A 45,642-nucleotide genomic window follows, 5' to 3' on the forward strand; every position below is an offset into this window, starting at 1 on the left:
AGGATTTTTTTCTGTTCATCGCTTAAGCTATTTGTCTCCATACGCATAGCGTATGGTTTTTATAGCCTGACTTTGCCTGGCTATAATCAAAGGCCGTCTGAAAATTCAGACGGCTTTTTTATAACGAAGTGCGGTTAAATTTTTAGGTATTTTTTGTGAATTATCCTAAGAACTCAACCGCTTGTTTTTAAAACTTCACTGTTTCACCATCTTCTGGAATTACTACATTTTCAAGCTTGTTTGCTTGGACAAATTGGCGTAAATCCTTACGGTAAACAGACATATGATTTACTGCATCCATGTGCACTGTGATAAGTTTTGTATTTGGTAGCATTTGACGAGCATGAGCAACATCTTGTAACCCCATAATAATGCCATCATTCGGAAAAGCTAAGGTACGCGCATCACCTGTGTTCATAATCATTACATCAGGTTTATAACGATTAATGGCTTTGTTTACTTCGGCAGTCCAAACTGTGTCACCAACCAAATAAACCGTTGGATGGTCTTTCGCTTGGAATGTTACGCCCATCGCCTCATCTAAAATCTCGGCTAATTGTGGTACAGCGTACATTTCCGTTGTGCCGTGAGAACCGCCGGTTTTATTTAAAATAATACCTTCGAACTCCACCGGTTTTTCTAGCGATAAACTGGTTATGTTAGTAAAACCTTGCGCTTTGAGTAAGTCACCATCCCGTTCATGTTGCACAAAAATTTTGATGGATTTAGGTAAAATTTTTTGTGCAACCTCATCCCAATGATCTTCATGTGTATGAGTCAAAATAATGGCATCAACATCTTTGAAAGTATCTTCTGCTTTCATCGGCAATTCCACAAGTGGATTACGCAAATGGCTATTTAATGTCCCTTCAAAGCCTGCATAACGTCCTTTTTCAGCAAGCATCGGATCAATTAAAAAAGTTTTCCCTGCGTAGTTCAGGCGACCAGTAGCATTGCGGATATGTTGGTAGCTATCAGTGTTTTTAGAGGCAAGATCTACGGCGAAAGTATTTGCGCTAATAGCCAATGCTGTAGTGCTAATTAAGGTTTTTAAGTTCATTGTTTTTCCTTTTCTATACGTTATTGAATGAATAAACATATTATAGTGAGAACAAGATTGCGTAAAAATGGATAAAAAATCAATAAACGTAATAATCGGGTCATTTTTGTGTTATGCTCATATCAAAGTAGGAGAATAAAATGAATACACCCACAGTTGCTTTGATTGTGTATGAACAAATGATGCCCATTCATTTTGCGATGGCATATTCCGTTTTTTCTATGTCGGATTTAAACGGCAAGCCGTTATTTGAGTGTAAAATCGTTAGCGATTCGGACAACCTGACAAACTCGCTATTTCACATACATTTAGATGGAGGTTTAGAGTGGTTGGAGAATGCCGATATTGTTGTGATGACTGGATGGCATGATACTCAAGTGATGCCGAGTGAGGCTTTATTAAGGGCGTTACGGCAAGCATATCAACGTGGTGCGACAGTGGTGGGTTTATGTTATGGTGCCTATGTGTTAGCGTGCAGTGGTCTACTTAACGGCAAAAAAGCAACCACACATTGGCTAGGAGATAGTGATTTTACTTGTCGCTTTCCACAGGTGAAATGGGATTTAAATCCTATTTATTTAGAACAAGATCGACTGATTACCTCCGCAGGAACAGCCGCTTCCATGGATTGTTGTCTTTCTATTGTTCGTAAATTATATGGTGTGAAAATTGCCAATCATATTGCCCGAATGCTGGTTATCCCTCCTCATCGTGAAGGCGGACAAGCACAATTTATCGAACGCCCTATTTCTCGTTCCACACCTAATCATAATATCAATGCGTTGCTTGCTTATTTAAATGAAAATCTGACCGCACTTCATTCGACTGATAGCCTTGCCGAACGTTTGTCAATGAGCCGTAGCACTTTCACCCGACATTTTCGCAAAGCAACCGGAATGTCATTAAATCAATGGTTAATTGAAGCAAGGCTACAACGAGCAAGAGAGCTTTTGGAAAGCACAGATTTATCTATTACTGATATTTCAGAACAAAGTGGATTTCATAGCGATACCGCCTTGCGTCAGCATTTCTTGAAGAAACATAAGATTTCACCGAATCGCTGGCGTAAGCAGTTTCAAATTGAGGATGTTTAGATCTTTTTATTTTAAAGTGCGGTCGGTTTTTCGGGTATTTTGACGTTTGAAACCCTATCCGGATCGCCTTTATGCGAGTCGCTAATATTACAATCCTTTAAGAGGCTATACCCTGAAAAACACTAAAAAATCCCACCGCACTTTGCTATAATGCGTGGCATTCATTTCATTCAAAAAAAGAGAAGAATATGGCGGATTTCCCTTCCATTCGTGACCTAAACGAGCAAAATCTCAACGAAATTTTACAGCTTTCACAACATCATCCTTTGGTGATCACGTTTTATGCGCCAAGCCATGCGGATTCTGTGGCGTTTGTGAAAACCTTGGAAAATTATGCCAATCAATATCAAGGGCAATTTGTATTAGCCAAAGTGAATTGTGAGAAAGAACAAATGGTGGCGGCGCAGTTTCGTATTCAAGCCTTGCCGACCACTTATTTATTTAGAGACGGACAAGCGTTAGATGCTTTTCAGGGGGCATTGGACAACACCACGTTGCAACAGCGTTTAAGTGCCATTTTACCGAAAGAGGAAGAAATCAAATTTAATCAGGCGTTGGATTTGCTTGCGGTGGAAAATTATGAGCAGGCATTGCCGTTGCTGAAAGAAGCGTGGGAGTTGTCTGATCAGAAAAACAGCGACATCGCGCTACTCTATGCAGAAACCTATATCGCCATGAAAAAAACCGAGCCTGCGCAACAGATTTTAAACAAAATCCCGCTACAAGATCGTGACAGTCGCTGGCAAGGTTTACAGGCACAAATTGAGTTGTTGATTAAAGCTGCGGATACGCCGGAAATTCAACAATTACAGGAAGAATTTGCCAAACAGCCAACCCATGATCTCGCATTAAAATTGGCGTTGCAATTACACCAAGCCAACCGCAATGAAGAGGCTTTGGACTTGTTATTTACCATTTTACGTCAAGATTTAGGCGCAGAAGAGGGCAAAATTAAGCAGGAATTTTTATCTATTTTGGCCGCTATCGGCAACAACGATCCGGTAACCAATAAATACCGCCGATTGCTCTATTCGTTGTTGTACTGATAGGAAATCTTCTATAATAGCGCTCGCAAATATTAAGTTGATAAGGATTGATTATGTCAGATATTAAACACGCACAATTACTCATTTTAGGCTCAGGCCCTGCCGGTTACACGGCGGCTATTTATGCGGCACGCGCCAATTTGAAACCGGTGCTCGTCACCGGTTTACAACAAGGTGGACAGCTCACCACCACCAGCGAAATTGAAAACTGGCCGGGGGATTTCGGTGAAACGACCGGCCCGGAATTAATGCAAAGAATGTTGCAACACGCCGAAAAATTTGAGACCGAGATCGTTTTCGATCATATTAACCGTGTAGATTTATCTTCTCGCCCATTCAAATTATACGGCGATGCACAAACCTTTAGCTGCGATGCATTAATCATCGCCACCGGTGCTTCTGCCCGTTATTTAGGCTTACCTTCCGAAGAAAACTTCAAAGGTCGTGGCGTTTCCGCTTGTGCCACTTGTGACGGTTTCTTCTATCGCAACAAACCGGTTGCCGTCATCGGTGGCGGTAACACCGCCGTGGAAGAAGCGCTCTATTTAGCCAACATTGCTTCTGAGGTGCATTTGATCCACCGTCGCGACAGTTTCCGCGCAGAAAAAATTCTCATCGACCGCTTATACAAAAAAGTGGAAGAAGGCAAAATCGTGCTGCATACCAACCGCACTTTAGATGAAGTGTTGGGCGACAACATGGGCGTGACCGGCGTGCGTTTGAAAGACGTGCAATCCGAAGCAACGGAAGAGGTCGCATTAGACGGCGTCTTCGTGGCAATCGGCCATGCACCGAATACGGAAATTTTCCAAGATCAGCTGGAATTAAACAACGGCTATATCGTGGTGAAATCCGGTTTAGACGGCAATGCAACCGCCACTTCCGTGGAAGGCGTTTTTGCCGCAGGCGATGTGATGGATCACAATTATCGTCAAGCCATTACCTCTGCCGGCACCGGCTGCATGGCGGCATTAGATGCTGAGCGTTATTTAGATGCGCAAAAAGCATAACCGTTCAGTCATCGCTCCGAGACAACACATCATCAATACAGGGTGGGCAATAACGCCCACCTTCCATTTTTCTGTTTCTGATAAAACATAACTTATGGATAAATCTCGTCAAAAATATTTGCAACAATGGCTTCGCACACAGCAAAAGCCGATTAAAAAATATTTGAATCTCAACATTCTGCTCGCCACGTTCTCTTCAGTGATTTTAGTGGGGCAGACTTATCTCTTGGCCGCTTTGCTGCATAAGCTCATTATTCTGGGCGAACCGGTCACCGGTTTAGCGCCTTACTTTATCGGCTTAGTCGTCGGCTTTGCGCTACGTGCTCTGATTTTGTGGATCCGAGAAAAAATCGGCTTCAAGTGCGGTCAATTATTACGGAATATGATTCGTCAGCAAATTTTGGATAAAATCCATCAAGTTGGCCCGGCAACGATTAACAATAAACCTGCCGGAAGCTGGGCAACCATCATGTTGGAACAGGTGGAAAACTTGCATAATTTCTACGCCCGCTATTTACCGCAACAAGCGCTTTCCGCCATTGTGCCAATGATTATTCTGATTGCCGTGTTCCCGTTAAACTGGGCAGCCGGTTTGATTTTAATGGGCACCGCGCCGCTGATTCCTATCTTCATGATTTTAGTGGGTAAAGCTGCAGCAGACAGCAGCCAAAAGAACATGGATACCCTTGCGCGGTTAAGCGGTCAATTCCTCGATCGTCTGCGCGGTTTGGAAACCTTACGTTTATTCGACCGCACTTCCGAGCAAACCCGCCATATTGAAAACAGCACGGAAGATTTCCGTGAAACTACCATGGATGTGCTAAAAATGGCGTTCCTCTCCTCTGCCGTCCTCGAGTTTTTCACTTCGATTTCTATTGCATTAATGGCGGTGTATTTCGGTTTCAGTTATTTAGGGCAAGTGGAATTCGGCAGTTACGGCACGCCGATTACACTCTTTATCGGTTTCTTCTGCCTCATTCTTGCACCGGAGTTTTACCAACCCTTACGCGACCTCGGCACTTATTATCATGACCGTGCAGCCGGTATTGGTGCGGCAGATGCCATCGTGGATTTCTTGGAAGAAGATTATTTAATCGCTCAAGGCAACAGCAAAGCGGCATTTGAAAGCCAAAGTGCGGTGGAAATTTCAGGTGAAAATGTGGTGGTCTTGTCGCCACAAGGCAAACCGCTGACAGAAGCGCTGAATTTCCATATTCCCGCGCAGAGCCACATCGCGATTGTGGGACAAAGCGGTGCCGGAAAAACCTCGCTGATCAATGCCATTTTGGGCTTTTTACCTTATGAAGGCAGCCTAAAAATCAACGGGCAAGAATTGCGCGATGTCGATTTAGCCCAATGGCGCAAACACATTGCCTGGGTTGGACAAAACCCGTTGTTGTTGCAAGGCACGATTAAAGAGAATTTATTATTGGGTGACATTCAAGCTTCCACGCAAGAAATTGATCACGCGTTGGCCTTAGCGCAAGCGAAAGAATTTACCGACCGTCTCGGATTAGAGGCAGAAATTAAAGAAGGTGGTATTGGCGTGTCCGTGGGTCAAGCACAACGTTTGGCCGTTGCTCGTGCGCTACTGCGTAAAGGTGATTTGTTGTTACTGGATGAACCGACCGCCAGCCTCGATGCGCAATCGGAAAATCAGGTATTACAAGCCTTGCAACACATCAGTCGCCAACAAACAACCGTGATGATCACCCACCGCATTGAAGATCTGAAACAATGCGACACCATTTTAGTGATGCGCCACGGACAAATTATTCAGCAGGGGCATTTTGACCAACTGCAACATCAAGGTTTCTTCGCCGAATTATTGGCACAACGACAACAGGATATTAACTAATGCGTGCTTTATTGCCTTTTATTCGTTTATTTAAATTTGCCAAACTGCCGTTAATTTTCGGTGGTTTGTTAATGATTTTAGGACTTGCCTCCAGCATCGGGTTGCTTACCCTTTCCGGTTGGTTCCTCGCAGCGACCGCCATTGCCGGCTTAGGCTCGCTGTTTAACTTTTTCTATCCATCTGCCAGCGTACGCGGTTTAGCCATCGGGCGCACTGTGGCGCGCTATTTTGAAAAAGTCGTCACCCATGATGCCACTTTCCGCGTGTTAGCCAAATTACGCGTGCAAGTATTTAGCAAAATTATTCCGTTAAGCCCGGGCGTGCTCAATCGCTATCGTAACAGCGATTTATTAAACCGTTTGGTTGCCGATGTGGATACCTTGGATGGTCTTTATCTTCGCCTGATTGCACCATTTATCAGCGCCATTGTGGTGATTACATTTATTACCATTGGATTAAGTTTCGTTCATGTGCCACTTGCACTGTTCCTTGGTCTCACGTTACTGACATTATTATTGGTGATTCCAACAATCTTTTACCATCTGGGCAACAAATTCGGCGCAAAATTAACCCAATCCCGCGCCCTGTACCGTACACAATTTGTGGAATTTATTCAGGCTCAAGCGGAATTGTTGCTGTTTAACGGGGAAGAAAAACTAAAAGATAAATTGAGCCAAACAGAACAGCAATGGCAAGCCTATCAACAACAGGAAGCGAATTTATCGGGATTTTCCACCGCACTTTTGTTGTTCGCCAACGGCTTGGTGTTATGTATTGTGATGTGGTTTGCCGCGCAAGTGGATTTGGGCAGCGATGAATACCGCGCAGCGTTGATTGGCTTGTTTGCCTTTGCCGCCCTCGCCTCTTTTGAAATTTTAATGCCGATCGGCGCCGCATTTTTGCACATCGGGCAAATGGTGGCGTCGGCTGAACGGGTAACGGATATTATCGAACAGCAACCCCTGGTGGATTTTTCCGGTACGCAACTTGTTGAAAGCCAAACTCAAGCGCCGTTATTGCAAATTAATCACGTTCATTTCACTTATCCGCAACGTGATAACCCGGCATTAGTGGACTTAAATCTCCATATTGAAGCCGGTGAAAAACTTGCCATTTTAGGGAAAACCGGCAGCGGCAAATCGACGCTACTTCAATTATTGGTACGCAATTATGATGCCAACCAAGGAGAAATCTTATTCGCCGGCAATCGCATTCAAGCCTATAGCGAAAGCAGTTTACGCCAACAATTTTGTTTCTTAACGCAACGCGTGCATGTGTTTAGCGATACGTTGCGTAACAACTTGCAACTGGCTACCCATGCGCCATTGAGCGATGAAAAAATGGTTGCTGTGCTACAACAAGTGGGCTTGGAAAAATTAGTGAATCAAGAACAAGGATTAGATTTATGGCTGGGAGACGGCGGTCGTCCTTTATCGGGCGGTGAACAACGTCGTTTAGGCTTAGCGCGTGTGTTATTAAATGATGCGCCTATTTTACTCTTAGATGAACCGACAGAAGGTTTGGATCGCGAAACCGAACGCAATATTCTGCAAGCGATTTTAGCACACAGTGTCGGTAAAACCTTGATTATGGTGACGCACCGTTTAACCGCCATTGAGCAATTTGATCAACTTGTGATGATCGATAACAGTCGATTAATTGAACAAGGTTCGTACAGCGAATTGATCAATAAAGAAAATGGCTTTTTCAAGCAACTGACACAACGTATTTAAAAGGAAGGGCTGGAAAGGTGGAAACCTTTCCGGCTTAGTCTCGGCACACGAAAATTCTGACTCTGGCTGCTTTCTTCCGAACCTGACCTGGTAAACCAGACTTCATTGCGAGGGACCGAAAAGGTTTCCATTGAATTAACCGCAAGATTTGATCGCGCGATTAAGGCTTCGCATTATGCAATAAGCCCTCTTGAATTGCAAATATTATCTCCGGATCACGTCAAGACAGCCTGAACTTTAAACAAATGAGGAAAATTATGACCGCACTTAATCAACTGATTGAACTGTTAAAACTGGAAAAAATCGACGATTTACTTTTTCGCGGTGCAAGCCAAGATCTCGGGTTTCGCCAAGTGTTCGGTGGTCAAGTCGTGGCGCAGGCGCTTTCTGCTGCGATTCAAGTCGCCCCGCAAGATCGTTTTTTACATTCTTGCCACGCCTATTTTCTCTCGCCGGGCGACAGCCAATATCCGATTATTTATGATGTCGAAATTTTACGCGAGGGCAGAAATTTTACGGCGATGCGGGTAAAAGCCATTCAACATAAATCACCGATTTGTCACATTACCACCTCCTTCCAAACCTTAGAACAAGGCTTTGAACACCAAAGCGAGATGCCAAAGGTAGAAGCACCTGATGCCCTCATGTCAGAAAGCTCGGTCATTCAGCAAATGGCACAAACCATTCCGGAAGCCGTGCGCGATAAATTTACGGCAGAGCGTCCCTTTGATATTCGCACCAAATATTTAAATAATCCGTTCCGCGGACACAAACTGCCACCACAACAATACTCTTGGGTACGTACCAATGGCGAAGCACCGACAGACTATCGCATTCAACAATGTCTGCTTGCCTACTTCTCCGATTTTCATTGCATTTTGACCGCACTTCATCCCCATGAAAAAGGCTTTTTACAAAAAGGCATGAAAGTCGCCACCATCGACCATTCTATTTGGTTTCATCGCCCGTTTGATATGAATGATTGGTTGCTCTATGCCATTGAAAGTAACAACGCCTATGCCGCCCGTGGCCTTGCACGTGGTCAATTTTTTGCAGCAGATGGCAGATTAATTGCGACCACCCAACAAGAAGGGTTAATTCGTTACGTTCCGGAAGAACAATAAAAAACGAGGGAAAAAATGACCGCACTTTATGCCGCTCAAGATTTTTGGCATGCCGTTACCACAGCACTGCAAACCACGGATCCGTTAGAAAAATGCCGCCTAGTGAATCATCTTTATGATGCGCTATTACCGCAGATTAAATTGACGGAATTATCCGATTTTCCGGAAGTCACGCCACAAATGGATCTTGCCGGTATTCCGGAGAAGCCACGGCTCGTTGCACCGAAAGATGTGCCGAAACGTTCTTTCGCCACAGAAGAAGGTTATGCCGCAACGTTGCACGCTATTGCCCATATTGAATTTAATGCCATTAATTTAGGCTTAGATGCAGCTTGGCGGTTTGGCCGAAATGCGCAACAAGAATTAAGCGAGGGCATGGCATTTGTAAAGGATTGGCTACGTGTCGCACGTGAAGAAAGCACCCATTTTTCCTTAGTCAACTCACATTTGCAGACCCTTGGATATCAATACGGCGATTTTGAAGCCCATGCCGGTTTATGGGAAATGGCACAGGCAACTGCGCATGATATTTGGGAACGTATGGCATTAGTACCACGTGTACTGGAAGCGCGAGGGCTGGATGCCACGCCTGTGTTACAAGAAAAAATTGCGCAACGGAAAGACATGGCTGCCGTCAAGATTTTAGATGTGATTTTAACGGATGAAATCGGACACGTTTATATCGGCAATCATTGGTATCACGCACTTTCCGCCAAACGAGGATTGGATGCCATGAAATGCTTTACCGAATTGCTACATAAATATCGTATTGTGATTTTTAAAGGGGTAATCAACACAGATGCCCGTTTACAAGCCGGGTTCACGCAACATGAATTAGATTGGATTTATGAAGTGGAACAGACATTAAAGTCGTACATTAAGCAGTAAAAAATAAAATGCCCGATAAGAAATATTATCGGGCATTTTTTTAGAATCGAACGCCAGTGCCAACACCCACGCCAACACCGACACCGACGGAACAGGCGCTGAGAGTCCAAACAATAAATAATGTCATGATAATTTTTTTTCATTTAGTCCTCTTTTTTCACTTGTTCAATATTCTGGTATAGCCGATAAATCCCGATAAGATCGCGCTTGGCGATAGATTTAAAGGGCAACAATAAATAGTAAATACAACGATAATGTTCTACGGATGCCAACATATCCAGCCACTCCTGTGGCTCGCAACATTCACGGTATTTTCGCATAACATCGCAAATGATCTCATCGGACAATTCATCTTCACGACATAAATTATAGATAAACAGCAACAAATCACGCGCTTTTTGCTTACTTAAAGCCCGCTTGGTCGCATTCACTTCAAAATCAATAAACAACACTTGACCATCACGCCATAGAATATCGCGAATTGCCGGACGTCCGTGCACCAACCCTTGTTGATGCAAAGTCGCCAATGCCACCGCCGCATCTAATAAAATAGCGCGTTTTTGTTGTTCGGAAAGATGAAGCCCCATCCAATGGGCCACACTGTTTCCGCCGTCCTCCAACACTAAGAAATCCTCACCAAACATTTCAAGGTGCGGCACCGGCGCTTGATGTTCCTCAAGATATTGCAAACTTTGAATTTCGTTTTTAAAGGCTTGTTTCGGTTTTGGTTTCAAAAAATGCCACACACCGTGTAATTGTTCCGGTTGTTTCAACCAAAAATCTTTATCGTTATAAGTAAAATGATATACGCGCTCACCTTTATGCTCGGCAAGCACTTGCTGAACATATTCCTCAAAAGGCAATGCAGATAATTGCGACATATTTTCGTTCCTCACAAACATAAAGTGCGGTCAAAACTCACCGCACTTTTATTTTTTAGCTTGTTATCCAAAGCAAATTACAACGCTTTTAAGATGTCATCCACACGTTCTTTCGCATCACCAAACAGCATTTGCGTGTTTTCTTTGAAGAACAATGGATTTTGTACGCCGGCGTAACCGGTATTCATGGAACGTTTGAATACCACCACGTTAGCCGCTTTCCACACTTCCAATACCGGCATACCGGCGATTGGGCTGTGCGGATCGTCCATCGCCGCAGGGTTTACGGTGTCGTTCGCGCCGATAACCAAAACGGTGTCGGTGTCAGCGAAATCGTCATTGATTTCATCCATTTCCAACACGATGTCGTAAGGCACTTTGGCTTCTGCCAATAACACGTTCATGTGGCCCGGCAAACGTCCGGCAACCGGGTGGATACCAAAACGCACGTTTACGCCACGCTCACGTAATTTTTGGGTGATTTCCGCCACCGGATATTGTGCTTGCGCCACCGCCATGCCGTATCCTGGGGTGATAATGACAGAGCTGGAGTTTTTCAATAATTCCGCCACTTCTTCTGCAGTGGTTTCGCGGTGTTCGCCTTGTTCCGTATCGGAAGACACTTGAACATCATTACCAAAACCACCGGCGATAACGCTGATGAAAGAGCGGTTCATGGCTTTACACATGATGTAAGACAAGATCGCACCGGAAGAACCCACCAACGCACCCGTCACAATTAACAGGTCGTTGCTGAGCATAAAGCCAGCTGCTGCCGCTGCCCAACCGGAATAGGAGTTCAGCATGGACACCACCACCGGCATGTCTGCACCACCGATAGAGGCCACTAAATGCCAACCGAAAGCGAGTGCAATTACCGTCATGATTAATACCGGGAAGATGTTTTCCGGTTCATTTAAGAACGCCACCATTAATAAGGCAGAAACGATAAGTGCGGCTAAGTTTAATTTGTGGCGGTGTGGCAACATTAAGGCTTTAGAATTAATTTTTCCGCTTAATTTACCAAATGCCACCACAGAGCCGGTGAATGTCACCGCACCAATGAAGATCCCCAAGAACACTTCCACGTTATGCACGCTGGCAAGTGCGGCTTGTTCTGCCAAGAATTTCGCTTGTTCTACGTCATTTAAACCATTCGGCATGGTTGGGATATCATGCAAACCATAGCTGTTATAGCCCACCAATACAGCAGCCAAACCGACAAAACTGTGCAAGATCGCCACCAATTCCGGCATTTCTGTCATTTCGACTTTTAATGCACGTTGAATACCGATCGCCCCACCAATCACCATCGCAATGATGATCCATAACGTGCCTTCGGATTTTGGCCCGAAGATGGTGGCGATGAGGGCAATCCCCATCCCGATAATGCCGTACCAGCATCCTGCTTTCGCCGTTTCGTGTTTAGAAAGACCGGCTAAGCTCATAATGAAGAGCAACGCTGCCACAATATACGCAGCTTGTACAAAACCTTCTGACATGATTTTCTCCTTAGCCTTTTCTAAACATGGAAAGCATACGTTGAGTGACGCGGAAGCCACCAAAAATGTTGATGCTTGCCACTAAAATCGCAATAAACGCCAACACACTAATGAAGAAATGACCTTGTGAGATTTGCAATAACGCCCCCACGATGATAATTCCTGAAATGGCATTTGTTACCGCCATCAATGGGGTATGCAGCGCATGGCTAACATTCCAAACCACATAGTAACCCACGACACAAGCCAAGACGAACACGGTGAAGTGAGAAAGGAAAGCCGCCGGCGCAATAGAGGTGAGCCATAAGAAAAGCACACCCACAGCCGCCATAATGCCGTATTTTTTACGCGGATCCGTTGGTTTTTCTTCCTCTTTTTTGACCGCACTTGCGGCTTTCGCTTGTTGTTGCGGTTGAGCGGAAACTTGAATAGGCGGAGCTGGCCATGTGACTTCGCCATCACGAATCACTGTCACGCCACGTAATACCACGTCGTCGAAATTGATGTCGATTTGACCGTCTTTATTTTTGCAAAGCAATTTCAATAAGTTAACAAGGTTGGTACCGTAAAGTTGGGAAGATTGCGTTGGTAAGCGGCTTGGTAAATCGGTGTAACCAATGATTTTCACTTGATTATCGGTAACCACCACTTCGCCGGCTTTACTCAATTCACAGTTACCGCCGGTCGCTGCGGCTAAATCCACAATCACGCTACCCGGCTTCATGGATTCCACCATTTCTTTGGTGATTAAGCGCGGTGCAGGTCTACCCGGAATTAATGCGGTGGTAATGATAATGTCCACTTCTTTCGCTTGTTCTGCATAAAGGGCAAGTGCGCGACGATTGAACTCCTCAGACATGACTTTGGCATAGCCATCGCCGCTGCCGCCTTCTTCTTTGAAATCGATTTCAAGGAAGCTGGCGCCCATACTTTCTACTTGTTCTTTTACTTCCGGACGGGAGTCAAAAGCACGTACAATGGCACCTAGACTGTTTGCTGCGCCAATCGCAGCAAGACCGGCAACACCCGCACCAATCACCAACACTTTTGCCGGCGGCACTTTACCTGCGGCGGTAATTTGTCCGGTAAAGAAACTGCCAAATTCATGTGCGGCTTCCACCACGGCACGATAACCGGCAATATTTGCCATCGAACTTAATGCATCCAACGCTTGCGCACGAGAAATACGCGGCACGGCATCCATCGCCAACACATTGATTTTTTTCGCTGACAGTTTTTCCATGAGCTGCGGATTTTGCGCAGGCCAGATAAAGCTGACTAAGGTTGCCCCTTCTTTAATTAAAGCGATTTCATCGTCGGTCGGCGCGTTGACTTTAAAAATAATGTCCGCTTGCCAAACCTGTGCGGCATCACCGACTTTTGCACCGGCAGCTACAAATGCCTGATCTTCAAAACTGGCTTTGAAACCCGCATCATGTTCAACAATTACGTCGAAACCGAGCTTCAAAATTTGCTGAACCGTTTTCGGCGTTGCCGCCACTCGACTTTCATTATCAAGCCGTTCTCTAGGTACACCAATTAACATAATGATTCCCTTTGATTGGTTAAGATTTAGGTAACAAACTTACCCGCCCGAAATGACGCCTCTAGGCAGTCAAATTAGCCCCACTCTATCATTAATCCCTTAAAAACTAAAAAATTTTTTCGGCTTTTTATTCAATATGTGATCCCTATTGCAATTTGTGGTAGCACATAAAAAAAATTAGAAATTCATTCCTCGCTTTGCTATCTTAGCGCGCGAATATTTTGACTGCCATTTCACATTCGGTCAGTTAAAAACACGGAAAAACTTAACCGCACTTTGATGCTCAAGGTCAAACACAATGCAATTACCTCCTCTACAATCCGCCACCTTAATCCGTCGTTACAAACGTTTCTTAACCGATGTGCAACTGCCAAACGGCGATATCACCACGCTGCACTGCGCCAATACCGGCGCGATGATCGGCTGCGGCGCGGAAGGCGACACCGTTTGGTATTCCACCTCTGACAGCGCCACACGAAAATACCCAAGTTCATGGGAATTAACGCAATTAGCCAATGGCAATCTGGTTTGCATTAACACGCACCGTTCTAATCAGCTCACCTTTGATGCCTTACAAAAAAAGCAAATTCTCGAACTGGCTATGTATGATGAAATTCATCCGGAAGTGAAATACGGCGAGGAAAACAGCCGTATCGATTTTCTGCTAAAAGGTAACAATCTGCCCGATTGTTATGTGGAAGTGAAATCCATTACTTATGTGGATAACGACAAAAAACTCGGTATGTTTCCCGATGCTGTCACCACGCGCGGACAAAAACACTTGCGCGAATTGATCGCCATGAAAAAGCAAGGTCATCGCGCCGTGATTTTCTTCTGTGGATTACACGACGGCTTCGATCATTTCCAAATCGCGAAACACATTGATCCGAAATATCACGAACTCTTTCTCCATGCGCTCAATGAAGGGGTTGAGGCTTACGCCTATACGGCTGAATTTGAAAAAACGCAGGGAATTCCGACCGCACTTCATCTCACAAAGGTCGTACCACTTAAGCTAAATGGGATTTAAGTAAATTATTTGAGAATTATTTTCATTAAAGTGCTTGACATTAATTTTGAGAATAATTATCATTTAATCATTCAAACAACAATAGATAATCACTCCAACTTCAACGCCTCATCCCCCACAAGAGGCGTTTTTTTTCGCCTGAAATCTGCCCTTTCCCTTAAAAATAATTCAAATTTAGCGAATAATCTCTATAATGTAGCCTTTCGGTAAATTGAATAACATTAGGAAAAGACATGACTGATATGAATACCGTTCTCGCGGAACTAAAACGCGGCGTAGATGAAATTCTTTCTGAACAGGATTTAATTGAAAAACTTAAAGAAAATCGCCCATTGCGCGTGAAACTCGGCGCAGACCCTACTGCACCGGATATTCATTTAGGTCACACTGTGGTATTAAACAAATTACGTCAATTCCAACAATTAGGCCACGAAGTTTATTTCTTAATCGGTGACTTCACCGGCATGGTGGGCGATCCGTCCGGGAAAAACACGACTCGTCCACCGCTTAGCCGCGAAGATGTGTTACGTAATGCGGAAACCTACAAACAACAAATTTACAAAATTCTCGATCCGCAAAAAACCCATATTGTATTCAACTCTGAATGGTTGGGTAAATTAGGCACCGAAGGCATGATTCGTTTAGCAAGCAACTACACTGTTGCCCGAATGTTAGAACGTGATGATTTCAAAAAACGTTTCTCTAACAATCAACCCATTGCGATTCATGAATTTATTTACCCGCTCTTGCAAGGTCATGATTCTGTTGCGTTGGAAGCCGATGTTGAGTTAGGCGGAACCGACCAAAAATTCAATTTATTAGTGGGTCGTGAATTACAAAAATCTGCCGGTCAAAAACCACAAGTGGCGATTACCCTGCCATTATTAGTGGGCTTGGATGGCGAGAAAAAAATGTCTAAATCCCTCGGCAACTATATCGGTGTCACCGAAGCGCCAAGTGAAATGTTCGGCAAAATCATGTCCATTTCCGATGACTTAATGTGGGATTGGTACAACCTGCTTTCTTTCCGTCCATTAGCAGAAATTGCCCAATTGAAAGCAGATGTGGCAAACGGCAAAAATCCACGCGATGTCAAAATCTTATTAGCCAAAGAAATTATTGCCCGTTTCCATGATGAGGCAGCGGCAGAGGCGGCTGAACAAGAATTTATCAACCGCTTCCAAAAAGGCGCGATGCCGGATGACATGCCTGAATTTACCTTTGAAGGCGAAATCGGGCTTGCCAACTTGTTAAAAGAAGCCGGTTTAGTGGCTTCGACTTCAGAAGCCAACCGTATGGTACAACAAGGTGGCGTGAAAATTGACGGTGAAAAAGTAGAAGACGCCAAACTTGTTATTAGCACTTCGACTGCGGTTTACCAAGTGGGTAAACGTAAGTTCGCCAAGGTCACGGTGAAATAAAAACATCATAAAAACGAACCGCACTTATGGCTTCATAAAGTGCGGTTATTTTTATCCGCGTTTTTTAGGGCTAACACAAGGAGCAGAATATGCATCAAAAGATCTGGGTATTAGGTGATGCCGTAGTGGATTTAATCCCCGACGGAGAAAATCATTATTTGCGTTGTGCTGGCGGCGCCCCGGCAAACGTGGCGGTAGGTATTGCCCGTTTAGGCGGTGAAAGTGCGTTTATCGGTCGCGTGGGCAAAGATCCATTGGGCGAATTTATGCAACAAACCCTACAACAGGAAAACGTACAAACCAGCCACATGATTCTTGATCCGCAACAGCGTACTTCCACGGTTATCGTCGGGTTAGATTACGGCGAACGGAGCTTTACCTTTATGGTGAACCCAAGTGCCGACCAATTTTTACAAGTGGCGGATTTACCGAATTTTCAAGCAAACGAATGGCTCCATTGTTGCTCCATTGCCTTAATTAACAATCCTTCTCGTGAAACCACCTTTGAAGCGATTCGCCGAATTAAAGCCGCGGGCGGATTCTTCTCTTTCGATCCGAATTTGCGCGAATCCCTTTGGTCAAGTTTTGACGACATGAAGCAAACCGTTATGCAAGCTGTGGCATTGGCAGATGTATTGAAATTCTCAGAAGAAGAATTAACGCTGCTCACTGACACACAAACCCTAGACGACGCATTTGAAAAAATCACCGCACTTTATCCGGAAAAATTGATCATTGTGACCTTGGGCAAAGACGGTGCACGCTATCATTTAGCCGATAAACAAGATGTGGTTGCCGGCAAAGCCTTAAAACCGGTTGACACTACAGGTGCAGGCGATGCCTTTGTCGGCGGTCTTCTTGCTGGGCTTTCACAACATTCAGATTGGAAAGAAATTTCTGTGCTTGAGCAAATTCTTCGTCAGGCTAACGCTTGTGGCGCGTTAGCTACCACGGCAAAAGGCGCGATGTCTGCCTTGCCAAATAAGGCGCAACTGGCAGCATTTTGTGACAACGTCGCACTGTAACAAATATCTTCACGATGCGATATTTTCTGTGTTTTTTCTGTTTTATTCTCCCCCTCGCTTTGCAAGCGCGCATGGCAGATTGTTTTGTGGTGGGAATTAGCGACGGCGACACGTTCACCTGTTTAACGGCAAATCTCAACCCCATTAAAGTGCGGTTAGCCGAAATCGACGCACCGGAAAAAGCACAGCCTTTCGGGAAAAAATCCCGTCAAATGCTGGGTTCGCTTATTCATAAACGCCATGTGACATTAAATATTCAAGGTTACGATCGCTATCAGCGCACCTTGGCAACGGTGTATGATAAGCAAGGGCAAAACATCAATTTAATCATGGTACAACAAGGCATGGCGTGGGCTTATCGGCAATATTTACAGGATGTTGCCTATTTACAGGCTGAGCAAATGGCAAGAGAACGTCGACGCGGTTTGTGGCGCGATCCCTCGCCTATTGAACCCCATTTATGGCGTCAACAACAAAGAAGGTAAAAATGCATTTTGATCCTCTGATATTTCGTCAAGACTTTCCCTACTTCACTCATGAAAAGGCGGTGATTTATCTTGATAATGCCGCAACCACCCTCAAACCGCAGTGCTTAATCGAGGCAACGGTTGCCTTTTATCAATCCGCCGGTTCGGTGCATCGCAGTCAATATGACGAAAAACAGACCGCACTTTATGAACAGGCTCGTCGCCGGGTTAAGCAGTTAATTCATGCCGAAAGCGAACAGGCAGTGATTTGGACATCAGGCACGACCCAGGCCATTAACACGGTGGCAAACGGTTTATTGCCGCATCTCAATGCCGGCGATGAAATCATAATCAGTGAAGCGGATCATCATGCCAATTTCGTCACATGGCACCAAGTGGCAAAGAAAACCGGCGCAATCATTCATGTCTTGCCGATATTGGATAATTGGCTAATCGACACCAATGCCTTATTACAAAAACTCAGCCCTCGCACCAAATTGGTGGCATTAAATTTTGCCTCTAATGTCACCGGCACACAGCAACCTGTTAAACAATTGATTGAATTGATTCGTGCGCGCAGTGCTGCACGGGTTTTAGTGGATGCGGCACAAGCCATTAGCCATATCAAAATTGACTTGGCTGAATTAGATGCCGATTTTATTGCCTTTTCCGCCCATAAAATTTACGGACCTACCGGACTTGGCGTGTTAAGCGGAAAACTAGATGCGTTAAATTTATTACAGCCCTTGCAGTACGGCGGCAAGATGATTAGCAAAGTGAGTAAACAACACATCACCTTTGCTGAACTGCCTTATCGCTTAGAAGCCGGCACACCGAATATTGCCGCCGTGATTGGCTTTAACGCCGTGCTAGAATGGTTAAGCCAATGGGATATTGGCGAAATGGAAGAAAACGCCGTACGCTTGGCAGAAATGACCCGTCAACGTTTATCCTCTTATCAACAATGCAAATTATTTAACTCACCACAACCCAGTTCGGTCGTCAGCTTTGTCTTTGAGGATATTAACGCCTTCGATTTAGCCACGCTATTAGCCGAACAAAATATCGCTTTACGTGTTGGTGAACATTGCGCACAGCCTTATTTGGCAAGATTAGGACAGGCCGCTATCCTGCGCTTATCCTTTGCGCCCTATAATATCGCCTCAGACGTTGAAGCATTTTTTAACGCCTTAGATAAAAGTTTAGAATTATTAAGATGAACATTGAACAACAATTACGCAATGCCACAACATGGGAAGAACGCTACCGTTTGATTATTCAGGCCGGCAAAAATCTCCCCATGCCAAATGAAAATGAATTAGCCCAGATGAAAATCATTCCGGGTTGCGAAGTACAAGTATGGTTTAAATTCACCGAAAAAAACGACCGCACTTTTCACTTTCAAGCCTATAGCGAAGCGCGGATTATGAACGGTTTATTATGGATTTTGTTGCAACACATTGAAAACAAAAGCGCAGAACAATTACGCCATTTTGATTTAACCGCTTATTTCACCCAACTTGGCATTGCTCAACGTTTAAGCACGACCCGCCTAAACGGTTTAAAACACATTGAACAGATTTTGCATCATTTGTAAAAGCGATTTGAGGACAAGATTCTAGGCTAACTTACAAAGTTAGCCTAACGTCATGAATATATTATTTTGGTAGGTCGTCTAAGAGACTGTCTTTTGCCGCAGTGAGGTATTGCAGCATAGACCAAATCGTCAAAATCGCCGCAATATAAAGTAGGATAATGGCAGCGACTTCCATGTAAACGTTATAACGCCACAATAAACCGCCCAACGCTAACATTTGTGAGGTGGTTTTTACCTTGCCTAACCAAGACACCGCCACTTTGCTGCGACTGCCTAATTCCGCCATCCATTCGCGCAAGGCGGAGATAATAATCTCTCGAGAAATCACCACAATCGCCGGCAGCGTAATCCAAAAGGTATGGTTGTACTCCACCACTAAAACAAGCCCGGCAACTACCATCACTTTATCCGCTACCGGATCTAAAAATGCACCAAAACGCGTAGTTTGTTTCCATTTGCGGGCGAGATAGCCGTCCAGCCAGTCTGTGACACCGGCAATAAAGAAAAGAAGCGTAGTTAAAAAAGGCGCCCAATCGAAGGGAAGATAGAAAGCAATAATGAAGAAGGGAATTAAAATAACTCGAAATATCGTTAAAAAAATGGGGATGTTTAATTTCATGATTTGCGTTCTACCAAGGGTGAATTATGAAGTTATTCTAAATCAGATTTGGTGATTTTTAAATGCCTTATGCGTAAATTTGCGTAAAAAGGAACTAGTTCCAAAACAAATTTAGCGTTAATATTTTTACCCGAAAAAACAACCGCACTTTTAATCCATTTTCCCCTTTTTTGTAGGATATTATCATGTCAAAAAAATCATTAGCCACCACCTTAGTACATGCCGGAAGAAAAAAACGTTATACCCTTGGTTCAGTCAATCCGGTTGTGCAACGCGCCTCTTCCCTTGTTTTCGAGACGTTAGAAGATAAAAAGCACGCCACGCTGCATCGCGCAAAAGGTGAGCTTTTTTATGGCCGTCGCGGTACCTTAACCCATTTTGCTTTGCAAGATGCGATGACCGAATTAGAGGGCGGCGCAGGCTGCTATTTATACCCTTGTGGTGCAGCGGCAGTCACGAATAGCATTCTTTCTTTTGTGAAAAACGGGGATCATGTGCTAATGACCGGTGCGGCTTATGAGCCGACACAGGATTTCTGCAATGTTGTATTAAAAAAATTAGGCGTAAGCACGACCTTTTATGATCCGATGCTAGGCGACAAAATCGCCGACCTCGTCCAACCGAATACGAAAGTATTATTTCTCGAAGCCCCAAGTTCTCTCACCATGGAAGTGGCGGATATTCCGGCAATTGTTTCTGCCGTGCGTAATATCAACCCAGAGATTGTTATTATGATCGATAACACGTGGGCAGCCGGTGTGTTGTTCAAGGCTTTGGAACATGATATTGATATTTCGATTCAGGCGGGCACGAAATATTTAGTGGGACATTCCGATGTGATGATTGGCACAGCTGTTGCCAATGCCCGTTGTTGGGATCAATTACGCGAACATTCTTATTTAATGGGGCAAATGGTGGATGCCGACAGCGCCTATACCACAGCTCGCGGACTGCGTACACTCAATATTCGCTTAAAACAACATGAAGAAAGCAGCATAAAAGTGGCACAATGGTTGGCACAACAACCGCAAGTGAAAGCAGTGTATCATCCTGCCTTGCCAAGTTGCCCCGGCAATGCCTTTTTTAAACGGGATTTTACCGGTTCAAGCGGATTATTCTCTTTTGAGTTAAAACAAAAATTAACACAACAACAGCTTGAAGCCTTTATGAATCATTTTGAGTTATTCACCATGGCTTATTCTTGGGGCGGCTTTGAATCTTTGATTCTCTATAATCAACCGGAGGAAGTTGCCAAAATCCGTCCGAATATTCCGCGAAAATTAGAAGGCACCTTAATTCGTATTCATATTGGTTTAGAAGATGTGGATGATTTAATTGAAGATTTACGCGCAGGATTTAAACGATTAGCACAAAATTAAGGTGACGATTTATTAGACAGTCTTACCTTAAAACTGTGATCTGTGTCAGAAAATGGAGAGAAAAAAGTAAGGTTACTGTTGACACGCTTATTTTTCTTTGCCAAGATCGTGACACTTCAAAAGAAGTAATCTGAATGATTCATTGATGCTAATTTAATGAAAAAGTTCAAAACTGACCTTAATAACAAATAATTTCTGAAAAGGAATGAAGATTATGAAAAAGACAGTAATCGCATTAGCAATCGCTGCTTTCGCAGCAACCGGCGCAGCAAACGCTGCAACAGTTTATAACCAAGATGGTACTAAAGTTGAACTTGGTGGTTCTGCTCGTATCTTCTTAGGAAAAGTTGGTCATGACTTTGATAATGCCAATTTTGGAAAATCCCAACGAGGAGACCTTAAAGATGATGGTTCTCGTATTAAAGTCAATGCATCTCACACATTAGACAATGGTTTATCTGCATTCGTGGGCTATGAAACTCGTTTTAAAGATAAACAAAAAGAAAATCAAGAAGGTTCTGGAACGACTTTTGGTAACATTGTCACAAATAAATTATTTGTGGGTTTTGGTTTTGAAAACGTGGGTAAATTAAGTTTCGGTCGTCAAGCCACTACTGCAGATGATGTATTAGGTGATGGCTTATACTATCGTTCAGGTAAGCTCAACCCGCTAACTACTAGTGCGGATAAATCTATTAAATTCCGTTCTGCTGATTTCGAAGGCTTTAGCTTCGGTGCTGACTACCTATTCGGTAATCCAGAAAAATATACTACAAATGATAGCTATAAAAATGGTGCGGGTGTAACTGCGTTCTATAACTATGACTTTGAAAAAAATCATAACATTGAATTCGCAGCAGGCTACACTTTCGATCAATATGATTCTGTGAACTCTTCTTCAACATCACAAAAAAATCATAACTGGTTATTATCTTCCCACTATAGATTAGATGCATTCAGATTCGCAGTGGCTTACGGTCAAAGCACTGAAAAAGTGACTGGTGCAACACATGACACCAAAGGCAAATACATCTTCTTAGAAAGCAAATATGACTTAGCAGATGTAGCAGGTATCCCATCTACCCTTGGTTTACAATGGGAACGTTACAGTGAAAAAGACTATAATGGTCAAGATCAAGGTAAAAGCATTAAAAACCAATACATCGCAATGGCTGACTATAAGTTAAGCAAAAATGTTATTCCTTACGTACAATATACACGCGCGACTGAAAAAGATAACGTTGGTCAACGTACCAGTGAAAACGTCTATGGTGCAGGTTTACGTGTACACTTCTAATTTGAGTTAATACTCATTAAAAAGGCCGACGTTATGTCGGTCTTTTTTTTTGAATAAACTTCGTCTTTTCTCTGTTAAACAGAATCCAAAAATAGCATATAATCGTTTAACAGCGTAACTTTTTCAGTTTTGGAGGATGGCAAAATGCAAAAATGGTTTAAACAGAGTTTAGGTTTGGTGTGTCTTTCGTCTTTATTTTTTAGCCAACAGGTGGCGGCAGAAGGACGTTTGACCGTGTATTGTACAGTGCAAAATGCGTTGTGTGAAAAAGTGACGACACAGTTCGGTGAAAAATATGACGTGAAAACCGAATTTGTTCACGGAGGTACGGAAACCATTTTTGGCAAGATCAACGCTGAGAAAGACAATCCGCAGGCAGATTTTTGGTATGGCGGCACCATTGAGCCGCATTTCCAGGCGGGCGAATTGGGTTTGTTAGAAGCCTACCGTTCGCCAAAACAAGCGGAAATCTTACCGCAGTTTAAGTCGCTCATGGCAGAAAAAGGCGATTTCACGTCTGCTGTCTATATGCTGGTGTTGGGCTTTGGTGTGAATACACAAAAATTGGCGCAACTAGGATTGCCTGCGCCGCAAACCTGGGAAGACTTACTCAAACCGGAATATAAAGGTGAAATTCAATTGCCGGATCCACGCGCTTCCGGTACGACTTATACGATCATGGCAACCTTGATTCAACTTTGGGGCGAAGAGAAGGCCTTTGATTATTTGAAAAAGCTTAATGAAAACGTCTCGCAATATGTGAAAAGTAATTTGGTGACAGCAAATTTATCCCGTGGTGAAAGTGCGGTGAGTGTGGGTTTTGTGCATGCGTATGCCACGGAAAAAGAAAAAGGTGCGCCGGTGGAAACGGTGATTCCACAAGGCAAAACCGGTTATGCGTTGGGTGGTGCAAGTATTATTAAAGGCGCACGTAACCTCGATAATGCCAAACTGTTTATGGATTTTGTGTTATCGAAAGAGGTACAGGAAATGCCATGGCGTGATTTCGGTTTATATCAAATCCCAACTAATGCCAATGCGGAATCTTCACCAAAATCCGTTGACCCGAAAAAATTAGATTTTGTTGAATTTGATTTTGTGAAATTTGGCTCTAAAGACGAAGGCAAGCGATTAATTAATAAGTGGCTGGCTGACATCAAATTATCGAAATAACCCTTCCTATGCTCGGCATAAATACCGTGCCGAGCAAGATCTTATGCTGACGTATCCATGCTAAAACACCGATTCCATCAACCTATCACTTGGATTTTGCTCGCTTTTCTGGCATTTGCCTGTTTGCCGGTACGTGCCTTGGATTATGGTCTTTTCGGGGCGACCGCAAAAGAATATTTTGCCGCGATGGGATGGGCTCAGGTCAATATCAGTTGGCTGTGGTTTGGTGCATTGTGGATTTTCCCCTTGTTTCAGCGACAGCCTGTTTCTCGCCACTCAGCAAAAACAACCGTTATTTTGACCGCACTTTGGGTCGCGTTCATTTGGTTCTCGGCGGAGGCTTATGCTTTCCGTTTCGGCTATGCGGTGATTTTCCTGTTTATTGCCATCGGCGCCATATTCGTGGATGCCTTAGCGCGTTTAGGTTTTTTGCGTGGAGATCATTTTTTATTGGCAGTCGCCACAGGGCTTGCCGTGTTGGTGATCGGCTTTATTTTTTATCCGCTCACTGCATTATTTACGATCTTTTTTACCGGCGAATCCGGTGAGTTTGGCAATGTTTTTACGTTATTAAACCACCTCGGCTTGTGGAAAGTCATTGGCAATTCCTTGGCGGTATCCTCTGCCGTGGGTTTGTGTTCTGTTGCCTTTGCCCTCATTTTGGCGTTGTACACCACAAGAATTGCCAAACGCAGTTTATTCATCAGTAAGGTTTTTTCTTTGTTGCCAATGGTGACACCGCCATTTGTGGTGAGCTTAGGCGTGATGTTGATGTTTGGGCGCTCAGGCTATGTCACTCAATTTCTCGGGCAACATTTTGGTGTGAGTCCGAATTGGCTTTATGGCTTTAATGGTATTCTGATTTCCCACACGTTGGCACTCACGCCCATGGCATTTATGTTGTTGGAAGGCGCATTAAAAAACCTTTCTCCGAAATTGGAAGAGGCCGCCGTCATGCTCGGCGCAAATCGTTGGCAGAGTTTCCGTTTTATCGTGTTACCTTTGTTAAAACCGGCATTAGCCAATGCTTTTTTAATTGTCATGGTGCAATCCTTGGCGGATTTCAGCTCGCCTTTTGTGTTGGGTGGCAATTTTGATGTGTTGGCAACGCAAATTTATTTTTACATTGTGGGGGCACAAAACGACTATTTCTCTGCAAGTGCCTTGGGGATTATTTTGTTAAGCATCTCCCTCGGGATTTTCTGGCTGCAATATCATTTTATCGGGCGGAAAAATTACGTTACGCTCTCGGGCAAAGGGTTTGAAGGTCGAAGCACGCCTTTATCTTTCGGTTTAAAAATTACCGTTGTGAGCATTTTTGCTGCCTGGGTTGCTTTCAATGCTTTATTGTATGGCAGTATTTTTTACGGCAGCGTGATGCAGAACTGGGGTGTTAATCACACCTTTACTTTACAACATTACATCACGTTATTCGGGCAAGGCTGGAAGAACGGCGCCATTCCGTCTTTATTGCAAACCGTCTTGTTCGCCGTGATCGCCGCCCCTTTTACGGCAGTGAGTGGTTTTTTGTTGGCTTATTTCTTTTCTCGTCACCGCTTCTTCGGACAAAAACACATTGAATTTCTGACGTTACTCAGTTTTGCCGTGCCGGGAACGGTTGCCGGGGTGTCTTACATCCTTGCGTTCAATAATGTGCCGATCTATTTAACCGGCACTGGGGCGATCATTGTGCTTTCGATGGTCACGCGCAATATGCCCATTGGTTTGCGTGCCGCATTAGTGAATTTTAAACAACTTGATCCGGCATTGGATGAAGCGGCCTATTCTTTAAAAGCCAGCACTTTTCAAACCTTGCGTTTTATTACCTTGCCTTTATTGAAACCCGCTTTATTGTCTGCCTTGGTGACCAGTTTTGTGCGTGCGATGACGACCATTAGCGCGATTATTTTCTTAGTCACCCCAAGCACCCGCGTGGCAACGTCATTTATTTTAAATCGGGTGGAAGACGGCGATTACGGCTTAGCGGTGGCGTACGGTGCCAGTTTAATTGTGATTATGATGCTGGTTATCGGCTTATTCGGTCGATGGGTTGGTGAGACAAAATTAGGACGATAACATGACACAACATATTGAATTAAAACAGGTTTATAAAGCTTTTGGCGCAACGAAAGTATTGCAAGATTTCAATCTCACCTTTGAACAAGGCAAATTTACGACTTTATTGGGCGCCTCAGGTTGTGGCAAAACCACCATTCTGCGTCTGATTGCCGGATTGGAAGATCTCGATCAAGGGCAAATTTTATGTGATGGAAAGGACATCAGCCGTCTGCCACCACAACAACGAGGTGTCGGCATTGTGTTTCAATCCTACGCGCTTTTCCCACATTTAACCGTCGGGGAAAATGTGGCGTTTGGTTTGAAAATGCAGCAAACCCATTCCTCCGACATCACCGAAAAAGTCAGTCAAGCATTAAAAATGGTGGAACTCGAGGGTTTTGAACATCGCCGTATCGAACAACTTTCCGGTGGGCAACAACAACGTGTCGCCTTGGCGAGGGCGTTGGTAACTGCGCCAAAAATTTTATTATTTGATGAGCCATTAAGTAATTTGGATACCAACTTGCGTCGCACCATGCGCGAGATGATTCGCCATTTACAACAGAAATTGGGCATTACCGTGCTCTATGTGACCCACGATCAAACGGAGGCTTTTGCTGTTTCCGATGCCGTGGTTGTCATCAATCAAGGCAACGTTGAGCAAATCGGCTCGCCGAATGCGCTATATCATCACCCGAGATCCCGTTTTACAGCAAACTTCATGGGCGAAGCGTCTTTCTTTCCGGTAAGCGTAAAAAACGGAAACTATCTTCTGGCAGAAAATGCGTTGTCGATTGAATCAGATGTGCCACCGCCGGAGGGAAACTATGTGCTCGGTATTCGCCCGGAAGGTGTGTTATTGACACTCAGCGGCGAACCGGCGGAACGTTGTGAAGTGCAATCGGCGATTTCTATGGGGAGCTATTGGGAGATTCAGGTGCGATGGCATGGTTTGCCATTATTGGTGCACTTAAATCCCAATGATTACACGCCAAATCAGCCCGAATATTTCGTTAAATTGCGGCCTATTGGTTGGTTTGTATTAGCGGAAGATCGATTTTAATGCCATAAAAAAGCGTCAAAATCCACCGCACTTTAAATGTTCCAGCCATAAAAAAAGATACCTAAGTGCGGTATCTTTTTTCAATGTTTTTTAATCTGATGATCGAACCACTATTTCACAATGCGTAAGTGAGAGGTAGATTTCGTTGCCTTTTTCGGTTTATCCTTTTTATCGACGGCTTTCTCAAAGCCAATTGGCTGATCTTCGGCTTGCTCCGGATGAGCATAAGCCTCTTCAGGCTCAAACATCACACCATCGCCATTTTCTCGTGCATAAATTGCCAAGGCCGCGCCCATTGGAATATAAATATCCTGCGGCATACCTCGAAAACGGGCGTTAAATTGAATGAAATCATTGGTTAACTGTAAATTTCCGGTGGCATTGGCAGACAAATTCAACACAATTTGCCCATCTTTGACATACTCTACCGGCACTTTCACGCCCCAGTAAGTGGCATCAACCACCAAATAGGGCGTAAAATCATTATCGATCAACCAGTCATAATAAGCCCTTAACAGGTAAGGACGTTTTGGAGAGGATTGATATTCCATGAGATCGCCTATTATTTTTCATCCATTAAGTTTTTCGGCGCTAATTCCCCTACGGATTGCAAGAAAGAATCACGCGTAAATACACGGGACATATAGCTTTTCACAGCCTTGCTACCGGCACCGCTAAATTCTACACCCAATTCTTGCATACGCCACAATAACGGCGCGACATAACAATCGATAAGACTAAATTCATCGTTCATAAAATACGTATTTTGACTAAAGATCGGTGCAATCGCCAGAATTTCTTCTTTGAGTTGTTTTAATGCTTGTGCTCGTTCAGCTTCGGATGCGGCATTTTGTGCAGTTTCTAACGTTGGATACCAGTCCTGTTCAATACGCAACATTAACAAACGGCTTTTCCCACGTGCTACCGGATAAACCGGCATTAACGGCGGATGCGGAAAACGTTCATCCAAATATTCCATAATAATTCGTGAATTAAATAAGACTAAATCACGATCCAGTAAGGTTGGCACCGTGCCGTATGGATTAAGTTCCATTAAATCTTCCGGCAAGGCTTGCGGATCTACAATTTCCGTTTCATAAGCGACGCCTTTCTCAGCCAACACAATACGCACTTGGTGACAATAAATATCGGTTTTATTTGAAAATAGCGTCATTACAGAACGTTTATTTGCAGAACTTGTCATCTATTCCTCCGACGACTCAAAAATAAGAAAAATATTCGGTTGGTCTCTTGCCATACCAAGAAAAGCGGTCGTTTATTCTATCACAAAGCAAGCGGTTTTTTCCAAGAAAAAGCCGGATTTTAGCTTTATCGCCATAAAAAATATCCGCTTCAGTAACGAAACGGATATTTTTAACGTTCTTTCTAAACAATAAGAAAGGATTATTTCCACTTATCGGCAGCCGCATAATCACTGTCGCGACCTTCAATCCAGCGTTCCCCTTTTTCGGTTTGTTCTTTTTTCCAAAAAGGCGCTTTGGTTTTCAAATAATCCATAATAAATTCATTGGCGTGATAAGCATCGCCACGATGCGCAGAAGCTGTTCCCACCAACACAATTTCATCACCGGTGTTCAATTCACCTACACGATGAATGATGGAAATCTTTTGTAAATCCCACCGCACTTTTGCCTGTTGAGCAATATCCATCAAGGCTTTATGGGTCATCGCAGGGTAATGTTCCAAATACAAACTACTGACTTCATCCCCTAGGTTCATATCACGCACTTTGCCCACGAACATTACCGTAGCACCAACCGAATTTTCTTCGCTCAACCAACGATAAACGGCATTTTGGTCGAACGTCTGCTCTTGCACGGAAATTTGAATATCGTTCATTTAGCCTCCGGTCACTGGTGGAAAAAAGGCAATTTCATCGCCATTCTTGACCGCACTTTCTAACGGCATTAAGGTTTGATTAATTGCCACCAAAAGTTTATCCGATTGCAATGCCAACGCCCATTTATCGCCTTTCGCCGCAAGGTGTTGACGTAATGCTTCTGCCGTGGCGAAATTTTCATTCACTTCAATGGCATCCAAACCGATTAATTCTCGCGTTTGGGCAAAAAATAAAACACGTAACATTATTTTTCCTCCGCAATAAAATGCCCGGATTTTCCACCGCTCTTTTCTAACAAACGTACCGTTTCAATCACCATGTCTTTTTGCACAGCTTTGCACATATCGTAAATGGTTAATGCAGCAACGCTTGCGGCAGTTAAGGCTTCCATCTCTACACCGGTTTTACCGCTCAATTTACACAGGCTTTCAATGCGTACTTGATGGGTTTCAGGAAGTGCGGTCAAACTCACTTCGACTTTAGAAAGTAAAAGCGGATGACACAGCGGAATCAGTTCCCAAGTGCGTTTCGCCGCTTGAATACCGGCAATTCGGGCGGTAGCAAACACATCGCCCTTGTGGTGTTGTCCGGAGAGGATCATTTGTAAGGTTTCCGGCGCCATACGAATATAGGCTTCAGCACGCGCCTCGCGAACCGTGTCGGCTTTGGCGGAAACATCCACCATATTCGCCTCGCCATTCGCATTAATGTGAGTAAATGTGGTCATGATAATTAAAAAGTGCGGTTGGTTTTCTTGATGTTTTCAGTCTCGGCGTAAATTAACCGCCGATACTGGCTAAATGATTACGCACGCCGCTATCGCCAACATGCAGATAATGGTGTTCACGCTTACCTTGTAACGCTGAGAAAATTCTTGATTGCAAAAGCATTTGTTGCTCATCAGATTGTAACAAATCACGCAAATCAATCCCTTCTTCTCCAAATAAGCAAAGGTGCAATTTCCCTTTGGCAGAAACTCTCAAACGATTACAGCTGGCGCAGAAATTTTTCTCATAAGGCATGATTAAGCCGATTTCGCCCAGATAATCCGGGTGACGGAAAACTTTTGCCGGACCGTCAGAACGATTTTTTATCTGCAATTGCCAGCCGTCTTGCAAGAGTTTCTGTTCTAAAATCTGTCCCGATAAATGATGTTTTTGGAAGAAAGAATTCATTTCACCGGTTTGCATCAACTCGATGAAACGCATTTGAATCGGTTTATTTTTAATCCATGCCAAGAAACTGGAAAAGTCTTTATCATTCAAATCTTTCATTAAGACTGAATTGACTTTGACTTTTTGATAGCCACATTCAAAAGCGCGATCAATACCACGCATAATGTCATCAAATTTATCGACACCGGTAATGCGCTGGAACATTCTGGCATCTAGGCTATCCACACTGACGTTAATAGACGTCACGCCGGCTTGTTTCCAAGCAGCGACATCCTTAAGCAACCGAAAACCGTTTGTGGTCAGTGCGATTTGTTTGATACCGTCAATGCCACGAATGCTTTCTACAATTGGCAGGAAGTCTTTACGTAAGGTTGGTTCGCCACCGGTAATACGGACTTTTTCCGTTCCCATCAGCGCAAAGCTAGTGACCAAGCGACGAATTTCGTCCAAGGTTAAAAAACTCGGCTTATTAGGTTCAGGCTGATAACCGTCAGGTAGGCAATAATTGCAACGAAAATTACACATATCGGTAATCGACAGTCGCAAATAGTAGTATTCACGCTGGAACGAATCAACGAGTTGAGCCGCGCCAACATTTTTGATTGGAATGGTTTGCATTTGACACCTTTCTAAAAACGGAGAGGATAAATCGTTTCCAACGTATCCCTGAATAATACCGACTTCGTATTATTGGCATTACCACCCTATTTTGTGTTCAATACTGTGCGCAAAACGTAGGTGAGTAAGCTCGGAGTTACATGCGGTTAATAAATTTTGTTGCATTGTAAAAGATTCACGAAAACAAATGCAATCAATTAATTTAATTTAAGGGGAAAATTGATAAATTTCTTTAAAATCAATTATATATGTTTTTATATAGCGAAGATTTTGTAGTCAAAAAGAGGTATCTCATTGCAAAGTTATGCCATTCAACTTCTCTATTTAAAATAGATCATTATAATGGGGCCAACAAAAAATAAGGAACTCTCATGGCGGATTTTAAAAGCTATCAACAACACGAAAATCTTAATCGACTGACAAACATCGTGGCTATCGGTGGTGGGCATGGATTAGGTCGTGTCATGTCAGCATTGAGTTTTATGAAAGAACGCCTTACCGCAATTGTGACCACCACTGATAACGGCGGATCTACCGGACGAATTCGCATGGAACACGGCGGCATTGCCTGGGGTGACTTGCGTAACTGCTTAAATCAAATCATCACGGAACCAAGCACCGCCTCCGCCTTATTTGAATATCGTTTTCGCGGCAATGGTGAATTAGCCGGGCATAACCTCGGCAATCTCATGTTAAAAGCGCTGGAAGATATGCAAATTCGCCCAACAGAAGCCGTCAATCTCATTCGTGAATTATTACACGTGAGATCCTTTATTATTCCCATGTCCGAGCAACCGGTGCATCTTGCTGCGGTATTAAACGGCGGTAGCAGCGTTGTGGGGGAAGTCAGTGTTGATAGCTTAACCGAACTCCCTAAATCCCTCTTTTTAGTGCCTTATGCCACAGCCACACCGGAAGCGATTCAAGCTTTACGGGAAGCGGAACTTATTTTATTCGGCCCCGGCAGTTTCCTCACCAGTATTATGCCACCACTTCTTCTTCCGGAAATCGCTGAGCAACTCAGACAAAGCCACGCGAAAAAGATCTTTATTGATAATTTAGGCACAGAACTGGGCCCTGCCGCAACCCTTTCTCTCGCCGATCGCATTCAGTGGCTCCACGAGATTGTCGGTCAACCGATGATTGATGGCGCAATCACTTCAACGGATGTCACTATGGAGCCCGCACTGAACTTCACCATTCTCACTGGTCGTTTAAACGCTGACGATATAGCATATCGGCACGACCGTACACTTCTTTGCGCGGCGATTGATGAATTAGTAGGGATGTTATATACACCTCAAGAAGAGGAAATTATGCCTCCCTTTGCGGAAATGTAATGCGTTTTATCCATAATGAAAATTCACTTATTACGACGCCAACAAATTATTGAACACGATAATGCCCTTCCCCTATTAACGCGTTTAGAACAGCTCGGCATTCAACATGAATATCAATGCCGCAGCGGTTATTGTGGCGCGTGTCGGGTTAAATTAAAAAAAGGTCGGGTTTCCTACAAAGAGCCGCCCCTTGCGTTTTTATTGGAAGATGAAATCTTGCTTTGTTGCTGCCACGTAGAAGAAGATTTAGAAATCGATTTATAAAATACCGCCAAAATCCACCGCACTTTTCAATTCTATCTTTGGAAGGATGTTCCCTCGCCTTTTTAAACGCACTGCAACCCGATTCCTCAACAAAAAATCGATTTCTCCTTGACTTTTGATTTTTGCACTAGTTTAATAGTGCAACTTGATTTTATGTTTTAAGGAAATGAGAATGTCATCTGCTTTTATTCAAACATTCACACAAAACGTTGCTTATCACAGCGACCCTACCGCCATTTTCGCCACCTTATGTGAAAACAAACCGAATACGCTACTGTTAGAATCTGCCGAAATTTCCAGCAAAAACAGTCTGAAAAGTTTATTACTCGTTAACGCGGCCATAAAAATTTCCTGTTTGGGACAACGCGTGACTTTTCATGCGTTGACCGACAACGGTGCCGCAGTGTTACCGTTAATTGCGCAAAAGCTTTCAGCACTGGTAAACATAACATCCCAAACAAGCAGCGAACTGCAAGTAGAATTCAAACCTGACAACAATAATGCAGACGAAGACAGCAAATTATTGGCACACGGCATTTTCGACGGGTTGCGTTGTTTTACTGAACTTTATCAGGCAAGCACCTTGCCGGTTTTTTTAGGCGGGTTATTCGCCTATGACTTGGTGGCAAATTTTATTCCGATGGAAAACATCACTTTGCAAGATGATGGCATTACCTGCCCGGATTATTGCTTTTATTTAGCGGAACAATTACTGGTGATCGACCATCAATTGCAACAAGCGGAATTACAAACCTTTTGTTTTGCACAAAATGCGTTGGCTACGTTGCAACAGAACGCACAAGACATTGCCAAAAAACTCTTGGAAATTCGACCGCACTTGAGCCTCAAACCGGCTTCTACCGAGGTTGCCATTAATTTAGATGATGATAAATTCAAAAAAATTATTGAACGCCTGAAGCAACATATTTATTGCGGCGACGTGTTCCAAATTGTGCCGTCCCGTCGTTTCTCCCTTGAATGCCCGAATACGCTGGCAACTTATCGTCAGTTAAAACAAAACAACCCAAGCCCGTATATGTTCTTTATTCAAGACGAGGAGTTCACTCTGTTCGGTGCCTCACCGGAAAGTGCCTTGAAATATTCGCAAACTACCCGTCAGTTGGAGATCTACCCGATTGCAGGTTCGCGTCCGCGCGGTTTTGATGCTGATGGCAATATTGATCCCGAATTAGATTCCCGTTTGGAACTGGAATTGCGTTTGGATCATAAAGAACAGGCGGAACATTTAATGTTGGTGGATTTAGCCCGTAACGACATCGCCCGTGTGTGCGAAAGTAAAACCCGTCATGTGAAAGATTTAATGCAGGTGGATCGCTATTCGCACATTATGCACCTTGTTTCTCGCGTGGTAGGTAAACTTCGCCCTGAACTGGATGCGTTACACGCTTACCAAGCCTGCATGAACATGGGTACGCTAACCGGCGCGCCGAAAATTAAAGCCATGCAGTTAATTTATCAATTTGAACAACAAAAACGCCACAGTTACGGCGGCGCCGTAGGCTATTTACAATCTGATGGCAATTTTGACACCTGTATTGTGATTCGCTCTGCCTTCGTGCAAAACGGCATTGCCCATGTGCAAGCCGGTTGCGGTACGGTGTTGGATTCCGACCTGCAAATGGAAGCCGATGAAACCCGTCACAAAGCCCGCGCGGTCATCAACGCCATCGTACAAACCAATAAGAAAGCGAATCAATAGGAGTAATATCATGGCAACCATTTTATTTTTAGATAACTTTGATTCCTTTACATACAATTTAGTGGATCAATTTCGCGGATTGGGACATCAGGTTCACATTTACCGCAACGATTGCGATTTAGCGATTTTAGAAAAAAATGCTTTAGCACAGCCGGACACGATTCTTGCCCTCTCCCCCGGGCCGGGCACACCGGATGAAGCGGGGAATATGATTCCGTTAATTAAGAGATTAATCGGCAAAGTACCGATGTTGGGCATTTGTTTGGGGCATCAAGCGTTAATTGAAGCCTTCGGTGGAAAAGTCGTTCATGCTGGTGAAATTTTGCACGGCAAAGTGTCTAGAATTGAACACGACAATGAAGCCATGTTCAAAGGTTTGACTAACCCAATGCCGGTCGCACGCTATCATTCCCTCATGGGAATTAATTTGCCCGATGAATTGATTCCGAACGCCTCTTATCATGGCATTAATATGGCAATTCGCCACCGCACTTTGCCCATTTGTAGCTTCCAATTCCACCCCGAGTCTATTTTAACGGTGCAAGGGGCACAGTTATTGGCGCAATCGGTGGAATGGTTGTTGAAACGGAATTAATTTACCACTTCCCCTCTTTAGCAAAGAGGGAGGTTTTAAATAAAAAAGGACAAAACATGATCACAGTATATGGCTTAAAACGTACCCTTTCCCCGCGCAAATCTGCTGTAGCGGAGGTGATTTATAACTGCTTGGAGCTGGGTTTAGATGTTGCCAAAGGCAAGCACGCGCTTCGTTTTATTTGTTTGGAAGACGATGATTTTTACTACCCGCACACCACAAACCGTACCGACAATTACATGGTAATTGAAATCAATTTAATGCAAGGTCGTTTAGAACAAACTAAAAAACGCTTAATCAAAATGTTGTTCAGCGAATTTGAATACAAACTAGGTATTAGCCCATTTGACGTGGAAATCACTATCAAAGAACAACCGGCGCATTGTTGGGGCTTCCGTGGCATGACCGGTGATGAAGCACGCGATTTGGATTACGATATTAATAAATAAGGACAAGTATGATGGAAAACCAAGCTCTATTAGAAAAACTTTATGGCACACAAACCTTAACCGCCGCGGAAAGCGAAGCCTTATTTAACGCCATCATGTTGGGTGAATTAAGCAACGAACAAATCGCCGCCATGTTAGTGGCACTGAAAGTGCGTGGCGAAACCATCGATGAAGTCAACGGTGCCGTATTAGCCGCTGTTAAAAATGCCAAACCGTTTCCCACACCCGATTACCCCTTTGCTGACATCGTCGGCACAGGCGGTGACGGCGCCAATACCATCAATATTTCTACGGCGTCCGCTATTGTCGCAGCCACTTGTGGTGCCAAAGTAGCAAAACATGGCAACCGTAGTGTTTCCAGTAAAACCGGTTCTAGCGATTTATTGACCGCACTTGGCGTCAATATTGCCATGTCTCCAGAACAAGCCCGCCAAGCATTGGATGACATCGGCATCTGCTTCTTGTTTGCACAGCAATATCATCCGGGCTTCAAATATGTGGTGCCGGTACGCCAAGCCTTAAAAACCCGTACGCTCTTTAACATTCTTGGCCCGCTTATTAATCCAGCACGTCCGAAACGTCAATTGCTCGGCGTTTATTCTCCTGAACTGATTGATATTTATGCTAAAACAGTTGCTCAATTAGGTCACGAACACACGATTATCGTGCACGGCAGTGGCTTAGATGAAGTGGCCATTCATGGCGTGACAGACGTAGCGGAAGTGCGTAACGGCGAGATTGAACGTTATACCTTAACACCGCAAGATTTTGGCTTCCAAGTCAAACCGCTGGAAACTTTGCGCGGTGGCGAACCGACAGAAAATGCGCAAATGATTACCGCACTTTTACAAGGCAAAGGCAAAGCGGAACACAACCAAGCCGTTGCCATGAACACTGCACTATTATTAAAACTGTTCGGACAAGAAGACATTAAACATAATGCGCAACGAGTATTGGATGTGATTGCACAAGGCAAACCGTTTGAAACTTTACAAAAATTAACGACCTATTAATTTAAAGACTCGTTATTCAAAAATAAGACATAAACATGATCACACAAGACTTTTCCAAACCACTTAAAACCGCTACGGTGTTACAAAAAATCGTGCTCGATAAAGCCGAATGGGTAAAAAATAAAGAAGCAGAATTTCCATTGAGTGAATTTGAAAAAAACATTCAAAAATCCGACCGCGCTTTTTATGATGCGTTAGCAAAAGGCACGCACCAAAAACCGGCGTACATTTTAGAATGTAAAAAAGCCTCGCCTTCCAAGGGATTGATTCGCAGTGAATTTAAACCGACAGAAATTGCTCAGGTCTATAAAAACTATGCCAATGCGATTTCTGTGCTGACGGATGAAAAATACTTCCAAGGGGATTTTGCCTATATCAAACAAGTTCGCGACGTTGTCACACAACCGGTGTTGTGTAAAGACTTTATGATCAGCGAATATCAGGTTTATTTGGCGCGTTTTTACCAAGCCGACGCGATTTTACTCATGCTTTCGGTGGTGAACGACGAGACTTATCGCATCTTGGCGGATTTAGCACATTCTCTCGGCATGGGCGTGTTGACCGAAACCAGCAACGAAGAAGAATTTGAACGCGCCTTGGCGTTAGGGGCGAAAATTATTGGTGTGAATAATCGCAATTTGCATGATTTAAGTGTGGATTTAAACCGCGTGGTGGCATTAACCCGCCGATATGCCGACCGAATTCCTTCCGACGTACGAATCATCAGCGAATCAGGCATTTACCATCATCAGCAAGTACGTGAATTGCAACACGTTACCCACGGCTTCTTAATTGGCAGCAGTTTAATGAGCAGTCCCGACTTAAACAACGCCGTGCGTGAAGTCATTTTCGGCGAAAACAAAGTGTGCGGTTTAACCCGTGCACAAGATGTAAAAACCGTTTACGAAAGCGGCGCATTGTACGGCGGGCTGATTTTTGTCGAAAATTCCAAACGTTGTGTCAGTTTACGCCAAGCCCAAGAATTGGTGACGGCCGCCCCACTTCGTTTTGTGGGCGTGTTTCAAAATCAAGACATTGATTTTATCGTGAAAATCGCACAGCAATTACAGCTCTATGCTGTTCAGTTGCATGGCGATGAAACAGCGGAATTTATCACCGCACTTCGCACCAAATTGCCTGAAAGCATTCGTATTTGGAAAGCCATTTCTGTGGATGTAACCCATAAAAGTGCGGTGGTTTTTGACGACGTTTCTGCGATTGATCGTTTTGTTTTCGATAGCAAGTCAGGCGCGCAACAAGGTGGTACCGGTGAGACTTTCAATTGGTCATTGATTCCGACACAACTAAAACATAAAATCCTGTTGGCAGGCGGTATTAATTCAAATAATATTGACACTGCGTTAGCACAACATTGTATCGGTGTGGATCTAAATTCTGGCGTGGAAAGCGCTCCCGGTGTGAAAGATGCTGAAAAAGTGCGATCGGTTTTTACAAAGATTTTATAGCGTCACAAAACCTCACAATAAATATGGTGCACAACGTCCAATGTGCACCTTTTTCTTTTATTAAGTAAACTTTTTCCCTCCAACTCTCAACCAATCAAACACCACTTATAATTAAAACAATTCACAACTCAATAAATGAGAATGCATCTCAATTAATAACAAAAACAAAGGGTTACTGTTTATATTCTGATAAAAAATAGGGATATTCTTGATGACGATCAAATAATGTTCCTCTTGATGAGCATATCATAGCGCCGATAACCCTATATAAAATGTGTGATTTGGAGTGATGATATGCAACGAAGTGATGGATTATTTTCTGCCTTAGCCGATGTTTCTCGTCGGGATTTTATGAAATTATGTACCGCACTTGCGGCAACGATGGGACTAAGCAGTAAAGCCGGTGCGGAGATGACCAACGCCTTAACGGCACCGGCACGCCCACCGGTGTTATGGATCGGGGCGCAAGAATGTACGGGATGTACGGAATCGCTACTACGCGCTACCCATCCGACAGTGGAAAACTTGGTATTGGAAATGATCTCCTTGGAATACCATGAAACGCTTTCTGCCGCATTTGGGGAACAAGCTGAAGAGAATAAACACAATGCAATTAAACAGTATTATGGAAAATATGTTTTAGTCGTAGATGGATCTATTCCGGTGAAAGACGGCGGCGTCTATTGTATGGTAGCAGGTAAACCGATTGTAGAACACATCCAAGAAGCTGCTAAAGGGGCTGCCGCGATTATTGCGATCGGTTCTTGTGCAGCATGGGGTGGTGTACCTTCTAGCGGTGGTAACCCAACTGGCGCAAGCAGCTTATCTGAAGTCTTACCAAAAGGCACACCGGTGATCAATATTCCTGGCTGTCCACCAAATCCACATAACTTCCTTGCAACTGTCGCTTATATTCTTACTTATAAGAAACTACCCGCAATGGACAAATTAAATCGTCCATTATTCGCTTACGATCGCTTAATTCACGAAAACTGCTATCGTCGTCCGCACTTCGATGCTGGACGTTTTGCCAAAGAATACGGTGATTACGGCCACCGCAACGGTTGGTGTTTATATCATCTTGGTTGTAAAGGGCCAGAAACTTACGGCAACTGCTCTACCTTAGAATTCTGTGATGTTGGTGGTAATAACTGGCCGGTCGGTATTGGGCACCCTTGCTATGGTTGTAACGAAAAAGGCGTGGGCTTTACCAAAGGCATTTTCCAATTAGCCGGGGTAGAAAACCCAACACCACGCGTTGAAAAACCGGATGTCAACAACACCGAAGGTTCAGGGGCGACCATGACAGCCATCGGTTTATTAGGCGGTGCTGCGGCAATACTCGCCGGCGTGAGTGTGGTGACTTTACGCGAATTAAGCATTCAACATAAAGCCCGTGTCGAAGCCAAAGCGGCAGAAAAAGAACAACATACAGGTAAATAACATGGATAGACGAAAATTTCTAAAAGCCGGTGTGCTTGGCGGAATTGCTTCCACCTTGCCTGTATCGAGTGCACAGGCATCGGAAGTGGTTGAGCCCATTCCCGGTGCGCTTGGAATGCTTTACGACTCTACCCTTTGTGTAGGTTGTCAGGCATGCGTGGCGGAATGTCAAAACGTGAACCACACACCGGTAAACCCAAAAGGTGATCAAACTTGGTCAAATAACGACAAACTTACGCCGTTCACACGTAATATTATTCAAGTGTGGACCGATGGTGACGGTAAAAATAAAGACCAAACAGAAAACGGCTATGCTTACGTAAAAAAACAATGTATGCATTGCGTTGACCCAAACTGTGTTGCCGTTTGCCCGGTTCAAGCCCTTACCAAAGATCCTAAAACCGGTATCGTGAAATACGATCCTGATATTTGTACCGGTTGCCGTTATTGTATGGTGGGTTGTCCTTTTGATGTGCCCAAATATGACTACGACAATCCGTTCGGCGAAATCAGCAAATGTGAGCTCTGCAACCAAAAAGGCGTTGAGCGCTTAGATAAAGGTGAGCTACCGGGTTGCTGCCATGTTTGTCCGACAGGTGCCATTATTTTTGGTACACGTGAAGAATTATTGGCTGAAGCGAAACGTCGTTTAAGCTTATTACGTGGTACTGAATATGATTACCCTCGTCAACACGTCAATAGTACAGATAAATACCGTGCTACCGTACCGGCATATCAATATCATATCTACGGTGAAAAAGAAGGTGGTGGTACACAGGTGCTCGCCTTAAGTGGTGTACCTTTTGCTAATCTTGGTTTACCAGACTTAGATGAAGTCGCGACAGGTTCTCGTGCGGCGCATTTACAACACTTCTTGTATCGCGGTTTAGCCTTACCGTTAGTCGCACTTGCCGGTCTAACCTTTATGACTTACAAAAATATGCACGGCGATAAAATTGCTGAGCGTATTGCAGCACAAAAAGAAGCCATGCGTCAGGCACGCAAGGAAATGGAAGAAGCGGAGAATGAGCATCATGAGTAATCCACGTCCGGTGGGCGGTCGCCTTGTTTCTGCCGCAATTCTCTTTTTTGCACCACTTGCCGTGCTTTGCGTTTTATTAATTTTAAAACGTTTAGTGTTTGGTATTGGTTCTGTAACCGCACTTAATGGCGGTTATCCTTGGGGGTTATGGATTGCCTTTGACTTGCTTGTCGGTACAGGGTTTGCCTGTGGCGGTTGGGCATTAGCTTGGACTGTGTATATTTTCAATAAAGGGAAATATCATGCTCTTGTGCGCCCGGCATTGCTTGCCAGTCTCTTCGGCTATTCCCTTGGCGGTTTATCCATTACGATTGATATGGGGCGTTATTGGCACTTGCCGTATTTCTACGTTCCAGGGCAGTTCAATACCAATTCCGTGCTGTTTGAAACGGCATTTTGTATGACGGTGTATATCATTGTCGTCACTTTAGAATTTGCGCCGGTGTGGCTTGGTTTCCTTGGCTTGAAGAAATGGTTTAATAAGCTGAATAAAATTATGTTCTTCATTATTGCCTTGGGTGCCTTGTTACCGATGATGCACCAATCTTCAATGGGTTCCTTGATGATTGTAGCCGGTCACAAAGTGCATCCGGTATGGCAAAGTTATGAAGTGTTACCGATTCTCTCCTTGCTTACGGCTTTCATTATGGGCTTCTCTATCGTGATATTTGAAGGTTCCTTAGTGAAAGCCGGTCTTGCAGGAAAAACACCGGACGAGCGTCATTTATTCACTCAATTAGCGCGTGTCACTGCAGGTTTGATCTTCTGCTTCCTAGCCGTGCGTTTTGGTGAGTTGATTTATCACGATAAACTGCAAATGGTTGTGGGTTTCGATAAATTAACTCAATTTGAAGCATGGATGTTCTGGATGGAAGTCTGGTTGATGGTATTACCGTTACTTACCCTCTTCCTCGGGGAGAAAAAATCAGATTCCCGTTGGTTATTTACTTCGGCATTAAGCATGTTACTCGGTGCAGCATTATGGCGTATGAACTACTCGCTTATCATGTATAATCCGGGCAACGGCTATCAATATTTCCCATCAGCGGAAGAATTGCTTATTTCAATCGGCTTCGTTTCTATTGAAGTATGTGCCTATATTTTAATCATTCGTTTATTCCCTGTATTACCGGTATTTAAAGAAAAACATACCGAAGACTCAGAAAAAATTATTGCCGAAAAAGCGGCATTCAGCAAAAAAGTTAGCGGAGCAGAATAATGTCAGAAAAAAAACGTATCTCAATTGACCCAATTACCCGTATTGAGGGTCATTTACGTATTGATTGCGAAATTGAAAACGGCGTCGTCACCAATGCTTGGTCATCCGGTACCATGTGGCGCGGTATGGAAAATATCGTAAAAGGTGCGGATCCGCGTGATGCATGGATGATTATGCAACGTATCTGTGGCGTATGTACCACAGTACACGCGATTATCAGCGTGCGTGCCGTAGAAGATGCTATTGGTGCTAAAGTTCCCGTAAATGCACAGTACATTCGTAACATGATTCTTGCTGCACACAGTATCCATGACCATATCGTGCACTTCTATCAACTCTCCGCGATGGACTGGGTGGATATCACCGCTGCGCTAGAAGCTGATCCTGAAAAAGCAGCAGACATGCTAAAAGGTGTCTCTACATGGTCATTAAACAGTGCTAACGAATTCCGCAATGTACAGAAAAAAATTCAAGCATTAGTGGACAGCGGACAACTTGGTATTTTCGCTAACGGTTATTTCGGTCATGCTGCAATGAAACTTCCACCAGAAGTAAACCTCATTGCCGTAGCGCACTATTTGCAAGCGCTTGAATGTCAACGTGATGCTAACCGTGTAGTCGCATTACTCGGTAGTAAAACACCACACATTCAAAACTTGGCGATTGGTGGTGTAGCAAACCCAATTAACTTAGATTCCCAAGCAGTACTAAACCAAGAACGTCTCATGTTCGTGAAAGCTTGTATCGATCGCCTAACTGACTTCATTAATCAAGTGTATAAAGTAGATGCAGCAGTATTTGCGGCTTACTACCCTGAATGGTTAAGCTTAGGCAAAACATCTGGCAACTACTTATCTGTACCAGAATACCCAATTGATGCAGATAACTCTAAATTCATGTTAAAAGGTGGTTATATCGAAAACGGCGATTTATCGACTTTCCGTGCAATCGACCAACAAAAAGATGAGTTCGTTGTAAAAGGCATTAAAGAAAGTGGTAAACACGCTTGGTACGAAGATGATGAGCCATTAGAACCTTGGGCGGGTTTAACTCGTCCGAAATACACCGGCTGGCAAGATGATGGCAAATACTCTTGGGTAAAAGCGCCAACATTCTACGGTAAAGTTGTCGAAGTCGGTCCTCTCGCCTATTTAATGTGTGGTTTGGCTGCGAATGACACGCCAACTGTCAACCACTTCAATGAATTAAAAGGCATTTATGAAAAATTGACTGGTAACACGTTAACCACCGATCAATTACATTCTACCCTTGGACGTATTATCGGTCGTACCGTGCATTGCTGTGCGATCAACGACATTTTAAGCGCTCAATGGCAAATGCTCATTGATAATATCGCGAAAGGTGATATGACGGCGTATATCAAAACAGATATTCCGGCAAACGGTGAGTTCCGTGGTGTTGGCTTTGGTGAAGTACCACGTGGTATGCTTTCTCACTGGGTTGTCATCAAAGATGGCCGCATTGAAAACTATCAAGCCGTTGTACCATCTACATGGAATGCCGGTCCACGTAACGAACAAGACCAAATGGGTCCTTATGAGCTTTCTATTATTGGTACACCGGTGGCAGATCCAACTAAACCATTGGAAGTGGTCAGAACTATTCACTCTTTCGACCCTTGTATGTCCTGTGCTGTGCACGTAGTTAATACCGAAAACGGTGAAGTGACTGAAGTGAAGGTGTTGTAATGAAGCCTTTGATTCTAGGTGTCGGCAATATTTTGTTAAGCGATGAAGGTGTCGGTGTGCGCGTGGTGCAGGAGCTTGAAAAACGCCCTGAAATTCAACCGCACTTTGACATCATCGATGGTGGTACTTGTGGCATGGAATTACTGGATGCGATGGCAAATCGCGAGCATTTGATTATTGTCGATGCCGTGCTTGCCAACAAACAGCCAGGCGAGATTGTCGTGTTACATGACGAACAGGTACCCACCTTTTTCTCTCGCAAAATTTCGCCACACCAACTGGGTATTTGTGATGTGCTTTCTGCCCTCAAACTGACGGATGAGTTTCCACAAAATCTTTGTCTTATCGGTATCCAACCGGAATCATTAGAAGCCGGCATTGGATTAACGGAAACGATACAAAAAACATTACCGAATGTTTTTGTAACCTTGAATCAAGTAGTAAAAGAATACGGTTTGAACTTAAACACCCCTCTTTAGAAAAGAGGGGCTGGGGGAGGTTTGACCTAATTAATAGAGACAAGTGTTAAATCTCCCCTAACCCCTCTTTACGAAAGAGGGGAACTTTCTTTAAAGTTTCGCTTGCTATGCTTTAATCTTATTGATATTGACAAACACCCACTGATAGCGCGCGTCTCTGACGCGTGCTTATTTTATTAATACTTCTGGCACACGTTATAGAACGCACGCCACTATTTTGTGAAAAGTTAACCATGTACCGACACGAAAAAACACCTGAAAATACCACCGCACTTTTAAACTCTGTTTCTGGCTTTGAAGAAAATCCAACGGAGACTTTCCTTGCCGAAATGCAAAAAATTGTTCCTGAAATGCAAGATCTCCCTTTCTTTCATAAAGGCATCGAGTGTTTCTGCCCTAAATTTGTTTTATTTGAAGATCAATGGGTCGGCTCGGTGTTAACCCCATGGATGATTAGCGTCGTTATTCTGCCTGGCCCACAACAAACCTGGGAACCACGCGAATTAGGCGACAAAATCACTGTGCAACTGCCTTACAAAGCCCTTACTTTCACGGTCAGTGGCGTTGAAACGGTACCGCAATATTTAAGCTGCTCCTTGCATTCCCCGCTTGATCCGAATCTTACCAACGAACAAGCTATCCAACTGACACAGGATTGCCTACGCATAATTTTATCCATGCCGACCAAACAAGCGACGTTTGATCCAGATCGCCGCAATTTATTTAAAGCAATGGTAAAATAAGCGAAAATTTTTAATCGGAGTAAATAAATTATGTGTTTAGGTGTGCCCGGTCAAATTGTCAAAATCGGCGACAGCGCATTACAACTTGCCACCGTGGATGTTTGCGGCGTGCAACGTGATGTGAATATTTCCCTTATCTGCAGCGATGACCCCAAACCTCTGCTGGGCAAATGGGTTCTCGTCCACGTTGGTTTCGCGATGAGCATTATTGATGAAGAAGAAGCCAAACAAACCCAAGAAGCCCTGCTTGCCATGAGCCAGCTAGAACATGAAGTGAGCGATTTTTTGGGATTGAATCAGGGGTGATTTAAAGAAAAGTGCGGTCGGAGTTTTAAGTATTTTTCTAGGTGGAAAATAGTTGAAAACTTGACCACACTTTTATTAATAAATTAAATAGGAACTAGCAGATAGCGCGCCATTGGCGCTCTTATCTATCACGCCATTGAACAATAATTTGTCCTTTAGATGCATATTTTGATTTGAGAATATTTTTAGCATCACTTTCAGATTCAGCTTTCACTTTACAACTTGTTACTGTTCTATTTGTTCCGTCAGCGTTTGCATAAGTATAATGAAGCCAATACTCTTTCATCATTTTACCTCTGTTTCGTTTTAATAAATTAACTTTTAACAACAGCAATAACACTTCCCATCGGGTACATCGATTTTGCTTTCTGTCTTGCTTCACATGTACTATGGGAAAGAATATTTACCACTATTTTTGATTGATAATCCCCTTTTTTCTTAAGGAGAGTAACACGATAATTAGTAATGGTATTCCTCCTATTTATTATCAAATCTATCTAAAGTAGCTTTCGCTCTATCTCTTTGTTCTGAAGTAGAGTTTGGGTTATTTAAAATTTTTTTAGCAGCCTCAATACTCATCATGATCCCAATATTTCCAACACCTTTTACCAAGGCAGCTGTTCCATGAAAAGCTTTGTTCATAATTCCTTCCTCTTCTCGAAATTTTTTAAAGCTGCCTGAAAAATCAAAAAATGCCATCATTTTCTCCTACGGTAAGTTACTTTTTTCTAAATTGTAATTTAGGCTCAAAAATGTCACAATCAACAAAGTATAGAGGTTATCCACCCAGATTATTTATATACCAACCCTAAAAGTAGTGAAACAATGAAAACAAATGAAAAAATCCGACAATTAAGAGAAAACCGTCAATGGACTCAAGAAGAAATGGCAACAAAATTAAGCATGTCTACAAATGGCTATGCGAAAATTGAACGAGGAGATACACGTTCAAATTTAGACAGGCTTGAACAGATTTCTGAAGTTTTTGGAATTGATATTATAGAACTATTAGCTTATGGAGAAGATGGAAAAATTAACCTAACTAATTCCGCAAATAATAACAACTACTCTTGCATTGCGTTTGGTGATACTGATTTAAAATCTGAAATTCAGCGCTTACTACTAATTATTTCTCATAAAGAAGAACTGATTGAAAGCCAAAAGAAGGAAATTAAACTATTAATTGAAATGAATGAACTATTAAAAATCAAGTAGTTTCCCCCTGCTGGCGCAAGCATCCTTTGCTTGTGCCTTTTTGTATCCATGAATCTAAATTTTTAGCACAAGCGTTGACACTTGCGCTATCGTATGGGTCGTGTATCAAGAGGC

The 45,642-nt window shown here is 43.6% G+C and carries 46 protein-coding genes, 1 other RNA gene, 1 pseudogene and 1 riboswitch; of the genes and pseudogenes, 33 read left to right on the plus strand and 15 right to left on the minus strand.

Features of this window, described 5'->3' with window-relative positions; all coding sequences use genetic code 11:
• Nucleotides 1-187: 187 nt before the first annotated feature.
• Nucleotides 188-1,060: an MBL fold metallo-hydrolase gene (locus tag HMPREF9065_RS08475; protein WP_033002364.1), complete on the minus strand. Its 873-nt coding sequence runs from the start codon at nucleotides 1,058-1,060 to the stop codon at nucleotides 188-190.
• A 140-nt stretch (nucleotides 1,061-1,200) separates the two neighbouring features.
• Between HMPREF9065_RS08475 and HMPREF9065_RS08470 the strand changes: the two genes are divergently transcribed.
• From HMPREF9065_RS08470 to cydC, 5 genes are all read left to right on the plus strand, one after another.
• A complete protein-coding gene (locus HMPREF9065_RS08470; protein WP_021615302.1) occupies nucleotides 1,201-2,154 on the plus strand; it encodes a GlxA family transcriptional regulator in 954 nt (317 codons plus the stop codon).
• Between the two features lie 188 nt (nucleotides 2,155-2,342).
• Nucleotides 2,343-3,200 (plus strand): co-chaperone YbbN, encoded by an 858-nt coding sequence (locus tag HMPREF9065_RS08465; protein WP_021615303.1) that lies wholly within the window; start codon nucleotides 2,343-2,345, stop codon nucleotides 3,198-3,200.
• A gap of 53 nt (nucleotides 3,201-3,253) precedes the next feature.
• Entirely contained in the window at nucleotides 3,254-4,210 is a 957-nt protein-coding gene (trxB, locus tag HMPREF9065_RS08460; RefSeq protein WP_021615304.1) for a thioredoxin-disulfide reductase, read from the plus strand.
• Between the two features lie 94 nt (nucleotides 4,211-4,304).
• Entirely contained in the window at nucleotides 4,305-6,068 is a 1,764-nt protein-coding gene (gene cydD / locus HMPREF9065_RS08455; protein ID WP_021615305.1) for a heme ABC transporter permease/ATP-binding protein CydD, read from the plus strand.
• Nucleotides 6,068-7,801: a heme ABC transporter ATP-binding protein/permease CydC gene (gene cydC, locus HMPREF9065_RS08450; RefSeq protein WP_021615306.1), complete on the plus strand. Its 1,734-nt coding sequence runs from the start codon at nucleotides 6,068-6,070 to the stop codon at nucleotides 7,799-7,801. Before cydD ends, cydC begins: the two co-directional genes overlap by 1 nt.
• 23 nt (nucleotides 7,802-7,824) lie before the next feature.
• Here the strand turns inward: cydC and ffs are convergent.
• Nucleotides 7,825-7,923, minus strand: an RNA gene (ffs, locus tag HMPREF9065_RS09765) — signal recognition particle sRNA small type.
• 135 nt (nucleotides 7,924-8,058) lie between these two features.
• On the opposite strand from ffs, the gene tesB reads away from it, so the two are divergent.
• Both tesB and HMPREF9065_RS08440 read left to right on the plus strand, forming a co-directional pair.
• A complete protein-coding gene (gene tesB, locus HMPREF9065_RS08445; RefSeq protein ID WP_033002366.1) occupies nucleotides 8,059-8,925 on the plus strand; it encodes an acyl-CoA thioesterase II in 867 nt (288 codons plus the stop codon).
• A gap of 15 nt (nucleotides 8,926-8,940) precedes the next feature.
• A complete protein-coding gene (locus tag HMPREF9065_RS08440; protein WP_021615308.1) occupies nucleotides 8,941-9,813 on the plus strand; it encodes a ferritin-like domain-containing protein in 873 nt (290 codons plus the stop codon).
• A gap of 40 nt (nucleotides 9,814-9,853) precedes the next feature.
• Here the strand turns inward: HMPREF9065_RS08440 and HMPREF9065_RS10460 are convergent.
• From HMPREF9065_RS10460 to pntA, 4 genes and pseudogenes are all read right to left on the minus strand, one after another.
• Nucleotides 9,854-9,952, minus strand: a pseudogene (locus HMPREF9065_RS10460) (lipoprotein); the annotation flags it as partial.
• A gap of 4 nt (nucleotides 9,953-9,956) precedes the next feature.
• Nucleotides 9,957-10,694, minus strand: a complete 738-nt coding sequence (locus HMPREF9065_RS08435) for a lipopolysaccharide kinase InaA family protein (protein ID WP_033002368.1) — start codon at nucleotides 10,692-10,694, stop codon at nucleotides 9,957-9,959.
• A 77-nt stretch (nucleotides 10,695-10,771) separates the two neighbouring features.
• The gene (pntB, locus tag HMPREF9065_RS08430; protein ID WP_021615310.1) at nucleotides 10,772-12,196 is read right to left on the minus strand and encodes a Re/Si-specific NAD(P)(+) transhydrogenase subunit beta; all 1,425 of its coding nucleotides are present in this window, start codon (nucleotides 12,194-12,196) and stop codon (nucleotides 10,772-10,774) included.
• A gap of 10 nt (nucleotides 12,197-12,206) precedes the next feature.
• A complete protein-coding gene (pntA, locus tag HMPREF9065_RS08425; protein ID WP_021615311.1) occupies nucleotides 12,207-13,742 on the minus strand; it encodes a Re/Si-specific NAD(P)(+) transhydrogenase subunit alpha in 1,536 nt (511 codons plus the stop codon).
• Nucleotides 13,743-14,040: 298 nt separating this feature from the next.
• On the opposite strand from pntA, the gene sfsA reads away from it, so the two are divergent.
• From sfsA to HMPREF9065_RS08395, 6 genes are all read left to right on the plus strand, one after another.
• Nucleotides 14,041-14,772, plus strand: coding sequence for a DNA/RNA nuclease SfsA (gene sfsA, locus HMPREF9065_RS08420; protein ID WP_021615312.1), 732 nt, complete (start codon nucleotides 14,041-14,043; stop codon nucleotides 14,770-14,772).
• A 233-nt stretch (nucleotides 14,773-15,005) separates the two neighbouring features.
• Nucleotides 15,006-16,193: a tyrosine--tRNA ligase gene (tyrS, locus tag HMPREF9065_RS08415; RefSeq protein ID WP_021615313.1), complete on the plus strand. Its 1,188-nt coding sequence runs from the start codon at nucleotides 15,006-15,008 to the stop codon at nucleotides 16,191-16,193.
• A gap of 89 nt (nucleotides 16,194-16,282) precedes the next feature.
• Entirely contained in the window at nucleotides 16,283-17,218 is a 936-nt protein-coding gene (locus HMPREF9065_RS08410) for an aminoimidazole riboside kinase (RefSeq protein ID WP_021615314.1), read from the plus strand.
• Nucleotides 17,219-17,289: 71 nt separating this feature from the next.
• The gene (locus HMPREF9065_RS08405; protein ID WP_021615315.1) at nucleotides 17,290-17,703 is read left to right on the plus strand and encodes a thermonuclease family protein; all 414 of its coding nucleotides are present in this window, start codon (nucleotides 17,290-17,292) and stop codon (nucleotides 17,701-17,703) included.
• Nucleotides 17,704-17,705: 2 nt separating this feature from the next.
• Nucleotides 17,706-18,905 (plus strand): aminotransferase class V-fold PLP-dependent enzyme, encoded by a 1,200-nt coding sequence (locus HMPREF9065_RS08400; RefSeq protein WP_033002372.1) that lies wholly within the window; start codon nucleotides 17,706-17,708, stop codon nucleotides 18,903-18,905.
• Nucleotides 18,902-19,282 carry a SufE family protein gene (locus tag HMPREF9065_RS08395; protein ID WP_021615317.1) on the plus strand — a complete coding sequence of 127 codons (381 nt, stop codon included), beginning with the start codon at nucleotides 18,902-18,904 and terminating at the stop codon, nucleotides 19,280-19,282. The genes HMPREF9065_RS08400 and HMPREF9065_RS08395 overlap by 4 nt, the downstream gene beginning before the upstream one ends.
• 61 nt (nucleotides 19,283-19,343) lie before the next feature.
• Here HMPREF9065_RS08395 and pgsA read toward each other — a convergent pair whose 3' ends face one another.
• Entirely contained in the window at nucleotides 19,344-19,901 is a 558-nt protein-coding gene (pgsA, locus tag HMPREF9065_RS08390) for a CDP-diacylglycerol--glycerol-3-phosphate 3-phosphatidyltransferase (RefSeq protein ID WP_021615318.1), read from the minus strand.
• A 185-nt stretch (nucleotides 19,902-20,086) separates the two neighbouring features.
• On the opposite strand from pgsA, the gene metC reads away from it, so the two are divergent.
• From metC to HMPREF9065_RS08365, 5 genes are all read left to right on the plus strand, one after another.
• A complete protein-coding gene (gene metC / locus HMPREF9065_RS08385; RefSeq protein WP_021615319.1) occupies nucleotides 20,087-21,280 on the plus strand; it encodes a cystathionine beta-lyase in 1,194 nt (397 codons plus the stop codon).
• Nucleotides 21,281-21,494: 214 nt separating this feature from the next.
• On the plus strand, nucleotides 21,495-22,577 hold the full coding sequence (locus HMPREF9065_RS08380; protein ID WP_033002373.1) for a porin: 1,083 nt from the start codon (nucleotides 21,495-21,497) through the stop codon (nucleotides 22,575-22,577).
• Between the two features lie 144 nt (nucleotides 22,578-22,721).
• Complete coding sequence (locus HMPREF9065_RS08375) at nucleotides 22,722-23,750, plus strand: ABC transporter substrate-binding protein (RefSeq protein WP_021615321.1); 1,029 nt, start codon at nucleotides 22,722-22,724, stop codon at nucleotides 23,748-23,750.
• A gap of 57 nt (nucleotides 23,751-23,807) precedes the next feature.
• On the plus strand, nucleotides 23,808-25,826 hold the full coding sequence (locus HMPREF9065_RS08370; protein ID WP_021615322.1) for an ABC transporter permease: 2,019 nt from the start codon (nucleotides 23,808-23,810) through the stop codon (nucleotides 25,824-25,826).
• Nucleotide 25,827: 1 nt separating this feature from the next.
• Entirely contained in the window at nucleotides 25,828-26,871 is a 1,044-nt protein-coding gene (locus tag HMPREF9065_RS08365) for an ATP-binding cassette domain-containing protein (RefSeq protein ID WP_021615323.1), read from the plus strand.
• A 110-nt stretch (nucleotides 26,872-26,981) separates the two neighbouring features.
• Here HMPREF9065_RS08365 and HMPREF9065_RS08360 read toward each other — a convergent pair whose 3' ends face one another.
• From HMPREF9065_RS08360 to moaA, 6 genes are all read right to left on the minus strand, one after another.
• Complete coding sequence (locus HMPREF9065_RS08360) at nucleotides 26,982-27,422, minus strand: ClpXP protease specificity-enhancing factor (RefSeq protein ID WP_021615324.1); 441 nt, start codon at nucleotides 27,420-27,422, stop codon at nucleotides 26,982-26,984.
• Between the two features lie 11 nt (nucleotides 27,423-27,433).
• Nucleotides 27,434-28,075, minus strand: a complete 642-nt coding sequence (sspA, locus tag HMPREF9065_RS08355) for a stringent starvation protein SspA (RefSeq protein WP_033002374.1) — start codon at nucleotides 28,073-28,075, stop codon at nucleotides 27,434-27,436.
• Nucleotides 28,076-28,275: 200 nt separating this feature from the next.
• Nucleotides 28,276-28,731 carry a molybdopterin synthase catalytic subunit MoaE gene (gene moaE / locus HMPREF9065_RS08350; protein ID WP_021615327.1) on the minus strand — a complete coding sequence of 152 codons (456 nt, stop codon included), beginning with the start codon at nucleotides 28,729-28,731 and terminating at the stop codon, nucleotides 28,276-28,278.
• Entirely contained in the window at nucleotides 28,732-28,977 is a 246-nt protein-coding gene (moaD, locus tag HMPREF9065_RS08345; protein ID WP_021615328.1) for a molybdopterin synthase sulfur carrier subunit, read from the minus strand.
• On the minus strand, nucleotides 28,977-29,459 hold the full coding sequence (gene moaC / locus HMPREF9065_RS08340; protein ID WP_021615329.1) for a cyclic pyranopterin monophosphate synthase MoaC: 483 nt from the start codon (nucleotides 29,457-29,459) through the stop codon (nucleotides 28,977-28,979). Before moaC ends, moaD begins: the two co-directional genes overlap by 1 nt.
• 52 nt (nucleotides 29,460-29,511) lie before the next feature.
• Nucleotides 29,512-30,525 (minus strand): GTP 3',8-cyclase MoaA, encoded by a 1,014-nt coding sequence (moaA, locus tag HMPREF9065_RS08335; protein WP_021615330.1) that lies wholly within the window; start codon nucleotides 30,523-30,525, stop codon nucleotides 29,512-29,514.
• Nucleotides 30,514-30,673, minus strand: a riboswitch (molybdenum cofactor riboswitch). (Overlaps the previous gene by 12 nt.)
• 223 nt (nucleotides 30,674-30,896) lie before the next feature.
• Between moaA and yvcK the strand changes: the two genes are divergently transcribed.
• The 14 genes from yvcK (at nucleotide 30,897) to hybG (ending at nucleotide 44,313) form a co-directional block, all read left to right on the plus strand.
• Complete coding sequence (gene yvcK / locus HMPREF9065_RS08330) at nucleotides 30,897-31,865, plus strand: gluconeogenesis factor YvcK family protein (protein ID WP_021615331.1); 969 nt, start codon at nucleotides 30,897-30,899, stop codon at nucleotides 31,863-31,865.
• A 15-nt stretch (nucleotides 31,866-31,880) separates the two neighbouring features.
• Entirely contained in the window at nucleotides 31,881-32,129 is a 249-nt protein-coding gene (yfaE, locus tag HMPREF9065_RS08325) for a class I ribonucleotide reductase maintenance protein YfaE (RefSeq protein WP_021615332.1), read from the plus strand.
• Between the two features lie 172 nt (nucleotides 32,130-32,301).
• Nucleotides 32,302-33,849 (plus strand): anthranilate synthase component I, encoded by a 1,548-nt coding sequence (trpE, locus tag HMPREF9065_RS08320; protein ID WP_021615333.1) that lies wholly within the window; start codon nucleotides 32,302-32,304, stop codon nucleotides 33,847-33,849.
• Between the two features lie 10 nt (nucleotides 33,850-33,859).
• The gene (locus tag HMPREF9065_RS08315) at nucleotides 33,860-34,444 is read left to right on the plus strand and encodes an aminodeoxychorismate/anthranilate synthase component II (RefSeq protein ID WP_021615334.1); all 585 of its coding nucleotides are present in this window, start codon (nucleotides 33,860-33,862) and stop codon (nucleotides 34,442-34,444) included.
• Between the two features lie 56 nt (nucleotides 34,445-34,500).
• Complete coding sequence (locus HMPREF9065_RS08310; RefSeq protein WP_005700510.1) at nucleotides 34,501-34,893, plus strand: tautomerase family protein; 393 nt, start codon at nucleotides 34,501-34,503, stop codon at nucleotides 34,891-34,893.
• Between the two features lie 11 nt (nucleotides 34,894-34,904).
• Nucleotides 34,905-35,906, plus strand: coding sequence for an anthranilate phosphoribosyltransferase (trpD, locus tag HMPREF9065_RS08305; protein ID WP_033002375.1), 1,002 nt, complete (start codon nucleotides 34,905-34,907; stop codon nucleotides 35,904-35,906).
• 35 nt (nucleotides 35,907-35,941) lie between these two features.
• The gene (trpCF, locus tag HMPREF9065_RS08300; RefSeq protein WP_021615337.1) at nucleotides 35,942-37,372 is read left to right on the plus strand and encodes a bifunctional indole-3-glycerol-phosphate synthase TrpC/phosphoribosylanthranilate isomerase TrpF; all 1,431 of its coding nucleotides are present in this window, start codon (nucleotides 35,942-35,944) and stop codon (nucleotides 37,370-37,372) included.
• Between the two features lie 294 nt (nucleotides 37,373-37,666).
• Nucleotides 37,667-38,815, plus strand: coding sequence for a hydrogenase 2 small subunit (hybO, locus tag HMPREF9065_RS08295; protein ID WP_033002376.1), 1,149 nt, complete (start codon nucleotides 37,667-37,669; stop codon nucleotides 38,813-38,815).
• Nucleotide 38,816: 1 nt separating this feature from the next.
• The gene (hybA, locus tag HMPREF9065_RS08290) at nucleotides 38,817-39,857 is read left to right on the plus strand and encodes a hydrogenase 2 operon protein HybA (RefSeq protein ID WP_021615339.1); all 1,041 of its coding nucleotides are present in this window, start codon (nucleotides 38,817-38,819) and stop codon (nucleotides 39,855-39,857) included.
• On the plus strand, nucleotides 39,850-41,076 hold the full coding sequence (hybB, locus tag HMPREF9065_RS08285) for a Ni/Fe-hydrogenase cytochrome b subunit (RefSeq protein ID WP_021615340.1): 1,227 nt from the start codon (nucleotides 39,850-39,852) through the stop codon (nucleotides 41,074-41,076). Before hybA ends, hybB begins: the two co-directional genes overlap by 8 nt.
• On the plus strand, nucleotides 41,076-42,785 hold the full coding sequence (gene hybC, locus HMPREF9065_RS08280) for a hydrogenase 2 large subunit (protein ID WP_021615341.1): 1,710 nt from the start codon (nucleotides 41,076-41,078) through the stop codon (nucleotides 42,783-42,785). Before hybB ends, hybC begins: the two co-directional genes overlap by 1 nt.
• A complete protein-coding gene (locus HMPREF9065_RS08275) occupies nucleotides 42,785-43,264 on the plus strand; it encodes a HyaD/HybD family hydrogenase maturation endopeptidase (protein ID WP_021615342.1) in 480 nt (159 codons plus the stop codon). Before hybC ends, HMPREF9065_RS08275 begins: the two co-directional genes overlap by 1 nt.
• Before the next feature lie 233 nt (nucleotides 43,265-43,497).
• Nucleotides 43,498-44,007: a hydrogenase-2 assembly chaperone gene (hybE, locus tag HMPREF9065_RS08270; protein WP_021615343.1), complete on the plus strand. Its 510-nt coding sequence runs from the start codon at nucleotides 43,498-43,500 to the stop codon at nucleotides 44,005-44,007.
• 30 nt (nucleotides 44,008-44,037) lie between these two features.
• Nucleotides 44,038-44,313: a hydrogenase maturation factor HybG gene (gene hybG, locus HMPREF9065_RS08265; protein ID WP_021615344.1), complete on the plus strand. Its 276-nt coding sequence runs from the start codon at nucleotides 44,038-44,040 to the stop codon at nucleotides 44,311-44,313.
• A gap of 121 nt (nucleotides 44,314-44,434) precedes the next feature.
• Here hybG and HMPREF9065_RS10075 read toward each other — a convergent pair whose 3' ends face one another.
• A complete protein-coding gene (locus HMPREF9065_RS10075; protein ID WP_156901086.1) occupies nucleotides 44,435-44,599 on the minus strand; it encodes a hypothetical protein in 165 nt (54 codons plus the stop codon).
• 191 nt (nucleotides 44,600-44,790) lie between these two features.
• The gene (locus HMPREF9065_RS08260; protein WP_033002379.1) at nucleotides 44,791-45,012 is read right to left on the minus strand and encodes a hypothetical protein; all 222 of its coding nucleotides are present in this window, start codon (nucleotides 45,010-45,012) and stop codon (nucleotides 44,791-44,793) included.
• A 126-nt stretch (nucleotides 45,013-45,138) separates the two neighbouring features.
• Between HMPREF9065_RS08260 and HMPREF9065_RS08255 the strand changes: the two genes are divergently transcribed.
• Complete coding sequence (locus tag HMPREF9065_RS08255) at nucleotides 45,139-45,528, plus strand: helix-turn-helix domain-containing protein (RefSeq protein WP_021615347.1); 390 nt, start codon at nucleotides 45,139-45,141, stop codon at nucleotides 45,526-45,528.
• Nucleotides 45,529-45,642: the final 114 nt, after the last annotated feature.

Origin of the sequence: Aggregatibacter sp. oral taxon 458 str. W10330, assembly GCF_000466335.1 — a bacterium.
In the GTDB taxonomy this organism is placed as follows: Bacteria; Pseudomonadota; Gammaproteobacteria; order Enterobacterales; family Pasteurellaceae; genus Aggregatibacter.

Bases quoted from the DNA above. Each gene is read 5' to 3' on its own strand.
- HMPREF9065_RS08475 (WP_033002364.1), bottom strand. From the start codon at position 1,060: ATGAACTTAAAAACCTTAATTAGCACTACAGCATTGGCTATTAGCGCA.
- HMPREF9065_RS08470 (WP_021615302.1), top strand. From the start codon at position 1,201: ATGAATACACCCACAGTTGCTTTGATTGTGTATGAACAAATGATGCCC.
- HMPREF9065_RS08465 (WP_021615303.1), top strand. From the start codon at position 2,343: ATGGCGGATTTCCCTTCCATTCGTGACCTAAACGAGCAAAATCTCAAC.
- trxB (WP_021615304.1), top strand. From the start codon at position 3,254: ATGTCAGATATTAAACACGCACAATTACTCATTTTAGGCTCAGGCCCT.
- cydD (WP_021615305.1), top strand. From the start codon at position 4,305: ATGGATAAATCTCGTCAAAAATATTTGCAACAATGGCTTCGCACACAG.
- cydC (WP_021615306.1), top strand. From the start codon at position 6,068: ATGCGTGCTTTATTGCCTTTTATTCGTTTATTTAAATTTGCCAAACTG.
- tesB (WP_033002366.1), top strand. From the start codon at position 8,059: ATGACCGCACTTAATCAACTGATTGAACTGTTAAAACTGGAAAAAATC.
- HMPREF9065_RS08440 (WP_021615308.1), top strand. From the start codon at position 8,941: ATGACCGCACTTTATGCCGCTCAAGATTTTTGGCATGCCGTTACCACA.
- HMPREF9065_RS08435 (WP_033002368.1), bottom strand. From the start codon at position 10,694: ATGTCGCAATTATCTGCATTGCCTTTTGAGGAATATGTTCAGCAAGTG.
- pntB (WP_021615310.1), bottom strand. From the start codon at position 12,196: ATGTCAGAAGGTTTTGTACAAGCTGCGTATATTGTGGCAGCGTTGCTC.
- pntA (WP_021615311.1), bottom strand. From the start codon at position 13,742: ATGTTAATTGGTGTACCTAGAGAACGGCTTGATAATGAAAGTCGAGTG.
- sfsA (WP_021615312.1), top strand. From the start codon at position 14,041: ATGCAATTACCTCCTCTACAATCCGCCACCTTAATCCGTCGTTACAAA.
- tyrS (WP_021615313.1), top strand. From the start codon at position 15,006: ATGACTGATATGAATACCGTTCTCGCGGAACTAAAACGCGGCGTAGAT.
- HMPREF9065_RS08410 (WP_021615314.1), top strand. From the start codon at position 16,283: ATGCATCAAAAGATCTGGGTATTAGGTGATGCCGTAGTGGATTTAATC.
- HMPREF9065_RS08405 (WP_021615315.1), top strand. From the start codon at position 17,290: ATGGCAGATTGTTTTGTGGTGGGAATTAGCGACGGCGACACGTTCACC.
- HMPREF9065_RS08400 (WP_033002372.1), top strand. From the start codon at position 17,706: ATGCATTTTGATCCTCTGATATTTCGTCAAGACTTTCCCTACTTCACT.
- HMPREF9065_RS08395 (WP_021615317.1), top strand. From the start codon at position 18,902: ATGAACATTGAACAACAATTACGCAATGCCACAACATGGGAAGAACGC.
- pgsA (WP_021615318.1), bottom strand. From the start codon at position 19,901: ATGAAATTAAACATCCCCATTTTTTTAACGATATTTCGAGTTATTTTA.
- metC (WP_021615319.1), top strand. From the start codon at position 20,087: ATGTCAAAAAAATCATTAGCCACCACCTTAGTACATGCCGGAAGAAAA.
- HMPREF9065_RS08380 (WP_033002373.1), top strand. From the start codon at position 21,495: ATGAAAAAGACAGTAATCGCATTAGCAATCGCTGCTTTCGCAGCAACC.
- HMPREF9065_RS08375 (WP_021615321.1), top strand. From the start codon at position 22,722: ATGCAAAAATGGTTTAAACAGAGTTTAGGTTTGGTGTGTCTTTCGTCT.
- HMPREF9065_RS08370 (WP_021615322.1), top strand. From the start codon at position 23,808: ATGCTAAAACACCGATTCCATCAACCTATCACTTGGATTTTGCTCGCT.
- HMPREF9065_RS08365 (WP_021615323.1), top strand. From the start codon at position 25,828: ATGACACAACATATTGAATTAAAACAGGTTTATAAAGCTTTTGGCGCA.
- HMPREF9065_RS08360 (WP_021615324.1), bottom strand. From the start codon at position 27,422: ATGGAATATCAATCCTCTCCAAAACGTCCTTACCTGTTAAGGGCTTAT.
- sspA (WP_033002374.1), bottom strand. From the start codon at position 28,075: ATGACAAGTTCTGCAAATAAACGTTCTGTAATGACGCTATTTTCAAAT.
- moaE (WP_021615327.1), bottom strand. From the start codon at position 28,731: ATGAACGATATTCAAATTTCCGTGCAAGAGCAGACGTTCGACCAAAAT.
- moaD (WP_021615328.1), bottom strand. From the start codon at position 28,977: ATGTTACGTGTTTTATTTTTTGCCCAAACGCGAGAATTAATCGGTTTG.
- moaC (WP_021615329.1), bottom strand. From the start codon at position 29,459: ATGACCACATTTACTCACATTAATGCGAATGGCGAGGCGAATATGGTG.
- moaA (WP_021615330.1), bottom strand. From the start codon at position 30,525: ATGCAAACCATTCCAATCAAAAATGTTGGCGCGGCTCAACTCGTTGAT.
- yvcK (WP_021615331.1), top strand. From the start codon at position 30,897: ATGGCGGATTTTAAAAGCTATCAACAACACGAAAATCTTAATCGACTG.
- yfaE (WP_021615332.1), top strand. From the start codon at position 31,881: ATGAAAATTCACTTATTACGACGCCAACAAATTATTGAACACGATAAT.
- trpE (WP_021615333.1), top strand. From the start codon at position 32,302: ATGTCATCTGCTTTTATTCAAACATTCACACAAAACGTTGCTTATCAC.
- HMPREF9065_RS08315 (WP_021615334.1), top strand. From the start codon at position 33,860: ATGGCAACCATTTTATTTTTAGATAACTTTGATTCCTTTACATACAAT.
- HMPREF9065_RS08310 (WP_005700510.1), top strand. From the start codon at position 34,501: ATGATCACAGTATATGGCTTAAAACGTACCCTTTCCCCGCGCAAATCT.
- trpD (WP_033002375.1), top strand. From the start codon at position 34,905: ATGGAAAACCAAGCTCTATTAGAAAAACTTTATGGCACACAAACCTTA.
- trpCF (WP_021615337.1), top strand. From the start codon at position 35,942: ATGATCACACAAGACTTTTCCAAACCACTTAAAACCGCTACGGTGTTA.
- hybO (WP_033002376.1), top strand. From the start codon at position 37,667: ATGCAACGAAGTGATGGATTATTTTCTGCCTTAGCCGATGTTTCTCGT.
- hybA (WP_021615339.1), top strand. From the start codon at position 38,817: ATGGATAGACGAAAATTTCTAAAAGCCGGTGTGCTTGGCGGAATTGCT.
- hybB (WP_021615340.1), top strand. From the start codon at position 39,850: ATGAGTAATCCACGTCCGGTGGGCGGTCGCCTTGTTTCTGCCGCAATT.
- hybC (WP_021615341.1), top strand. From the start codon at position 41,076: ATGTCAGAAAAAAAACGTATCTCAATTGACCCAATTACCCGTATTGAG.
- HMPREF9065_RS08275 (WP_021615342.1), top strand. From the start codon at position 42,785: ATGAAGCCTTTGATTCTAGGTGTCGGCAATATTTTGTTAAGCGATGAA.
- hybE (WP_021615343.1), top strand. From the start codon at position 43,498: ATGTACCGACACGAAAAAACACCTGAAAATACCACCGCACTTTTAAAC.
- hybG (WP_021615344.1), top strand. From the start codon at position 44,038: ATGTGTTTAGGTGTGCCCGGTCAAATTGTCAAAATCGGCGACAGCGCA.
- HMPREF9065_RS10075 (WP_156901086.1), bottom strand. From the start codon at position 44,599: ATGAAAGAGTATTGGCTTCATTATACTTATGCAAACGCTGACGGAACA.
- HMPREF9065_RS08260 (WP_033002379.1), bottom strand. From the start codon at position 45,012: ATGGCATTTTTTGATTTTTCAGGCAGCTTTAAAAAATTTCGAGAAGAG.
- HMPREF9065_RS08255 (WP_021615347.1), top strand. From the start codon at position 45,139: ATGAAAACAAATGAAAAAATCCGACAATTAAGAGAAAACCGTCAATGG.